The 57,671-nt window shown below is 57.5% G+C and carries 44 protein-coding genes and 1 pseudogene (1 of these 45 running past the window's edge); 25 read left to right on the top strand and 20 right to left on the bottom strand.

The window, feature by feature from the left end; genetic code table 11:
• The 5 genes from EGJ22_RS13775 to EGJ22_RS13755 form a co-directional block, all read left to right on the top strand.
• Positions 1 to 515 carry the 3' portion of an ABC transporter permease gene (locus EGJ22_RS13775; protein WP_009685988.1) on the top strand. The gene continues 286 nt to the left of window position 1, outside the view, so the window shows 515 of its 801 coding nt (coding positions 287-801); the start codon falls outside the window, past its left edge; the stop codon is at positions 513 to 515.
• Between the two features lies 1 nt (position 516).
• The gene (locus tag EGJ22_RS13770) at positions 517 to 1,725 is read left to right on the top strand and encodes an ABC transporter ATP-binding protein (RefSeq protein ID WP_009685987.1); all 1,209 of its coding nucleotides are present in this window, start codon (positions 517 to 519) and stop codon (positions 1,723 to 1,725) included.
• A 178-nt stretch (positions 1,726 to 1,903) separates the two neighbouring features.
• Positions 1,904 to 3,292 (top strand): class I SAM-dependent methyltransferase, encoded by a 1,389-nt coding sequence (locus tag EGJ22_RS13765; RefSeq protein WP_052960507.1) that lies wholly within the window; start codon positions 1,904 to 1,906, stop codon positions 3,290 to 3,292.
• A gap of 18 nt (positions 3,293 to 3,310) precedes the next feature.
• The gene (locus EGJ22_RS13760; protein ID WP_125920295.1) at positions 3,311 to 6,193 is read left to right on the top strand and encodes a glycosyltransferase; all 2,883 of its coding nucleotides are present in this window, start codon (positions 3,311 to 3,313) and stop codon (positions 6,191 to 6,193) included.
• Positions 6,190 to 7,803: a glycosyltransferase family 4 protein gene (locus tag EGJ22_RS13755; RefSeq protein ID WP_125920294.1), complete on the top strand. Its 1,614-nt coding sequence runs from the start codon at positions 6,190 to 6,192 to the stop codon at positions 7,801 to 7,803. Before EGJ22_RS13760 ends, EGJ22_RS13755 begins: the two co-directional genes overlap by 4 nt.
• Before the next feature lie 72 nt (positions 7,804 to 7,875).
• On the opposite strand, the gene EGJ22_RS13750 is transcribed toward EGJ22_RS13755, so the two are convergent.
• From EGJ22_RS13750 to rfbB, 6 genes are all read right to left on the bottom strand, one after another.
• On the bottom strand, positions 7,876 to 8,820 hold the full coding sequence (locus tag EGJ22_RS13750) for an NAD-dependent epimerase/dehydratase family protein (RefSeq protein WP_070085802.1): 945 nt from the start codon (positions 8,818 to 8,820) through the stop codon (positions 7,876 to 7,878).
• Between the two features lie 63 nt (positions 8,821 to 8,883).
• The gene (locus tag EGJ22_RS13745) at positions 8,884 to 9,996 is read right to left on the bottom strand and encodes an acyltransferase (RefSeq protein WP_009685981.1); all 1,113 of its coding nucleotides are present in this window, start codon (positions 9,994 to 9,996) and stop codon (positions 8,884 to 8,886) included.
• A gap of 93 nt (positions 9,997 to 10,089) precedes the next feature.
• Positions 10,090 to 10,638 carry a dTDP-4-dehydrorhamnose 3,5-epimerase gene (gene rfbC / locus EGJ22_RS13740; RefSeq protein WP_125855008.1) on the bottom strand — a complete coding sequence of 183 codons (549 nt, stop codon included), beginning with the start codon at positions 10,636 to 10,638 and terminating at the stop codon, positions 10,090 to 10,092.
• Complete coding sequence (rfbA, locus tag EGJ22_RS13735) at positions 10,638 to 11,519, bottom strand: glucose-1-phosphate thymidylyltransferase RfbA (protein ID WP_125855009.1); 882 nt, start codon at positions 11,517 to 11,519, stop codon at positions 10,638 to 10,640. The genes rfbC and rfbA overlap by 1 nt, the downstream gene beginning before the upstream one ends.
• Positions 11,520 to 11,530: 11 nt before the next feature.
• Complete coding sequence (gene rfbD / locus EGJ22_RS13730) at positions 11,531 to 12,433, bottom strand: dTDP-4-dehydrorhamnose reductase (protein WP_125920293.1); 903 nt, start codon at positions 12,431 to 12,433, stop codon at positions 11,531 to 11,533.
• Positions 12,430 to 13,530, bottom strand: a complete 1,101-nt coding sequence (gene rfbB, locus EGJ22_RS13725; RefSeq protein WP_125920292.1) for a dTDP-glucose 4,6-dehydratase — start codon at positions 13,528 to 13,530, stop codon at positions 12,430 to 12,432. The genes rfbD and rfbB overlap by 4 nt, the downstream gene beginning before the upstream one ends.
• A gap of 565 nt (positions 13,531 to 14,095) precedes the next feature.
• On the opposite strand from rfbB, the gene EGJ22_RS13720 reads away from it, so the two are divergent.
• Together EGJ22_RS13720 and EGJ22_RS13715 are read left to right on the top strand one after the other, a co-directional pair.
• On the top strand, positions 14,096 to 17,539 hold the full coding sequence (locus tag EGJ22_RS13720; RefSeq protein ID WP_125920291.1) for a glycosyltransferase: 3,444 nt from the start codon (positions 14,096 to 14,098) through the stop codon (positions 17,537 to 17,539).
• Positions 17,540 to 17,626: 87 nt separating this feature from the next.
• A complete protein-coding gene (locus tag EGJ22_RS13715) occupies positions 17,627 to 18,664 on the top strand; it encodes a hypothetical protein (protein ID WP_125855012.1) in 1,038 nt (345 codons plus the stop codon).
• Positions 18,665 to 18,882: 218 nt separating this feature from the next.
• On the opposite strand, the gene EGJ22_RS13710 is transcribed toward EGJ22_RS13715, so the two are convergent.
• The 8 genes from EGJ22_RS13710 to EGJ22_RS13675 all read right to left on the bottom strand — a co-directional run bounded on the left by EGJ22_RS13710 (position 18,883) and on the right by EGJ22_RS13675 (position 30,773).
• Positions 18,883 to 20,097: an alpha/beta hydrolase gene (locus EGJ22_RS13710; RefSeq protein ID WP_125855013.1), complete on the bottom strand. Its 1,215-nt coding sequence runs from the start codon at positions 20,095 to 20,097 to the stop codon at positions 18,883 to 18,885.
• Between the two features lie 271 nt (positions 20,098 to 20,368).
• Positions 20,369 to 21,091: an HAD family hydrolase gene (locus tag EGJ22_RS13705; protein WP_223809646.1), complete on the bottom strand. Its 723-nt coding sequence runs from the start codon at positions 21,089 to 21,091 to the stop codon at positions 20,369 to 20,371.
• Positions 21,058 to 21,753, bottom strand: coding sequence for an acylneuraminate cytidylyltransferase family protein (locus EGJ22_RS13700; protein ID WP_125855015.1), 696 nt, complete (start codon positions 21,751 to 21,753; stop codon positions 21,058 to 21,060). The genes EGJ22_RS13705 and EGJ22_RS13700 overlap by 34 nt, the downstream gene beginning before the upstream one ends.
• Positions 21,750 to 23,354, bottom strand: a complete 1,605-nt coding sequence (locus tag EGJ22_RS13695; RefSeq protein ID WP_125920290.1) for an aldolase catalytic domain-containing protein — start codon at positions 23,352 to 23,354, stop codon at positions 21,750 to 21,752. The genes EGJ22_RS13700 and EGJ22_RS13695 overlap by 4 nt, the downstream gene beginning before the upstream one ends.
• Before the next feature lie 41 nt (positions 23,355 to 23,395).
• Positions 23,396 to 25,825 carry a glycosyltransferase gene (locus EGJ22_RS13690; RefSeq protein ID WP_125855017.1) on the bottom strand — a complete coding sequence of 810 codons (2,430 nt, stop codon included), beginning with the start codon at positions 25,823 to 25,825 and terminating at the stop codon, positions 23,396 to 23,398.
• Positions 25,825 to 28,290 carry a glycosyltransferase family 2 protein gene (locus tag EGJ22_RS13685; protein WP_125855024.1) on the bottom strand — a complete coding sequence of 822 codons (2,466 nt, stop codon included), beginning with the start codon at positions 28,288 to 28,290 and terminating at the stop codon, positions 25,825 to 25,827. The genes EGJ22_RS13690 and EGJ22_RS13685 overlap by 1 nt, the downstream gene beginning before the upstream one ends.
• A gap of 144 nt (positions 28,291 to 28,434) precedes the next feature.
• Positions 28,435 to 29,874: a DUF4214 domain-containing protein gene (locus EGJ22_RS13680; RefSeq protein WP_125855018.1), complete on the bottom strand. Its 1,440-nt coding sequence runs from the start codon at positions 29,872 to 29,874 to the stop codon at positions 28,435 to 28,437.
• A gap of 17 nt (positions 29,875 to 29,891) precedes the next feature.
• The gene (locus EGJ22_RS13675) at positions 29,892 to 30,773 is read right to left on the bottom strand and encodes a hypothetical protein (RefSeq protein WP_125920298.1); all 882 of its coding nucleotides are present in this window, start codon (positions 30,771 to 30,773) and stop codon (positions 29,892 to 29,894) included.
• Between the two features lie 530 nt (positions 30,774 to 31,303).
• On the opposite strand from EGJ22_RS13675, the gene EGJ22_RS13670 reads away from it, so the two are divergent.
• From EGJ22_RS13670 to EGJ22_RS13620, 11 genes are all read left to right on the top strand, one after another.
• A complete protein-coding gene (locus tag EGJ22_RS13670; RefSeq protein WP_125855019.1) occupies positions 31,304 to 33,097 on the top strand; it encodes a type I secretion system permease/ATPase in 1,794 nt (597 codons plus the stop codon).
• Between the two features lie 12 nt (positions 33,098 to 33,109).
• Complete coding sequence (locus tag EGJ22_RS13665) at positions 33,110 to 34,435, top strand: HlyD family type I secretion periplasmic adaptor subunit (protein ID WP_125855020.1); 1,326 nt, start codon at positions 33,110 to 33,112, stop codon at positions 34,433 to 34,435.
• Between the two features lie 29 nt (positions 34,436 to 34,464).
• Complete coding sequence (locus EGJ22_RS13660) at positions 34,465 to 35,847, top strand: TolC family outer membrane protein (RefSeq protein ID WP_370593818.1); 1,383 nt, start codon at positions 34,465 to 34,467, stop codon at positions 35,845 to 35,847.
• A gap of 325 nt (positions 35,848 to 36,172) precedes the next feature.
• Entirely contained in the window at positions 36,173 to 37,204 is a 1,032-nt protein-coding gene (gmd, locus tag EGJ22_RS13655) for a GDP-mannose 4,6-dehydratase (protein WP_009685964.1), read from the top strand.
• The gene (locus EGJ22_RS13650) at positions 37,204 to 38,100 is read left to right on the top strand and encodes a GDP-mannose 4,6-dehydratase (RefSeq protein WP_125920289.1); all 897 of its coding nucleotides are present in this window, start codon (positions 37,204 to 37,206) and stop codon (positions 38,098 to 38,100) included. The genes gmd and EGJ22_RS13650 overlap by 1 nt, the downstream gene beginning before the upstream one ends.
• Positions 38,097 to 39,239 carry a glycosyltransferase family 1 protein gene (locus EGJ22_RS13645; RefSeq protein ID WP_125920297.1) on the top strand — a complete coding sequence of 381 codons (1,143 nt, stop codon included), beginning with the start codon at positions 38,097 to 38,099 and terminating at the stop codon, positions 39,237 to 39,239. The genes EGJ22_RS13650 and EGJ22_RS13645 overlap by 4 nt, the downstream gene beginning before the upstream one ends.
• A complete protein-coding gene (locus EGJ22_RS13640; protein ID WP_125920288.1) occupies positions 39,236 to 40,345 on the top strand; it encodes a glycosyltransferase family 4 protein in 1,110 nt (369 codons plus the stop codon). The genes EGJ22_RS13645 and EGJ22_RS13640 overlap by 4 nt, the downstream gene beginning before the upstream one ends.
• A gap of 141 nt (positions 40,346 to 40,486) precedes the next feature.
• A complete protein-coding gene (locus tag EGJ22_RS13635; RefSeq protein ID WP_125920287.1) occupies positions 40,487 to 41,458 on the top strand; it encodes an SDR family oxidoreductase in 972 nt (323 codons plus the stop codon).
• Positions 41,455 to 42,459 (top strand): glycosyltransferase family 4 protein, encoded by a 1,005-nt coding sequence (locus tag EGJ22_RS13630; RefSeq protein WP_125920286.1) that lies wholly within the window; start codon positions 41,455 to 41,457, stop codon positions 42,457 to 42,459. Before EGJ22_RS13635 ends, EGJ22_RS13630 begins: the two co-directional genes overlap by 4 nt.
• A 105-nt stretch (positions 42,460 to 42,564) precedes the next feature.
• A complete protein-coding gene (locus EGJ22_RS13625) occupies positions 42,565 to 44,571 on the top strand; it encodes a nucleoside-diphosphate sugar epimerase/dehydratase (RefSeq protein WP_070085781.1) in 2,007 nt (668 codons plus the stop codon).
• Positions 44,572 to 44,799, top strand: coding sequence for a hypothetical protein (locus EGJ22_RS13620; protein ID WP_223809651.1), 228 nt, complete (start codon positions 44,572 to 44,574; stop codon positions 44,797 to 44,799).
• Positions 44,800 to 44,846: 47 nt separating this feature from the next.
• Here EGJ22_RS13620 and kdsA read toward each other — a convergent pair whose 3' ends face one another.
• Positions 44,847 to 45,689, bottom strand: a complete 843-nt coding sequence (gene kdsA / locus EGJ22_RS13615; RefSeq protein WP_009685954.1) for a 3-deoxy-8-phosphooctulonate synthase — start codon at positions 45,687 to 45,689, stop codon at positions 44,847 to 44,849.
• A gap of 304 nt (positions 45,690 to 45,993) precedes the next feature.
• Positions 45,994 to 46,269, bottom strand: coding sequence for a DUF3077 domain-containing protein (locus tag EGJ22_RS13610; RefSeq protein WP_070085780.1), 276 nt, complete (start codon positions 46,267 to 46,269; stop codon positions 45,994 to 45,996).
• A 737-nt stretch (positions 46,270 to 47,006) separates the two neighbouring features.
• On the opposite strand from EGJ22_RS13610, the gene EGJ22_RS13605 reads away from it, so the two are divergent.
• A complete protein-coding gene (locus EGJ22_RS13605; protein WP_029885250.1) occupies positions 47,007 to 47,342 on the top strand; it encodes a helix-hairpin-helix domain-containing protein in 336 nt (111 codons plus the stop codon).
• A 255-nt stretch (positions 47,343 to 47,597) separates the two neighbouring features.
• Here the strand turns inward: EGJ22_RS13605 and EGJ22_RS13600 are convergent, their stop codons facing one another.
• Complete coding sequence (locus EGJ22_RS13600; protein WP_009685950.1) at positions 47,598 to 47,765, bottom strand: DUF2897 family protein; 168 nt, start codon at positions 47,763 to 47,765, stop codon at positions 47,598 to 47,600.
• A gap of 182 nt (positions 47,766 to 47,947) precedes the next feature.
• Here EGJ22_RS13600 and pyrF point away from each other — a divergent pair, with 182 nt between their 5' ends.
• Both pyrF and EGJ22_RS13590 read left to right on the top strand, forming a co-directional pair.
• Positions 47,948 to 48,649, top strand: a complete 702-nt coding sequence (gene pyrF, locus EGJ22_RS13595; protein WP_009685949.1) for an orotidine-5'-phosphate decarboxylase — start codon at positions 47,948 to 47,950, stop codon at positions 48,647 to 48,649.
• 116 nt (positions 48,650 to 48,765) lie between these two features.
• On the top strand, positions 48,766 to 49,962 hold the full coding sequence (locus EGJ22_RS13590) for an O-antigen ligase (protein ID WP_054890038.1): 1,197 nt from the start codon (positions 48,766 to 48,768) through the stop codon (positions 49,960 to 49,962).
• Here EGJ22_RS13590 and EGJ22_RS13585 read toward each other — a convergent pair.
• A complete protein-coding gene (locus tag EGJ22_RS13585) occupies positions 49,959 to 50,849 on the bottom strand; it encodes a glycosyltransferase (protein ID WP_125920285.1) in 891 nt (296 codons plus the stop codon). The genes EGJ22_RS13590 and EGJ22_RS13585 overlap by 4 nt on opposite strands.
• Before the next feature lie 314 nt (positions 50,850 to 51,163).
• Positions 51,164 to 52,165, bottom strand: a complete 1,002-nt coding sequence (locus tag EGJ22_RS13580; RefSeq protein ID WP_054890037.1) for an NADP-dependent oxidoreductase — start codon at positions 52,163 to 52,165, stop codon at positions 51,164 to 51,166.
• Positions 52,166 to 52,342: 177 nt separating this feature from the next.
• Between EGJ22_RS13580 and EGJ22_RS13575 the strand changes: the two genes are divergently transcribed.
• From EGJ22_RS13575 to EGJ22_RS26920, 3 genes and pseudogenes are all read left to right on the top strand, one after another.
• Positions 52,343 to 53,104 carry an SDR family oxidoreductase gene (locus EGJ22_RS13575; protein WP_009685945.1) on the top strand — a complete coding sequence of 254 codons (762 nt, stop codon included), beginning with the start codon at positions 52,343 to 52,345 and terminating at the stop codon, positions 53,102 to 53,104.
• Positions 53,105 to 53,244: 140 nt separating this feature from the next.
• A pseudogene (locus EGJ22_RS26925) lies at positions 53,245 to 54,276 on the top strand (methyl-accepting chemotaxis protein); the annotation flags it as partial.
• Between the two features lie 27 nt (positions 54,277 to 54,303).
• Complete coding sequence (locus tag EGJ22_RS26920; protein WP_370738709.1) at positions 54,304 to 55,185, top strand: methyl-accepting chemotaxis protein; 882 nt, start codon at positions 54,304 to 54,306, stop codon at positions 55,183 to 55,185.
• Between the two features lie 396 nt (positions 55,186 to 55,581).
• Here the strand turns inward: EGJ22_RS26920 and EGJ22_RS13565 are convergent, their stop codons facing one another.
• Entirely contained in the window at positions 55,582 to 56,772 is a 1,191-nt protein-coding gene (locus EGJ22_RS13565) for a benzoate/H(+) symporter BenE family transporter (protein WP_029887246.1), read from the bottom strand.
• A 144-nt stretch (positions 56,773 to 56,916) separates the two neighbouring features.
• Between EGJ22_RS13565 and EGJ22_RS13560 the strand changes: the two genes are divergently transcribed.
• Positions 56,917 to 57,519, top strand: a complete 603-nt coding sequence (locus tag EGJ22_RS13560; protein WP_125920283.1) for a glutathione S-transferase family protein — start codon at positions 56,917 to 56,919, stop codon at positions 57,517 to 57,519.
• The last annotated feature ends 152 nt before the right edge of the window (positions 57,520 to 57,671 follow it).

The following is a 57,671-nucleotide window of genomic DNA, read 5'->3' as shown; positions in this document are numbered from 1 at the left end:
TATTTCTTGAGCATGCGAACCTGATCAAGAAGTCCAGCTTTCCCAAGTTCATCCTATTCATTCCAGTCATCGCGACGGCGGCGCTGAACAGCTTGATCCTGCTGGTGCTGGTGGTCATGTTCATGCTGGTGTCGGGCTTCCCGATCATGCCTACGACGCTGGTATTGATTCCGGTGTTGGCCACTGTCGTATTGCTGGGGGTTGCCGTAGGGGCCTTGCTGGCGACATTGAACGTATTCTTTCGCGATATCGGCCAGTTGAGCGATGTTTTTTTCCAAGCACTGTTCTGGGCCACCCCGATCGTCTATCCGCTGAGCATATTGTCTGAGCATGTACAGTCGATGCTGTCGTGGAACCCCGTTTTCCCAATGGTACTGACGGCGCAGAAAGCATTGTTGGGTGAACCGGTCGGGATGTCCCAATTGGCTTACCCGCTTGGCTTCGCTGTTATCGTCTTCATCCTGGCTGTTGTGTTGTACCAACGCAGCTACAACGACTTGCTCGATCAGATCTGACATGACAATTCAAGTAAACCAGGTAGGTAAGGCCTATCCGAAACTCAAAGGTCGCTGGCACGCACTCGGTACTTGGCTCGGGCTGTGTAAACGCGACCAGAACTGGATTATCCGGGATGTCAGCTTCAAGGTAGGGCAGGGCGAATCGGTGGGCATCATTGGCGTCAACGGCGCCGGCAAGAGTACCTTGCTGAAGATGATCACCGGCACAGCGATGCCAACCGAGGGCTCGATCACCACCACTGGCCGCATTGCCGCGCTGCTCGAGCTGGGCATGGGTTTTCATCCCGAGTTCACTGGCCGGCAAAACGTTGCGTTAGCGGGGCGCATGCAAGGGCTCGAGCGTGCGGAAATTATCGCGCTGATGCCGGAAATTGAAGCATTTGCCGAAATTGGCCACTATTTCGACATGCCTGTCCGAACCTATTCATCGGGCATGTTCGTGCGCCTCGCGTTCAGTGTGGCGACAGCTGTGCGCCCTGAGGTCCTGATTGTTGACGAAGCATTGGCGGTAGGCGACGCCTACTTCCAGCACAAGTCGTTCGCGCGCATTCGTGAGTTTCGCGAGCAGGGCACGACCTTGCTGTTCGTTTCCCATGACCCAGGTGCCATCAAAAGCCTTTGCGACCGTGCGATCTTGCTGGGCGACCACAAGATGCTGATGGATGGCCGCCCCGATGAAGTACTGGATTACTACAACGCGCTGATTGCCCGCAAGGAAGAAGGATCGCTGCAGGCCCAGGCTGTAAATGCGCCGTATGCTGGGCGCTCGGGCAATGGCAAGGCTCGGATCGAGGAGCTTACCCTCAGCAGCAATGGCCGAGCGGCGACCATGCTGGAGGTAGGCGCGCCGCTCACATTGAGCCTGAAGATCCGCTCCAATGAGCCTATCTATGATTTGTCGCTGGGCTTCATGTTCAAGGATCGCACTGGCTACGACATTTTCGGTACAAACACTTGGTTGCGTGGAGAGTTGCGCGACCTGGGTGTCGAGGCTGGCAAGGAACAGACGCTGACCGTGACCATTCCAGCCTTCAATGTCGGGCCCGGAAGCTACAGCCTTACCCTTGCCTTGCATGGGGGCGCCGATCACATCGAGGACAACTTCGACTGGTGGGACAAGGCTGTTGTGTTCAATGTGATTGGCAACAGCAGCTACAAACATTTCGCCGGGGTATGCGCCATGCAGGCAGAGTTCAAGCTTGACTGAGGCGTTTGAGAGGTGCCCTGCTTGAACAAGGCCGAGGGTCTTGCCCATTGGGGCTTGCTCGACGCTAGCAAGACGACCTGCGTAGAATGACGGCCTCTGGTGTTCCCGTAGCGTACGAAGCTAGTGCCATACACTCATCCGCCTACACTGGCCACTCAACCAGTTTTGAACACAAATAATGACTATCGATCTTAAAAAACTGCAAAAAACCATTCAGGCTGAAGTCAATCGTCGCGAGTATGAGCGAGTTACTGCCAGTGCCGATAGTGCAAAGCTGCCTAGTAATGTACCCAACGACATTGTACGTACTTTCGAGCTTTTGGATCTTGAAGGGTACCTGCCGCCCAAGCCTGAAGCGCCGGTGCAACCTGAAGTAGCGGCCACCCCAGCGGCCAACGACGACACCCCGCAAGCCCAGACGCCGCCGCCGAGCCTGTATCGCCGGCTGCGCGGGTTGCCGATAGTCGGCAAGCTCTTCAGCCACCCGCGTATCATGAATTTCCTCACCAGGGTGCGGCAGCGCCCTGGTGGTGCCACGCTGAAAAACCTGTTCATTACCCTGGCACACGCGGTAGCCGTGCGTGTTCCCGGTGTCTTGCGCATGCGGCAGGTGCTTGCCGTGGTGCGTCACCTGCCCGAACGAGTGGGCGCGTTGGAGTGGCACATCGCCGACGGTGCTGCTCGTTTGCGCAACGTCGCTGTGCAAGTGCAGAACCAGACCAACCAAAGCCTTTACACCCACGGTTTGGCAATCCAGCAGAACGAGCAGTACCTGATAGAGCGCATGCGCCGTCTGGAGCAGATGCTACGCGAACAAACCTTGACCATTGCCGAACTTCAGGCAGCACGACCGCGGCTCGACAACGCTGCCCAGGCAATGCCGGCGGTGGTAGATGAACCGGGCATGCCGGCAGAGCTCTACCTAGAGTTCGAGGCCAGTTTCCGTGGGGCGCCTGAAATGATCCGCGAACGGCTGAAGCGGAACCTTGACTACTTCCGGAATGATCCAGAGCTGGTTCAGTTGCCAGTGCTGGACTTGGGCTGTGGTCGCGGCGAGTGGTTGCAACTGCTCAAGGAAGAAGGCATCCCGGCGATCGGCGTCGACTCCAACAGTGCGATGATCGAAAACTGCAAGCAGTCCGGTCTTGAAGTCTACATGGGCGATGCGCTGCAGTATCTGGCAGCTATGCCTGCCAACAGCCTGGCGGGGCTTACTGCCTTCCATATCATCGAACACTTGCCATTAAACGTTCTAGTTCGCCTGATTGATGAGGCTCGTCGTGTCGTGTGCCCTGGTGGCGTTGTTTTGTTTGAAACGCCAAACCCGGAAAACCTGATTACCGGGGCCTGCAATTTCTACGTCGACCCTACGCACCGCAACCCATTGCCACCCGCGCTGGTGGCGTTCCTACTCAAGGCGCGTGGGTTCGAGCGAGTTGAAATCGACCGTCGACACCCGGGTGACCCTTCCCTGTTGCTGCAAGGCAACGATGAAGCCATCACCACCCCTCTCAACCGATTGCTGTTTGGCCCACAGGACTACGCCGCCATCGGTTATGCGCCCTGAACAGGTTGAATTGATTCCATGCATCTGATTATCTGCAACGAGCGCCTGCTGTTCCGTTTTGGCGTAGACCGTGTATTGCTGCTGCTGGCGCAAGGCCTCAAGGCCTCGGGTTGGCACATTACCTTTGTCGCCCAGCGCGCCAACCATGATGTATTGCGCCGTATCACTGACGATATCCATACCCCACCAGAGCATCTGGGGGCGTATACCGACCTGGATCAGGTGACTGCCGAATGGTTACGCGACAACCGTCATCTCTTCTCGCCGGCCGGTAGTGACCCGTCCGGCACGGTAGCGCTGATCGGTGGTTGGCCGTTCTATGCCTCGATTGCAGTCTTCCGCCAGTGGGGCGTACCCACCGTGGCGCTAGATTGCGGTGGTGTCCCTTATGAAGATATGAAGGGCCCTGCGCGTATGGTGCAGGAGCGCTTGCGCGCCCAGCGTCGCGAATACCTTCCCGAAGCGCGAGTGGTCACCCCGATCAGCCACTTTGTATCGCGTAGCCAGAGCTTGCCCGATGCTGGCACCGAAGTAGAAATCGCCATGATTCACCTGGGCGCTGACCACTTGGCCGGTGGTGTTGACCAAAGCCTGTGGCTACATGGTCATCAGGTGGCTGGTGATCAGGCTGGCGCTGATCCAGCCGACGGCCCCATGATCATCAACCTGGGCCGCTGGGAAACCGGTAACTACAAAAATAGCGAAGGGCTTTACCCGATTGCCCGGCAAATCATTGCCTTACACCCCAAAGCACGTTTCAGCGTACTGGCGACTGCCGACGAACTGAAACTGCCGGCTGACCTAGTGGGGTATATCTTGCCTTTGGGCCACCCCAGCGATGCCGAACTGTCTGCATTGATGGCCAACGCCCAGTTGGGCTTGAGCGTATCGCACTGGGAAGGTTTCAACTTGCCGCTGGCGGAGATGCAGCAGTTGCGCAAGCCTGTGCTGGTGTTGAATATTGGCGCGCATCCTGAAGTGGTTGCCGACGCTCGGCAGCTTTGTGCCGACGAACACGATATGGCTGCAAAGGCACTGCGGGTGCTTGCGGGCGACCTGCTGACAGGCACCGAATGGGAAGCCAACCTGGACAACTTCCAGCAGACCTTTACCTGGAAGCGCACCATCAAGGCATACGCCGATTTGCTCGCCACCTTGAATCCTATCCAGGAATTGCCCGTACCTAAGCTTGTCATCGACACCAGCGCCTGCCTGCGCGATACCGCCAACACAGGTGTGGCGCGGGTAGTGCGTAGCCTTACCCGTAAGTTGCAGGACTTTGGCGAGCCACTGTTCGTGACCTGGGACGAAACCTTGCGCGAGTATGTGCTGCCCACCGAGGGTGAGTATCACAACCTGGCTTTGTACGGCGGCCCCAAACCTGACCCGCAACACTACGTACTGCCCCGCTCGCCGGCCCACCGTCGGCAGACGTTGTCCAGCCTTGGGGGCAGAGCCCTGCGCGGTGGCTGGTTGCTGCAAAGCGAGATCGTCTTCGAGCGCCAAGGACCTGCACGCCGTGCCGCAGCCCGGCAGCTAGGCCTCAACGTTGCGGCGATTTTCTACGACGCCATTCCGGTCACGCACCCCGAATGGGTTGCCGATACCGCTATTCGTGACAACCACGCTGCTTACATGCGTGGCCTGGCCGAGACCGATCGCGTGCTACCGATTTCTCCGGATGCCGGTAAGCAGTTGCAAGCCTTCTGGGAGCGTGAAGGCATCAACCCGCATGCCCACGTTAAAACCTGCTGGATTCCCGGCGAATTGACCGCATCTGTACGAGCTACTACGCCGGCTGCGGCGCCTGGTGCGGGTGAACCGCTGCGTATCCTGTGCGTTTCGACACTCGAACCGCGCAAGAACCACAAAGTGCTGCTCGAAGCTGTCTCTCGCCTGGCCAGAGACTACCCGCAACTGGACTGGCAACTGGACCTGATCGGGAATCGGTATGCTGGTGCCGACCATATTGTCGATGCAGTACGTGCGGCCAATGCTGCTGACCCGCGCATTGTCTGGCACGGGGTGGTCGACGATGCCACCCTCAACGACTATTACGCCAAAGCCCATGTCAGCGTGTATGCCTCCCTCGTAGAAGGTTATGGCATGCCGATCGTCGAATCGCTTTGGCATGCGCGTCCCTGCATCTGCCATAACGGCGGGGTAATGGCCGAGCTGGCGGCGGAAGGTGGTTGCCGTACAGTAGACATGACTGACCCCGATGCACTCGCCAGGCAAATCTATACGCTGGCAAGCGAGCCGCAGGCTTACCTGAAACTGGCCAGCGAAGCCGTGGCCCGGCCAATCCTGACCTGGCGCAGCTACGCGCGGGCCATGCTGCGGCAATTGGCCAGTCACACATTGCGAACGGTTGCCAAGCCGTTGCCGCGCCAGTGGCAACATTTGCTGATCGACCCGCAGCTACAATTGGTGGACGAGCCTGGTCAACTAGCCTTGGCTTGCCTGCTGCACCAGCGGCCGGCCCAATGCGCACTGCTGCTGGGCGAGCATCCCCAATGGGTGACCGACTTGATCGGCCACCACGCACTGCGAGCTTGGCAAGTGGCGGATGGGACCCTGTTGGGTGACGTAAGCCGACAAGGCGCGATTAGCCGTATTGAAGCGCCCGTGGATGCAGCCTTGCCGTTGCTGCTGGCCGAGCTGCGCGACAACGAAATTACCGTCGACTTGGTCGTGCTGGCAGCCGAGCCGTACAACCCTGCATTGCGTGAAGCGCTCAGCCCGTTACTGACGGGGCAGGCTGAAGGGCTGCTGTTGATAGCGCAAGGCCTGAGTGCAGAGACAACGCTGGCATTGGGCTTGCCACCCGAGGCTGCTATCGAGCTGCCAGGGTTGCGTGGCTATCATTACCCGCTGGTGAAGCCAGGGGCGGATAAATGAAGGTTCTGGTCATCTCCAACTTCTTCCCGCCGCACGTCATTGGTGGCGCGGAGATCATAGCCTACCACCAGGCCCGGGCGTTGGCAGCGCGGGGCCATGAAGTGCGCGTGCTGGCAGGGGATAACAGCCGTGGCCTGCCAGGCTATCCCATCGAGCAGGAGATGTTCGATGGGCTGCCGGTTACGCGCGTTTCGCTCACTTATCTGGATTTTGCGCCCACCGGCAACAATGTCGCTCACCTGGGCGTAGAGCGAATTTTCCTTCGACTCATCGCTGATTGGCGCCCCGATGTGATTCATGCGCACCACATGGCTGGCCTGTCGCTCGGTATTCTGCAGTTGGCCCGGGCGCGCGGCATTCGTATCGCGCTGACTTTGCACGACCACTGGGGTTTCTGCATGAACAGTACGCGGATCACCACCCAGGACACGCTGTGCCAAGACAGCACGCAGTGCCACAAATGCCACTCGCATATCTACAACGGCGACCTATTGCTGCCGCAGCGTATGCGGCAGGACTACCTTCGCTGGCAGTTGGATGCAGTCGACCACTTCATTTCGCCCAGCCACTACCTGGCGCAAACCTACATCGCCAACGGCCTGCCCGCCGAACGCATGAATGTAATCGCCAATGGCATCGAGCTGGAGCGTTTCAGTTCAACCACACCTGCGCCCCCCGGCCCTCGCCTGAATGTGCTTTTCACGGGCTACATGGGGGGCCATAAAGGTGTGCCGTCCCTGCTCAAGGCGTTGGCTTTGCTGCCGCCTGACAAGGTGCATGTCGACATGGTTGGCGACGGCCATATGCTCGAAAGCTACAAGGCTGAACTGCAAGCAATCGCCCCGCGTCTTTCGGCAAAGTTCTGGGGACGGTTGCCAAACGCGCGTATTGCTGAGCGTTTCGCCCAGGCCCACGTGTTCGTGCTGCCATCGGTGTGCCCGGAGAATCAGCCAGTGACCATTACCGAAGCCATGGCCTGTGGCCTGGCCGTAGTCGGTTCGCGTATCGGGGGTATTCCGGAGCTGGTGGATGAAGGCGTTACAGGCCAGCTCTTTGAGCACGGCAATGCTGAAGAGCTGGCACGTTGCCTGCGTCTCTATATTGACCAGCCAGAGCTGCTGGCGGCCCATGGTAAAGCCGGTCGGGGACGGATCCAGGCTTATGCCTTCGACCTGCAAATAGACCGCATTGAAGCACTGCTCGCCGGCCCAGGGGCTGAGCGTGGCGAGCAGATGCAACTGATTGCCTGTCACGGGGCGCCCTTGGCCAGTACATTCGATACAGTACTCAAGGCGTTGTGCCCGGTGCCGGCCAACCGGCCCCAGCCAGCGAGCCAGCCATGCTGCGTTCCGGCAAACTGGATCGCGCCGGAACAGGCAGATGTGCTCTGGGTGGCAGGGCCCACCGCTCATGATCCGGATGCAGCCATGCAGCTAATCGAAGCCTACCGGGCACAGGGCAAGCAGGTGGTGGTGGATGAACGGCACCTGCTCGTGTCCCGCAATACCGAATCAGCCCTGCTGGCGCGGGGTGGAGCAGAGGTTGCATTGGGTCTGGAATACCTGCTGGCTTATGTCAAAGAGCCTGAAGCCGACATTGTTATCCAGTGACTGTGCAAGGCTGACCCGCGTTGCGCGGAACATGGCGACGGGCCTGTTCCGCGCAATTCAACGCACCCTGGTTCAAGGCGTCAGCAGTTGGGCAAGGCCCTCGCTGATGGGGGTTGGTTCAGGCAATTCAAACATGCTCAACAGCCGCTGGTTGTTGGCCCTGGAATGGCGGATATCGCCGGGCCGCGCAGCCTGGTAGTTGACCGCTGGCGTCTTGCCGAGTACCTGCGACAGAGCCGCCAATACCTGATTGAGTGAAGTTGCCTGGTTCAAGCCTACGTTGACTGCACCCGTTACGGCGCCGGGACGTTCCAGACCCTGCATCAGCAGCTTTATGAGGTCGCTGACAAAAACGAAATCACGGGTTTGCTCGCCATCACCAAACACCGAAACAGGCAGGCTTTTTTGCGACCTTTCGGCAAAAATACTGATCACGCCGGAGTAGGGCGAGGATGGATCCTGACGCGGGCCGTAAATATTGAAGAAGCGGAAAACCACCGGCTCCACGCCGTGTTGGCGCTGGTAGAAATCCAGATAATATTCGCTCGCCAGCTTGTCAGATGCATACGGGGTCAATGGCGCTTTGGGCGTATCTTCGGCAATGGACGCCCCTTCGCCGTTGTTGCCATAAACCGCTGCGCTGGACGCGAACAGTACACGCTTCACACCTGCCAAACGCATAGCCTCGCACACATTCAAGGTGCCGATGAAATTGCTCTGGTGGGTGCGCACAGGGTCATCCACCGATGCCTGCACCGAAGCCACCGCTGCCAGATGTACCACCGCTTGGCAGCCGCTTACTGCCTGCGCTACCAAGCCGGCATCGGCCACATCGCCCTCTATGAGTTGCAATCGCGGGTTGGCCAGTTGCAAGTTGCTGCGCTTGCCTGTGGACAGGTTATCAAGCACGCGCACTGTGCGGCCGCTGGCAAGCAAAGCATCGGCGAGATGTGAGCCAATAAAGCCCGCACCGCCAGTGATAAGGATGGGGGCGTCGGGCGAAAAGTTTTTTGGCATACGAGTATCCAGGCTGCAAATAAGAAAGATGCTGTGACAGTGAGTTCAGGTGCGCGCGGCCAATCATGCCTGCATCTGCTTGCCGGGCCTACTTACGCCAGCCAGCCAGCGTGCGCGCAAGTAGCGCTGAACCGGGCGCTCGAACCATCGGTGGCAGGCAAGGCTCAGGGGTACCAATACCGCGAAGAACAACAGCATGACCCAAGGTTGGTAAAAGATTTCGCGAACAAAGCCCAAGCTATCAAGCACCAGGGCAAACACTAGCTGCAGCGGAAAATGCAGCAAGTATGAGGCGTAACTGATGTCTCCGACCCATGCGGTCGAGCGCAGCAGGGCTGGCCGGTGCATGCCGGCTGCCGCCAGCATTGCCAAGGTGGCGGGGAAGCACAGGCACATGACGAAATAAACATTAACGCTAGGCGCTAGGTGTAGTTGGTAAACCCAGGCCGCTACGGCGATGCCGGTGGTGATAGCCAGCGCCATCCCACTGCCAGCCAGGCGGCGCAGGTGCACCAGCAGTGCATAGGCGAGGCCGCCGATGTAAAAGCACAGCAACCCGCTGCCGATCTTGTAGCTGCCCGGGTATAGCAGCAGACCAACGCAAGCGACCGCGGCCGCTAACAGCCAGCGCCAACGGCCAGCCAGACAGATCACAAAGAACGAAGCGTAGAGCAACACTTCGACCGATACCGACCAGATAGGCGCGTTGTACGACCAGCCCTTTTCGAACCCCCAAGCTGGGGCCAGCAGCAGGTTGAGCAGGGCATGGTAGCTGTCGTTGTACTGATACACGAAGGCGTTCGAGTTATAGGTCGTGTAAATCCACTGAAGGCCAGCTACCAGTGCGAAGGACAGCAAGTGAAGAGGGTACAGCCGACTGAAGCGATCAACCGCAAACCTGCCGAGGGGAATTTGGCGCGCGGCAATCGCATTTGAGAACAACCAGAAGAAGACGAACCCCGAGATCGAGAAAAACAGCTGAACGGCAAGCCCACCGTATTGGTAGAGTGGTGTCAGCGCCGTAAAGAAGGGCTGGCGCGCCGGGTCAAAGCCGGCAGGGCTGTCACCTACATAGAAAAAATGCTGCCAGTGCCAGAAAACCACGCTGAGGGCAGCGATACCGCGCAGCGTATCCAAGGTGTACAGCCGGTCGGCTGGGGCAGCAGGAGCAGTCATTGACACTTCACTGGCGGGCAAAAGGGAAATGCTGTCACCCGCCGATATGAAGTGTCAATGCACGTTAAGCAATACAAGAAATTGCCTAACGCTTCAGTCGAATACCTCAGCCAGGCTCAGCGCCACACCCTGCTGATCTTTGCCAGACAATTGCGGCTGGCCATCAAATCGCCAATCGATGGCGATTTGCGGATCGTCCCAAGCAATGCACCGTTCGCTCTTTGCAGAGTAGAAGTCGGTGGTTTTGTAGACAAACTCCGCCGTCTCGCTCAGGGTAACGAAACCGTGTGCGAAACCTGCCGGGATCCATAGCTGTTGCTTATTTTCCGCCGACAGCACAGCCCCAACCCATTTGCCGAAGGTTGGCGATGAACGCCGAATGTCCACGGCCACGTCAAACACTTCACCCTGGATTACGCGCACCAGCTTGCCCTGGGCGTGCGGTGCCAGCTGATAGTGCAGGCCACGCAGCACGCCTTTAACCGAGCGCGAATGGTTGTCTTGTACAAAGTCGGGCTGCAGACCGGTGACTTCGTTGAAAACACGGGCGTTGTAGCTTTCGTAGAAAAAGCCGCGGTCGTCGCCGAATACCTTGGGGGTAAACAGGACTACTTCTGGGATATCGAGCGCAATAGCTTGCATCAGAATACCTTCTCTTTCAGCAAGTTTTGCAGATACTTGCCGTAACCGTTTTTCAGCATGGGTTGAGCCAGCCGCTCGAGTTGCTCGGCGTCGATCCAGCCAGCGCGGTAGCAAATTTCTTCAGGGCAGGCCACTTTCAAGCCCTGACGGCGCTCCATCGTGGCGATGTATTGGCTTGCTTCGAGCAGGCTGTCGTGCGTACCGGTGTCGAGCCATGCGTAGCCGCGGCCCATGATTTCAACCTGCAACTGCTGCTGTTGCAGGTAGAGATTGTTGAGGTCGGTGATTTCCAGCTCGCCGCGCGCGGAGGGCTTCAGGTCGCGGGCCAGGTCGACGACTTGGTTGTCATAGAAATACAGGCCAGTGACGGCATAGCTCGACTTTGGAACAACCGGTTTTTCTTCCAGAGACAACACACGGCCGCTGTCGTCGAACTCAGCCACGCCGTAGCGCTCTGGGTCGTGCACGTGATAGGCGAATACCGACGCACCGGAATCCCGCTTGTCGGCATTCAGCAGCAGCGCCTGGAAGTCATGGCCGTAGAATATATTGTCACCCAGTACCAGCGCAGATGGGTCATTACCAATAAAGTCAGCGCCTATGGTAAACGCCTGCGCCAACCCGTCCGGGCTCGGTTGTACCGCGTAAGACAGGTTCAGGCCCCATTGGCTGCCATTGCCCAGCAACTGTTCGAAGCGTGGGGTGTCTTGCGGGGTAGAAATGACCAGGATGTCCCGGATCCCGGCTAGCAGCAGCGTGCTGAGCGGGTAATAGATCATCGGTTTGTCATAGACCGGCAGCAGCTGCTTCGAAACCGAAAGTGTGGCCGGATGCAAGCGTGTACCCGAACCGCCAGCCAGAATAATTCCTTTACGAGCCATGAGAGTCCCTATTACTGGATTTCGTCCAGCATACGTTGCACGCCTTGCTCCCAAAGCGGCATTTTGAAATTGAACGTTTTTTCCAGCTTAGCCAGCGCCAGGCGCGAGTTGCGCGGACGCGGCGCAGGTACTGGATAAGCTTCGGTGCTGATCGGGGCAACCTTATCAGCCGTCACTTTGAGCGCCACGCCGTTGCGCTGTGCGTGCGCCAAGACGAACTGAGCAAAACCATGCCAGCTGGTTTCACCGGCTGCCGCCAAGTGGTAAACCCCTGCCAGGTGACGGTTGTCTTGCCCGTTGAAGATTTGCCGTAGGATGTGAGCGGTAACGTCGGCAATTAGTTCAGCGCCCGTCGGAGCACCAAACTGGTCTGCCACCACGCTCAAACCTTCACGTTCAGCAGCCAGGCGCAGCATGGTCTTGGCAAAATTATGCCCGCGCGCAGCATACACCCAGCTTGTGCGCAGCACCAAGGCCTTGGCGCCGCTGGCAAGGATGCCACGCTCGCCATCAAGTTTGGTACGGCCATAGACCGAGAGAGGGCCGGTAGCTGCGGTTTCCTCCCAGGGCTGGTCACCGCTGCCGTCAAATACATAATCGGTGGAATAGTGAACCAACCAGGCACCCAGCGCTGCTGCTTCGCGTGCCAACACCGCGGGGGCTTGCGCATTGATCATGGCGGCTAATGCCTGGTCGCTTTCTGCTTTATCTACTGCTGTATAGGCAGCAGCGTTGACGATTATGTCGGGCGCCAGTTGACGAACCGTGGCGGCCAAACCATCCACTTGGGACAAATCGCCACACAAGCCTTCAGCCCCTTGGCGGTCCAGCGCGATGACCTCGCCTAGCGGCGCCAGAGCGCGCTGCAGCTCCCAGCCTACTTGACCGTTTTTCCCTAGCAGCAGGATTTTCACGCTTTATTCGCCCCGTATTGCTGTGCCACCCAGTCACGGTAGCTGCCGTCCATGACGCCTTTGACCCATTCCTGATTGGCCAGGTACCAAGCGACTGTCTTGCGAATGCCGGTTTCGAAGGTTTCCGCAGGTTTCCAGCCGAGCTCACGCTCGATCTTGCGGGCATCGATTGCGTAACGGCGGTCATGGCCTGGGCGGTCGGTGACATAGGTGATGAGTTCGGCATACTGCTCGACAGCCTTGCCGGTTTTCTGGTTGATCACTTGGCGCGAGGCCGCTGGTGCAAGCTCGTCGAGCAAGCTGCAAAGGGTATGGACGATGTCGATATTGGCTTTTTCGTTCCAGCCGCCAATGTTGTATGTCTCGCCGAACGCACCGGCTTCCAGTACACGACGGATGCCCGAGCAGTGGTCCTCGACATATAGCCAGTCGCGAATTTGCTGGCCGTCGCCATAGACCGGCAGCGCCTTGCCTGCCAGGGCATTGACGATCATCAGCGGTATCAGTTTTTCCGGGAAATGGAACGGTCCATAGTTGTTGGAGCAGTTGGTAGTGAGTACCGGCATGCCGTAGGTATGGAAATATGAACGTACCAGGTGGTCGCTGGCTGCCTTGCTGGCCGAGTACGGACTGTTTGGCGCGTAAGGGGTGGCCTCGGTGAAGGCCGGGTCGTTTGGCCCGAGTGTGCCGTAGACTTCGTCCGTAGAAACGTGAAGGAAGCGGAATGCCTCCTTCTCCGCGCCTTCCAGGCTGTTCCAGTGGGCCCTGGCGGCTTCCAGCAAGCGGAAGGTGCCCATCACGTTGGTCTCGACAAACGCTTCAGGGCCAGTGATCGAGCGATCAACGTGCGATTCGGCGGCAAAATGGACCACGGCACGTGGGCGATGCTCGGAAAAAAGCTGGGCCAGCAGTGCTGCATCGCAGATATTGCCTTGGACGAATTGGTGCTGTTCGTTACCTGCCAGCGATTGCAGGTTCGCCAGGTTGCCTGCGTAGGTCAGGGCGTCCAGGTTGAGCACGGGCTCCTGGTTGTGCGCACACCATTGCAGAACGAAATTTGAGCCGATGAAGCCGGCTCCGCCTGTTACTAGAATCATAAATTAGCTCTAATTGGACAAAAGGTGTTGTCGTAGACAGATGACGCTGAGAAACTTCGCCACGGCAGCGCGAGGCAGGCAGCTAGCGTTGCGATGAATTAGACCACCCTGATGTCGAAAAATACACTGCTGGGTACTGGTACTGAGCTTGCCGCGCGGCGCCCGCTTGGTAAGGTTGAGTACCTTCGGGCAGCGGACCAGATCTCTCGGTCGTCGGGGCCTGGCGGGGGGGCCCCGTTTTGTGCAACAAAATGTGTATGTACACCGCAATTTAAGGAGATGGACATAAGTGCTGACAAGTCTTGGAAATCCTATGTTATCGCTGTTCGGGGATTTTAGTCCGGCGGGCATACTAGGGCAGGACTTGGCTCCGCCTACCGGCCGATTTTGCGAATTACAATTTGATATTTTAAATTGTCAGCGTTCCTGAAATAGGATGGAAGGCGATGGCAATTCCTGCATTAGAGCACCCAACGAGAAAAACAAGAAGCTTATTTTTGCAGAATGACGTCGTTCTCTATGTTTCAGCTGACTGGCGCTCTTGAATATTCATAGGAAAGTGGAAATGTCTGTTAAGGAAGGCTTGCCGAGCGTTGATGAGCAGGCGGGTTCGCAAGTTAAAAAAAACGCAGTGACCGCGCCTCAAAAAAAAGGCGGTTCGGCGCGCTTTGTGTTGGATCTAGTCTATTATCGGGGTCGATACCCAGATCTTTCTTCAATGACCGATGAGGCATTGGAGCAGCATTGGCACACGTTCGGTTATCAAGAGGGCCGTTATGCATCAGCTTCCCACGAAAATGGTGATGCGAAGCTTGTTGCAGAAGCAGTCCTTCATGCCGCTGAAAGTGCAGTTGTGGCAGAGTCTGATGTTCCGACAGTTGAACTGGACTTCTATCTGACCTTTTACCCCGACCTCCGGGCTGGGGGCGTTGACACTCAAGCTATTGCCGAAATGCACTTCCAACGCTACGGCCGGGCGGAAGGGCGACTTCCGTCAGTCAAAGAATGGGCGAAAAAGCACGGTGTTCCTGAACAACTGATACCGAGTGGATTTAGTCTTTCTGCCGTCATTGAACGGAGCGCCAAGCGCGGTCTCGAGCTTGAGCCACAACGTATTATGGGAATCTTTCTAGGGCAAGATGTTATACCCGTTGATCTCGCCGATACGCCGCAGAAAAGCCAGGCTGTATTTTCCAAGCTGGGTGCCCATTATCTTTCGTCTCACAAGGCTCAACAGGGCCGAATTCTGCTTGAAGCAGCCCTAAGCTTGGGGCCTTGTGCAGATGCATGTGGTCGGCTAGGCGGTAGCTACATGGACGACGGCCATTTCAACATTGCTTTGCAGTATTTCGATGCTGCCGCGCAGCTACCCAACCCGCCGGTCTGGACAGCCTTCAACAGAGCGCACTGCCTGGCCAAGCTGCATCGACTGGATGAAGCGATTCAGGTACTTGCTGATGGGATTGCAGTCAATCCGAACCACCGTCCCCAGCAAGACGAACTCGAACGGCTCGCAGAGCAAAAGTGGCGCGACGTGCATGCGAAGTTAATGACTCGAGTGGATACGCTGGACCGTGAACGCTTGATCCGCGACGCTTACAGTTACGCTACTAAGGTGTATCGCGCTTTTCTTCCGGTCTTCGGCGGCCTGTCGCAAGGCCCAGCGGAGGCTTTGCCAGCGCTGCCGCCTTTGGGCGATCTGAATACTGACCGTATCTTGATCGTGGGTGATTTCCACGTGGCGCAATGCATTCGTTATCGCATTGAGCAGAAAATCGAGCAGCTAGAAGCAGTTGGCAAGCATGTGACCGCAATCAACTGGACTGAGCTCGATAAACATAAGAACGCATTGGCCTTGCACGACGTGGTGATCTTCTATCGAGTACCAGCAGTAATGCAGGTAATCAGGGCGATCGCTCAAGTCAACGCAACGGGCAAACTCAGCCTGTATGAAATCGACGATCTGCTTTTCGTACCCGAGTACCCACCATCTATCGAAAGCTATGGCGGCTATGTTTCACTGGCCACCCACCGTGAATTAACGCGTGGTATGGCTTTGTTCAATGCTGCCGCGCGACTTTGCCGCCAAGGTATTGCATCAACGGAACCGCTCCGTTTGGAGCTGGCCAAGCTGGTCAGAGAAAATAAATGTTGGCTGCATCGCAACGGCCTGGATAGCCTGAATCGAATTCGCTCCAGCGATAAATCGCACAAAAAGACCATCGACATTTTCTATGGCAGCGGTACGCAGGCACACAACACCGATTTTATCGAGCAAGCGCTGCCTGCGATTCAGCGCGTTCTCAGTGAGATACCCCAGGCTCGATTGGTTGTCGTCGGCTATCTGCGTCTACCTGCTGCATTCACTACTCAATATACCAAGCAGTTTACTCAGTTGCCCGCGATGGATAGCGTCCAAGGCTACTGGTCGCTGCTCGAGCAAGCAGATATCAATATCGCTGTACTACACGATGACAAAGTCAATGCGTGTAAAAGTGAGCTCAAATGGTTTGAAGCAGGCTGTTTTGGCATTCCGTCTGTCTTGAGCAGCACCGCCAATTATCGGGATGTTGTCAAAGATGGAGAGGACGGCTTCCTGGCTACCACGGTCGAGGAATGGTATTCCGCGCTGAAAAAACTGGCAGGGAGTCAAACTCTTCGGGAGAAGGTAGGCCAAGCTGCCCAGAGGCGGGCCGAAAGCGATTACAGCCTGCACGCGCTTGGTAGTACCTTGGCAGCTACGCTCGATGGTGTTGCAAGCGCCATTCAACAAGCCAAGCCGAAGAAGAAAATTGCGTTGGTCAACGTGTTTTTCCCTCCACAGGCCATCGGTGGTGCGACCCGGGTGGTGGCAGATAACTTCTCAGAATTCAGAAAATCTTACGCAGATGACTTCGATGTCTGTGTCTTTACAGCTGATGTAGAGTGCAGGCCGCCTCATGAGATGACGGTCTATTCCTACGAGGGCTGCCGAGTCTACCGATCAACAACGCTCTGGCGTGAACACATGGACTGGCATCCCAAAGATCCGGAGATGTATCGCCTGTTCCAGGAATTCCTTGAACTTGAGAAGCCGGATCTAATTCACTTCCACTGTGTCCAGCGATTGACTGCGTCGATCGTTGAAGCTGCACGGGATGCAGGGATTCCGTATGTTGTTACGATTCACGATGCCTGGTGGATTTCGGATTTTCAGTTCTTGGTGGACCATAATTCAAAAGTTTATCCTGATGGACATCTGGATCCCTTCCAGCCCATTGAGTTACCAACCAATATGAAGTTGGCCGATTCTATTGAGCGTCGACGAGATCTGAAAGAACTACTTCATAATGCGTCTAGAGTGTTCACGGTCTCGAACGCTTTTGCTCAAATTTATCGGCAAAATGGTATTCCTCAGATTGAGGTCATAGCCAATGGCGTCTCCAGCGAAATTATGTGGTCGCAGAAAGATACTTCTCACACAGAGCGGGTTGTGTGCGGGCATATCGGTGGAATGGCGGAGCACAAAGGCTATTACTTGTTGAAAGAAGCAGTGCTACAGAGCCAGCCTGAGAATGTTGAGCTATTGATCGTAGACCATTCAAAGGAGGAGGGCTATGAATATCAAACCCTCTGGGGGGCGGTGCCTGTGACCTTTATTGGTCGTGTAAGCCAGAAGGGGATAGTAGACCTTTATAGAAAAATTGACGTCTTGTTTGCACCCTCAATGTGGCCGGAGAGTTTCGGACTTGTTACGCGTGAAGCGGTCGCAAGCGGTTGTTGGGTGGTTGCTAGTAATATGGGTGGGATTGGTGAAGATATAGTTCAAGGCAGGAATGGATACGTTATTGAGCCAACCCAGAAAATGCTCGTAGACGCTCTGCAACACATCAGTGCTTTAGCTGGGAAACATAAGGCGGCTTCCACGACTGAGGTAAGAAGAACATCTGCAAGTCAAGCTGATGAGTTGCGGCAGATTTACCTCTCCTTTGGCGGCAAACTGGCCTCGCCTGAAGGAGTCAATGAGTGAGCTTGAAAAGCTTTTCGGCTCGAATTGGTTTTGCTGAGGATCCCGGCAGTCCCGTCAACTGCTAATCTAGGTTCTGATAGGTGAGTAATGTCCTCGATAACATTTGAATATAGCGCCAATGAAGTAGTTTTACGAGTTCCGTTGGAAGAGGCGTCCAGCGTTAGTTTCGATGGGGGTGATAATTGGCACGAGCCAATGCTTACTTCAGCTGCGGACTGTTTGTTTCAAGTCCCTATGAGCTTTTCGCTCGTTGCTGACAGGGTGCTGCTAAAAGACAACACTGGAGGGGCAGTAACCGCCGAGCCACCGCTGGAATTCGATATTCAACGTTCCCATGATATCCACTATCTTAATAAGATGGTGTTTAATTTTAGAACTAGAATTGCAGAAAAGAATGTTTTTTACCATTATCTACGCTCTTTGTTGATGTCAATGGATCGGACAAGTAAATTTTACTTGGGCGTGCTGTCCGTACTAGCATTCCGAGTTGGTGAAGATCCCATCAACCGCTCATTGGTTGGGCGCGAGATTGTTCGTATCCGAACAGAGCTGATAGATCAGAAGCCGGCAGCGCCTTTGGATCCAGTGACTCTGCGCTGGTGGATTTCTTCCGGAACAAATATAGCGCCGCTAGCTGAGTTCTATCAGCTTCGCAGTAGTGCTTATAAAATTGTCCAAGATATCTATTTGATGCGCGATGAAAGCGCTCGAGCACGCATCGTATACTGGAATACTACATCTTCGATGCTTTTGTATGCATTTTATCTATATGGAGAGGGGCGACTGGGTGAGGCATCTGAGGTATTCCTCAGCACGTTCATTACATGTCAGCGCGGTCTTTTTGAAATTTTCTCTTCAAGCAATAGAAGCATCCTTAGTCAGTACCCTGATTGTACGGCGCTTGTCGAAATTGGCCGGAATTCTTTCGCAGCACATTCCGTTCTAAGTGGCAAGAAATTTTTACCAGGGAGTACTGCTGAATACCCCGTAGACCTTGAGGGTTACTACATAGATTTCATTGGAGCTGTCCGTCGTCATGATAAATCTTTCCCACCTAAACTTGGTTACCTCATTGAGCTTAAAGACCGTCTGAATAAAGAAAAGAGTGCGCTGTTTGTAGGCTGATTCAGCATGGTGTTTGAAGTAGCTCCTTTATGGAGCTACTAGCTCTGCGTGATATTGCGTGCTCGACTGGTGCGTGATTTGTCTTGGATCGATTGAGTCGTGCCGCAGTTAATGTGTCAGTACTCGATAAAATGGTTATTATAGTTAGTTCTGGATCCTGGGGCATCGTATACATCTATTTTTTACGGTGCTCGATCAGTCTGGAGCTATATTCAACTTTAATTTTTATTGAAAAGTATTGTTTTACGGTTCTGAATTACATCAGCTGCTTTGCTTCCATGTGTGTCTTGGAGTTCGGTTGCTATTTTTTTTGCGCCAAGAAAATCCGATGTTTGGATCAGAATGTCCAGATGTTCTCTCATAAGACCGAAATCTTTCGGGTAAATTGTTAAGGCCTTGAGGCACGTGGTTTTTGCAATACTAATGTCCCCCGCCAGTCGTGAGTATTTTACCGCGCGTACATAAGAAAGTGATGGCGGTGTTTTGGGATATATTGATATTGCAAAAAACCATCGTGCTGCGGCACGCTCAGGTGTTCCTAGTTTTTCCGCGACCTCACAGTAGAGCTGCAGCGATGAGAAGCGTCTATTTGATTCATAGAGTTTAAATGCTTGATCGCTCGCTTTGTCTAGCTTTTTGTGCTTCATGTACCATTTGGTCAGAGACAGTCTCAGCGCGTCTTGATACTTCGGAATTCTTAGCCTATGACGCCTAAAAATCTGTCTTGTGGAATTGATCTGGTCTTTTCCATCAGTGATTAACTTTATAAGCTGACCCGGTATCATGCCGGCTTCTTTTAATGCTTCGCTTACTCCATGCCCACAAAACGGCATACGTAATCTATAGACATTCTTCAGGTGTCGCTCGTACTCTAAGTAATGTCTATAATCGTGAGGAAGAAGTTGATCGTAGGCAATAACGATTTCGGTGTCTTGGCAGGCATTTTTTTTGATGTCATCGCGAATGAAACTAATGGAAGCCGCTAGGCGAGCAAACCCTGAATCGAAAGAGATTTTTCTAGGGTCGATTGAAAATTGTGGACATATTGCCAAAATTTTAGTTGGGCGAAGTAACGCAGATGTGTGAATAGCCGCATATGCCCCCATAGATTGGCCATAGGCAATGGTCTCGATGTACTCTTCGGCTACCAAACGCACCTCAGCCATCATCGCTTCGATGTCAGCATACTGATACCAGTGATTTCCCCGCGGCACAATTTGTATGGAATCAAGCCCCGCTGCTCTAAGCGTTTCGCGGCTCTGCCCTCTGCGCGGCAGTTCTAGATTATGAGTAAGTTGCAAAGCGTGGAATGCAATCACTAACTGCCTAGACGGAACCTCAGACGATTTGCAGTGAAGCGCAACAAGATTATCTGACTTATAGATAATTTGGTCACGTTCAGGAAAATCTAAGGGTATTGAACTTCCTTGCATGTTGGTGGTTTTCCTACGTAATACCTACTTTCTGGCGCCACTTGAATGACGCTTCTCAGCACTGAATGGCTAGTCTTGCAGTGCGATTCGAATTTTGGGGCGAGTGTGCAGCCTAGTCTTAAGCTGCGTTTGATCCGCGGGCTGTACACTCGGTTGTAAGTTCAATGGCTCAAGCGGATAGCTCCAAGAAGATATCAGCGGACTGAGCTAGATGCGTTCCGTACCGTAACCGGATATTTTTCATCTGAGACTGGGTCTCTTCAAGAGAGCTTCATAAATTGCTGGGCGATTCGACTGGAATTTCTAATAGCGACGAGATGTTTGGCTGGGAATATATATGATTTTCGCGGCACCAAAATTGCCAGTCGTGAACCTCTGTCCAATCACTCAAGAACAAGAAGTCAATATTCTCACCGGTGGCGGCCTTATAGTCGTACTTGCTGTCGCCAAAGAAAATTGCTGGTAGTTGGATTCTCTCAGCCCCGATCTCGCGCGAAAGAATTTCTTCTTTTGTGTCGGGGCTTCCAAAAATACCCCCGTCGAAGAGTGATGCTAAGTTTCGCGCCTCAAATACTTCCCGAAGTTCTATCTGGTCCCCCCCGGAAATGATGAGCCAGCGTGCATGCTTTGTCTGTTGACGGAGCTCTTCTAGACCTGCGCATATTTTGCAGCTTAGTAGTCCGCTTTTAACATGGTCAGCATAGCTTCTAAGGAGATGATCTAGCGCATCAGTATCATTATTTTGATTAACTATTTTTTCGAGAAAGTATGCAAATTTTTTATATCTTGAGACGCCGCCATTCGCGACGTGATAATCCGCCAATAACTGGGCGGCAGTTTCTCCATAAGGCAGGGCTGCCTGGAAAAAAGCTTGAGTTTTAACTTTGTTTGAATCGAGTAGCACGCCGTCGCAGTCAAATACCAGCGTTCTATAGGCGCTTAAATCTTGTTGGATATTTTTCATAGAGTAACCAAGCCTTTTTCCAGCAAGCATTCCGCAATCGTAAAGTCTTCAGGCCAGTCGATATCATGACTAACCAATTTCCCTAATGGATGAAGATAGGGCCTCCGACCTATTCGATCGTCTAATTCTCTATATATGCTTGCATGAGCGAGGAATACACCGCTGTTCACTTCATGCACTGGAGCAAGAGTTTGTGTTCTCGGCCATTTTTCGACGCTTCTGTCGTAATTCATAGCTTCGCCATGTTGCCAGAGGAAGCCATGCAATAGATTGGTGGTCATCAACGAGTCATACCCTTCGAGCAATTTATCGTTGTGCACCTGCACTATCTCATTGTAATGATTGGCGGTGAGGAACGGCGAGGTAACGTGAGTCCACAAGATATTACCTTGGCCGATCAACTCGAGAGCGTGCGCAACCAACTGGTCAGTGCTAGTCTGGCTGGAAGACAAATCTTCTCTTCGCTTGTGAAGCTTGATCTTGCCATTCTGAAGCGATGAGGCGTAATCAAGGATACTGTCGTCATTGGTGCTGAGTACGATCGCGTCTATTGCGTCGGCTTCAAGCAGTTGATTTAACTTTATCTCGATTAAGCCGAAGTTATGGCCGCCGAAGGGTTTTATATTCTTGTTCGGAATGCGTTCGCTACCTTTGCGGCAGGGCAGAAAACAAGTTGTCTTTTCACGTTTCATTTGAGTGGCCCGTAAATGCTTTGGCTTTCAATATCATATCGGGTAGGCGTAAGGCAGAGCAGTGGGATGCTGGACGGGGTATCTTGATACTGCCTCAAAAGCTTATTGGTATCAGCGTTACGGGGATCTTCCCCTGGATAGCCGTCGAAACCGGCCATCAGGATACGTTTCGCTTTACCGGAGCTGGCAGCAGCCATGGCATACGCTACTACTAGCGAGGTCGGGATGGTGCAATGGGTATTTTCGAACGTGAAATTGTCGGGTTGTACATTAAGCCCAAAGTCGAGCACGTTTTTATGAGCGAGCGCACCCTGTACGTCCAATGGCAGCATGGAATAGGGAGTAATCAACGGTTGAGGCAGGTTGATGTGTGCCTCGCAGTCGGCCAGCAGGCGGACAGGGTGGCACGCCACTCTGACATCGATCAATTCAGCTGCGATCGAGCTCTGGGTATTCAGGGCCATGACGACCGGTTTATGTTCGCGGATGAAGTGTTCCAGTGCTTGCCGGTGGGCGGCGACCCCTGGACCTGTGCCCAGGAGCAACACGTCTTGCCCTGCAAACAGGGCTTCGGGTGCCCATTGACCAGTCGGGGAGCCACTGTAAAAGTGGCGGGCGGCATCCAGTGTATTTACGCTGAATTTCTTCCCGCCTTCATTGCGAAGGTATTCGATCACAGCAAGGATATCTTCCTCGCCAAAGCGGGAGTCACCCAGCATTTCCTGAATGTAGGTAGGGTGAATGCCATATTTACCGGCCAGGTAGTAATAGGGGTTGGTACCCCAGCCATACTTGACCTGCATGGGCTTGAAGTGCTCACGAATAAGCGTCATCAAAGGTATCAGATTGGCAGGCTTCCCGGTGCGTGCAGCAATCTCGATTGCCAGTTCTTCAGTGCGAGCGTTGCCGGGGCCTCGGCCCATGCCCGTCACTGTAGAGTCCACCCAGGTAACACCTTCCTCCATTGCGCGTAATGTATTGGACAGTGCCAAGCCCAGATTGTCATGGGTGTGGATCCCCAGCGCTCCTTGCCACTCGCTACGCAGCCATTGGATGATTTGTGCTGCCTCGTCTGGAGACATGCTCCCCATGCTGTCCGCGAAATAAAGGACGTCCAGGGGATAGTTGTTCGCCAGCCTGGCCAGCGCTTTGATTTCGCTTTCGCTACAGTTCGCTATCTGCATCAGGTTGAAGCCGACATTGAAGCCCCTTTCTTTGAGCCAGCTCGCTGCAGGTAGCGCTTCCGCAAATTCGTGTACATGGCAAGCAATACGTACCAGATCAACCGGCGATTCATTTGCTGGGTTAGGGAACAGCGATTGTAGGACCTGCTGCCCAGCGTTTTTTCCGACCAGCTCGCTGCCGTTAACCATCACCCCGATAGTCATGGATGGCGGGAGCTCCAAGGTATTCAGGAAGGCATCCGTGGTGTAGGCGCAGGCACCGCTGAAACTGGCGTTTTTCAACGAGCGAAGGCCCAGCTCAATTGTTTGAATTCCAGCAGCCTGCATGGCGGTGACGTACTGTGTAATCAGCGCCTCGGAGAAGTTCCAGTTATTGTAGTAACCACCGTCTCGTAATGTGCAATCCAGATGCTTCATGTCTTTTTATCCCTTTAATGATGAGTGATCGTATAGGCTCTTCATGAGTGATCTGGCCGGAAGCTAAGATCATGACTATAGGCCGGTGCTGCTGTCCTTGGGGCGCAATATTCTGATTCCGGAGGCAATGACAGGCCGCCATAGGGACCGGTCAGATAGTCCAGGCTCAACGCAGGATGGTAGTAGGGGTCCCGGTAAGTGACGGACCAGCGTTCTATGAATAAACGCTGCTCTCGCTGAGCACGCGCCATCTTCTCTGGCGAAGCATCTTTACCTCGGCTGGCAGATTCTGCATGGATGAGCTGTGCGAACGGGGTCCAGATGTTACGAAGACCACACTTACTAATCCGCAAGCACAAATCGACATCGTTGAAGGCGACGGGAAACGCTTGCTCATCCAAGCCTTTAACCGTTTCGAATATTTGCTTGCGCAGCAGCAGGCACGCCGCAGTAACTGCGCTCTGGCGCCTGGTAAGCTGGTTCATCCCAAGATAGCCAGCGTCGCGTTGTTCCAAAGTGTTCCCCGAATGTGCGGCGAGGCCATTGACCCCAACCACTACCCCCCCATGCTGAACCATTCGGTTGGGCCACAACAACTTGGCTCCCACCGCACCTACGCCGGGCCGCAGAGCCTGTGAAACCATCTCCTTGAGCCAGCCGCTTTCAATGATTTCAATATCGTTGTTAACCAAGCCGATCAGTTCGCCTGTTGCTTGGGTTGCGGCGCGGTTGTTGATGGTCGAATAGTTGAAAGGGTAAGGGTGTGCAAGAATCTTCACGCCACGCTGCATGAGTTCGGCGAAATAGGCCAATGTTGCTGGATCAGTGGACTGATTGTCGACCACAATAATTTCCAGCTCTGGGTAGTCTGTATTGTTCAGCAGACCTTCGATGCAGGCGTGCAGCAGTTTGTATTGGTCCCGTGTGGGGACAATCAGGCTGACACGTGGCAGTTTTTCTGGAAGCGGCCATTGCGCCCTGAAGAGGGCTGGATAATCAGGTAGGGCACTAACCTGTACACCAGGATTAAGTCGTTTGCATAACCAAGCTATCGCATCTTTTCGTGGCTCGGAAGGTAATGCTTGTTCTGGGCTGGGGCAGGCAAGGTTTGAGCGATGATAGAGAACGCGGGGCAAATGTGTAACGGATTTCCCGCATAGTTCCGTAGCCAGGACAATACCGGCAATCAGTTCGTCTCGGTTGATGGTAGACGGGTTTTTGTCTGCTTTGAGTAGGGCCAACGCGTCTTGAACAATCTCCGAAGAATATATTGCTCCATCAGAAAAAATGTCTGCGCCGATGAACAAGTCCAGGTCCCAAACTGGCTTGAACCATGGCTGGCTACGTTGCCCTTGGGGGCCGTCGCGATCACAGTCTGCATAGGCCCAAGCGCTACCATCTTTCAGCAAGCCGTGAAGCTGCACGATGGCATGTGGTGCCAGCCTGTCGCCTGCGCAGAGGGGAATGATGCTGTCGCAACCGGCTGCCAGCAACTGCTCAATCGCTAGCAGAAGATCAGATGCGCCAGCCTTTTCCAGTACATGGATGCGATCTGTTTCTGTGCCCAGGCTGGCGAGGCTCAGCTGTTCTAGCTGTGTATCACCTTTACTGATCAGCAGCACGCCGGGTTTGGCATCAGTTGACAAAGTCGCGACAGTATTGGGTTTTTGAAAAGTTTCGAACCATTGCGGGTAGTACTGCCAACCCGCGCTTTTTGGCAAGCGCGATGATTGTTCTTTCGCTAACTCCGTCACAATGCCCAGCATGGACGTGTCGTTGTTCAGTTCGAGCTGTTGCAGCAAGCCCTCCAGGCCCTCCGGGCGGCAGCGCAAGCGGACGGGGCTTCCTGACAGCGGCTGACCTAGATCATTGATTACATCTATTACGTGCAGCTTACCATCGGCCAGCTCCCACGGCAGATCGAGCGTGAAGCCATGGTCACTTGTGGCGCGATAAGCAAGGGCCTGATGGTGTGTGCTACAAGCGACTTGAGCAATGACCCTCCCGCTTTCACGGAAAGTGACCTGCACATGGCGATGCGGAGCTTGTGGGTCCCAAGACCACCCACTCACGCGCAGCCCGCCGGTATGCCAAACTTGTGAAACCACAGCGGCGGCTTCATCGCTGGGACGGCTGGGTAGCTGAATCTCACCCTCAAGCAGGAAGCCAGTATTGGCAACTCGTGCTGTTATCAGGTTGGCAGTTGTGAGCCAGCTATGGCGTAGCTGTACGGTAAAACCATGAAATTGGTCGCCATGCGCAGCAGTAGGTTCATATTGATCTGCCCTGGCCAGCGCTACACTGGCCCCATCAATGAACACTTCGATTACAGGCCGCTGGTCAGGCTGCATGATGTCCATTGCCCAACCTTGCAGCACATCCCCGTACAGGCCGGTGATGGAGCCCTGAAAAGAGCTAGGTATTAGTGGCTGCTGACCGGTCGGCCACTCGTCGAGGACGTTCTGTGTCATCAGGTTTGACTCAGTGAAAAAGGTAATTGGGCGACTGGAATTGCCCCTGCTTCGGCGGCAAGCGCGTGCGGTGGGGAATACAGGGGCAGATCGAACTGGCTGGCCAATACTGGAGCATGCCATTCAGTGGTTGGGCAAGCAGCAAGGCTTACTGCGCCATCGCACCCGGCGGCTTGTGCCGTCTCCGCCTTGCTGAATCCATTTATATCAGGCAACACGTGCACGGCACCCGTAGCGCACAAGATTTTCATCCAGGGTGTATCGTTTTTTACCAGCAGCGTGAGAGGTAAATTCTCGCGGGTGATGCGTTTGCCCACATTGACCCATTGCTCAACGATTTGCGGGTTATCCAGCGTGTCGCCGATCAGCAGCCTGCGTGGCGTGCCTTTGGCTGGAGCGGGTTGTTTACTGCGGGGCTCAATGAGAATGTTGGCTTGCGGAAATGCTTCGGCAAACGGTTTCTCCCAAGCTTTCCAGGGTAAAAGCACACTGACTGCAAAGTTGGCAAATCGCTGCCAATCATACGCCTTGTCCCTGCCCTGAACATCACAGTCACGGCGACTGATTGTGTACGGAATACCCAGCAGTGCGGGTAGATCACAGAGCTGAGTCGGGCACCCCCGGTGGTACTCAAACACGATGTCGGTTATTTGCAAGGCGCACAGATCTTTGATCAGTTGGGTAAAGCCCCCAGGCAGATCGTAGTCAAGCTCCAGGGCCAAGGGCTGGAGGGGCGCCCTCAGGGTGACCCGCATGCCATGGATGTCGCGATGCCAAATGAGGCAGAAGGCTGAATCGGATGCACTCCCGTCATGTACATGCAGGGAAGTGCTGTGTAGCAATCGCGACCGCTTGCTTTGATCCTTGCATTCGGCAAGCCGATCAAGTCGAGCACGCTGCAGCGCATTCCGGGCAGGCTTGATCGGGTCGCGCAGGCAAAATGCATTGTAGCGGGCCGAAGCTTCAGGATAGCGAAGGCGCAGAATGGCGTTGTTCTGGGCTACACGCAGCGTTTTTTCCGCCCCGAAGGAAATCCCGCCTTCATGCGCAACAAAAACATTTGGTGCGCCCATATGGCGCCAGCCGAAGCTTCGAGCGCGCAGGCACCAATCTGTTTCTTCACCATAACCGCGTGCTAAATGAACTTCATCCAGATAGCCGACCTGATCAAGCGCTGCACGTTTTATGTAAAGGCAGAAGCCACAGCCTGTTTCGATCTCGATCGGACAGGCGTTTACGTGTTGGGCCAACTCATCCAGTTCCGCCTGCTCATGTGCCGTGGGCATTACATGGCTGATTCGGCTCTGTGGGAAGCTCATCAACTCGCCATTGTTAGTGAATGGCGTGACCGAAGCGATGTCTGCACTGCTATGCGCTACGTTTCGCAAGCGGTCGAGCCAGTTGCCGTGAACCCGGGTATCGGCATTCAGCCACACCACATCCTTGCCCGGGCTCAGCGCCATCGCGCGGTTCATCGAGCGAATGAAGCCCATGTTCACAGCATTGTTCACTAATGTGATCTTGCCTTTGCCCGCCAAGACCTTCAGCGCTTTTGCCAACGCTGGAACCGGAGTGGCGTCTTCGATCACGACCAAACGATGAGGCGTGTGGTTAAGCTTTCGGGCTTTGAGCACACTGTCGATGCATTCCAACGTCTCGTGCAACCCGTTGTACACCGGGATCAGCACATCTACGTGTTTCTGCTCATTCTGAATGCTGGGCCGGGGTGGTGGCACAAACGAAGGCATTGCAAACACAGGACTACCCAGTAGTTGGGTATCGTCGGCGAAGCGGACATGCACGGCGGCCGTCGGACTGGGTACTTTTATTCGCAAGCCGCCATGGGTGGCAGATAGGCCGGCAGCGCTGAGCAGCGGGTGGGGTAGGTTGGCCACGGCATCTACCTTCACGCTGCCAGCTTCGATCTTCAATGAGGCTGGCGTCTGCAAATTACGTAGATCAATAGCCCAACCTTGCACTTCGCGCTGCTCTTCCAGGTAACGCACCACACCCACTGTGCCGGGTGCGTCATCTTGCTCTGCGAGCAGCTTGAGGACTTGCGTCAATTCCTTCGGCGAGTTGATCTCGGGCAGGTGAGCAAGAATCATACGTCGCAGGGTTGCTGGCGCCTCAGACATGCTGCGAGCCTGCCACAGCATCATGCGCAGCGAATTGTCGTTAGGTTTTTTTCGCCATGCGTCGGTCAGGTAACGGGTAGCTAGCTCCGTCTGCCCTTGTGCCAGAAGGCTGCGGCCAACCAGCGCGTTGATATCGGGACGCTCGGGCAACGCTTGAGCGGCATTGGAAAAAAATAAAAAAGCTAATCCAGGGTCTTCCGGCAGGGCCGCAATGCCTTTCCACAACTGTGCTTCCGGTCGATAGTCGGCAATATTCATAGCACGAGCGAGTACGGAAGCGGCTAGGTCCTGCTGATTGGCCTGGCGATAGCGGTGGAACAGCTGCATGAGCGTTTCGGGGACATGCTCAGGTTGTCTGGACATAGGCTTTGCTTTACTACAAAAAATAAAAGAGGGCGACCCGAAAGTCGCCCCTTTTTGCATACGACCCAGCCTTGCGGCTGGGCGTATCCTTCGCTACAGCAGGGCTAGTTACACTTGGCCGTGCAGTACAACGACGTTGTCGATGTTAGCAACAGCTTCGTTCGAACCAACGATGCCGATGGCGACGTCTGCGTGGGAAGCACCTTGCTCGATCTGAGCGGTCCAGTAGTCCTTCTCACCAGCTTCCGAAGCGCGACCCAAGGCCGACTCGTACAGCGACTCGACGAAGTCGTTGTTGGCTTTGGCGCTAGCTTCGTTGGAAGTGATGATGTCCGAAACCACGTCGGAGCGGCTTGCGCCGTTGAACAGCGAGGATACCCAGAAGTCCAGGTCCTGCTGCTCAGCATCGCGGCCGAGAACGTTGGAGTACAGCTCGCGGATGAAGTCACCGTTCGACTGGTCGAGAGTCTGAGCTTCGCTCGAGACGGCGATGGCAGCGGCTACATCAGCCAGCGAGCCGCCGTTGGCCAGCAGGTCGGTCCAGGTGCTCGCACCCGAATCGTCAGCAGCACGGCCCAGCAGAGCTTGGTACAGCTCGTTCACGTCAGCAGCGTTTTTCGCGCCGGCGTATTCGGACGAGTTCAGGAACTCGTTGGCGATGTCGGACAGCGAGGTGCCGTTGTTGACTTGAGCAACGAACGACTTGGCGCCGGTCAGGTCAGCATCGCGGTCCAGGATGCCTTGGAACAGGCGCAGGGCAGAAGCTTCTGCGTCGCTGTGAGCCAGGGCTACGGTTTCAACTTCTTCGCCATTCACGAAGCTCAGGAACTCAGCGTTGCTGATGGCAGCAGTCTGGTTACCGGTCAGGTTCACGGTGAAGTTGTTGCCGACAGCGAAGGCGTAGTCATCGCGCGAACCATCCAACTGAACAACGTCGTAGCCTTCGCCAGTGTTGACGATGTCAGCGTGGTTGCTGCCGCTCAGGATGACAGTGTCATTGCCCGAACCGGTGGTCACGTTGTTGTTGCCAGCACCAGCGATAACGACGTTGTCGCCATTGCCGGTAACGATGGTGTCGTTGCCGTCGCCAGCGTCGATCAGGGTGTTCTGGTCGCCTTTAACGGTGATTACGTCGTCACCGTTGCCGGTAGCTACTACCAGTTCGATAGCCGAGGTGTCGACTGCGGCCAGGGCAGCGAAGGCTTGAACGTCGGCAGCAGGGGCGGCAGCTTGGCCTTCCAGGTTCACGACCAGGTTGGCGTCGCTCTGCAGGTGGTAAACGCTGGCGCCAGCAGCTTCGGCAGCGGCCAGGTCCAGTACCACGGTGTCGCCTTTAACGCCTTCAACAGTGCCTTGAACGATGCTTGCAGCACCGGAAGCTGGCAGCTGAACGGTAGTGCCGGTGATACCAGCAACCGAAACGGTCTCTGCGTTATCCAGGTTCAGCAGGCTGTTGATAGCCTCGATGGTGGAGTCGGACAGGTTGGCACTTTCGGCGGTCAGAGTAGCTTGTACGTCGCTGCTCGATACGGGGTTATCGTATTGCATGGTGTATTCCTGTTACTTCAGGCCAGTTGGCCTGGTGTAATAGTAGTCTGCTCAGTTGCAGAGTTTTCCCACGGAGACTTAAGGCGGGCAGCGTTCATCTTCGTAACGGGGGTCAGGGCGATATGCAGCGCCACCAGCGGCTCGTTGCCGGTGGGGCCATGCATCATCTGATTGGCGACCAGGCGTTGTGGTTCGGCATTGCCGAACACCACAACACCAGTCAATTCGTAGTTCTTGCGCAGTGGGCCGACCAGGCTGAAACCAACACACAGCAGTGGCAGGCCCTGTGCCTTGGCACCGACGAACGTCCCCGTCGACACATTGCGACAAGGTCCCGAGCCAGCCACCATGCAGGTGTAGAGCAAATCTACGCCTACCGGTTTTTCAGCCCATTCGATGGCAAACGATTCAATGAAATCTTCAGTACCGGGTGCACCTACCCAACCCTCATTGGAGGTTACCTCACCCGACTTTTTCAGGTGGGCGGTAAGCGTGATGGGTAAGGGTTTGGCGCTGGCAGCAATGGCCTGGGCTGGCTCAGCGGTTGCGACAACGGCGTAGGTGCGCATGATGGCCGGCGAGGTGTCTATGCGGTCGATGCGAAGGTCGATTGGGTCGATCACTTCGTCGAACATGTGGTATTCGGTGATCAGAACGGTGGTCACGCCACCTTTGACCCGAGCCACGATGGTATCGCCCAGCTTGGTCAGCATGTTTTTGCTGACGCCCTCGGCGGGGAAGAAGTCGATGGAGCCTTTGCCCAATGGCGCTTGCTGTAGCGCGATGCACACGGGCTTGTCGGCAGGGGGCTGCGAGGCGTAGCGGAAGATGTACATGCCCGGCTCGAGCAGTGTAACCCGGGAACTGATTTTCAGGCCGTCAAGGGTCTGCGAAGGCATAGACATGGCGTTGTTAAGCTCCTTTTAAGCAAAAACACTGGTAGCTAACTTGCTCAAACCCGTGCGTGCACTAAACGGCCGGTTAAGGCTCCCTGCGAGTGGCGAAGATGCCGTCAGAGGGAAAGGTTGTCAACCAAGAATCCTAAAAAAAAATTCATATCCGGCCGGAACTTAGCGTTACTCCTAACAGTCACGATGCTTCCTTTTTAATACTTGACATAAACAATAGGAATAAAAATCGATGCTAAAAACCCGAGTAAAATCAGTAGCCTGGCGTAGGGCGGGCGAAAAAATTCTCATGGCGAGGATTTTTTGACAGGCGCTTCGTAGGCGTGTGTGGGGTGTTAGCCGTTTGTCGCCTTATGTTGCAGCGCGCGAAAGGTGGACGTTTCCAGCAAGATTCTTTAGCAAAATTTCATGAATAACGCGACTCATCGGGGAACGAGCCGGTTTCCGGACAATCTGAGAGCCAGACGTGCCTATGCGGGTGTTACACTGCCTGCCGCTTCCGCCTCCTCAGTATGGATACCATGAGTTCACATTCCGAAAATAACCTGCAAGCCGCCCTCAGAGCCTGCAAAAGCAGCTTCCTTTCGGTCGGTTTCTTCAGCTTCTTCGTCAATGCGCTGATGCTGGTTCCCACCTTTTACATGATTCAGGTATCGGGCCGGGTTGTGCCCTCCGGCAGTGCTTCTACCTTGTTGATGCTCACCTTGATTCTGACCTTCCTGTTGCTGACTTTGGGGTCGCTGGAGTGGGTGCGGTCGCGGATCATGGTCCGTATCAGCAATCGGCTAGACGTGCTGCTAAGCCGCGATGTTTACCGGGCGAGCTTCAAGCGGGCTCTCAACAGTGGCGGAGGAGATGCTACTGCGCAGTCGTTGAATGACCTCACGGCGTTGCGCCAGTTCTTCACCGGTGCTGGCATTTTCGCTTTTTTCGATGCGCCATGGTTTCCCATTTACACGGCGATAATGTTCTTGTTCCACCCATGGTTTGGCTGGATGACCTTAGGATGCGGCGCTGTCTTGACCGTGTTCGCGGTGGCCAACCATCGGGTGACCGGTCAAGCCTTGGCTTCGGCGAACAAGGAGAACGTAGCCTCTAACGTGATAACGTCCAAAACCCTGCGAAATGCCGAAGTGATCGAGTCCATGGGTATGCTCGAAACGCTTATGAATCGCTGGGCCAAACGGCAGCGTAAGGTAATGCTGTTGCAATCGCAGGCAAGCGATAAAGGCGGCGCGATTAGCTCAGCCTCCAAAATGTTCCGTACCTGGTCGCAGTCCGCCATGCTGGCGATCGGGGCCTACCTCGTGATTACTCATGAAATCAACCCAGGCCTCTTGATGGCGGGTTCGCTGTTGCTCGGTCGTGCGTTGTCGCCTATCGATCAGATGATCAGTAGCTGGAAGGGCTTCGTTGCAGCAAAAGTACAATATGATCGGCTAAGCAAGGTGATGGACGACCTCAAAAAGGAACCAGAGCGCATGCCGCTACCGGCTCCAGAAGGTCACGTTCAGGTCGAAAACCTCATCGTCGCCCCACCAGGCGCCAAAGCCCCGGTGCTGCGCAGCATCAGCTTCGTTACTCCCGCTGGCTCCATCGTTGGCATCGTCGGCCCGAGCGCAGCCGGTAAGTCCACGTTGGTGCGGGCATTGATGGGTATCTGGCCACCACAGCATGGTGTGGTACGCCTTGATGGCGCCGATATCTCCACCTGGGACAAACAAGCCCTCGGCCCGTATGTGGGCTACCTGCCGCAGGACATAGAGCTGTTCGAGGGTAGCATCAGCGAGAACATCGCGCGCTTTGACAAGGTAGACCCAGACAAGGTGGTGCAGGCCGCGCAAATGGCGGGTGTGCATGAAATGATTCTGATGCTGCCGGATGGCTATGACACGGTCATCGGCAGCGACGGGGTAAACCTGTCGGGCGGCCAGCGTCAGCGTATCGGCCTGGCGCGCGCCATTTATGGCAACCCGCGCCTCATCGTGCTCGACGAGCCCAACTCCAATCTTGATGATGTAGGCGAGCGCGCGCTGGGGGTAGCCCTGCAAAAGCTCAAGGAAACTGGCGCGACGGTGTTCATTGTCTCGCACCGTCCCAATATCCTTACACGCCTGGACCGTATTCTGGTCATGGCCGGTGGCACTATTTCGATGTATGGCGAGCGTGATCGCGTTATTGCCGAGCTGGCTGCACAGCAAGCCAAGCTTCAGCGTGGCGCCCAGGCAGCGGGCGCGTCGGCGCCTGCTAACCCGCCCGCCGCACCCTCTGCGCCCCCGGCAGCTGCACCTGCCCCTACCAGCACCGGTGCTTGAAAGGATTTCTAGATGAGCAGTAAAGCGATCACAGCGTTCGACCACAATTTTGATGACCTGCCCACCTCGGACCGCGGCATCCGCCGCATCGGGTTGACCATCGTCTTTGTCACCTTCGGCATTTTCGGTACCTGGGCGGCTTTCGCCCCTTTGAGCAACGCAGTGCACGGCACTGGCGTGGTCACCGTGCAGAACTACCGCAAGACCGTGCAGCACCTGGAAGGCGGTATCGTCAAAGAGCTGCATGCCCGGGATGGTGACCTGGTGAACAAAGGTGACCCGCTGATAGTGCTGGACGAGTCACAGCTCAGCGCTGAATACGAGTCCACCCGTAACCAGCTTATCGTTGCACGCTATAAAGAGGCACGCCTGCGCGCCGAGCGCGACGGCCTGGCGTCGATCCCGGCGGTGACGATGGAGGGCACCGACTCTGGTCGTGCCCAGGAAGCGTTGGCCGGTGAGCAGCAAGTGTTCAAGGCGCGCCATGATTCCTTGCAGGGCGAAATTTCTGTCAACCGCGAGCGCATCCAGCAAATGCAGCAGCAGATTGCTGGCTTGAACGACATGATTCGCACCAAGACAGGTCTGGAGAAGTCGTATTCCGGTGAAATCAAGCAACTGAAAGAGTTGTTGGCAGAGGGGTTCGTCGACAACCAGCGGTTGCTGGAGCAGGAGCGTAAGCTTGACATGCTCAAGACCGAAGTGGCTGACCACCAGTCCAGCATCACCAAGACCAAGTTGCAGATTGGCGAGACCGAACTGCAAATCGTGCAATTGAAGAAGAAGTTCGATGCCGATGTTGCCAAGGAGCTTTCCGACGTACAGGCTCAGGTGTTCGACCTGCAGGAAAAGGAAGCAGCGCTTCGCGACCGCCTTTCCCGCGTAGTTATCCGTGCCCCTGAAAGCGGCATGGTGCTGGATATGAAGGTGCACACCATTGGCGGTGTCGTCAGTGCCGCAACGCCTCTGTTGGATATCGTGCCAGCGCAGTCCGAGCTTGTAGTAGAAGCCAAAGTAGCCCCGCGGGATATTGACCGGCTGGAATTGGGCAAAACTGCGGACGTCCGCTTCTCGGCTTTCAACCAGGCCACTACGCCGATCATCGAGGGTAAGCTGACGCGCATTTCGGCGGACAGCCTGGTTGATGAGCGCTCGGGCGATCAGTACTACCTGGTGCGCGTTAAAGTCACCGAAGACGGCATGAAGAAACTGGCCGGTCGCAAGCTGCAACCTGGCATGCCGGCCGAAGTCTTGATCAATGCAGGCGACCGCACCATGCTGCAATACCTGCTGAAACCGGCGCGCAACATGTTCGCTGAATCGCTGATTGAGGAATGATCGTGCTGCGTTTGCTACCGGGAGTAATGATGTGCATGGTCGCCTGGCAGGCGGTGGCCGTAGAGGGGAGGGGTGGCGAAGGCGTTGCTCCGAAGGGCGTGTCGGCTTCTACTTATGCGTTGGACCTGGCCGGGTTGTACCGGGAGGCGCGCCTTGAAGACCCGCGGGTGTTGGCGGCTTACGCACGGGCGCGCTCTGCGAGTGAGCAGCAGCGTGCCGCGCTGGGTGGGTTGTTGCCCCAGGTGTCGGCCAATGCCAACTCCAGCCGCATTCTGCGAAAGAACGAACTCGATCGGGCCATCTACAACACCGAAACCTATTCGCTCAGCTTGACCCAGTATCTGTACAACAAGCCGGCGTGGGAGCGTTATCAGAAGTCCAAGAGCCTCAAGGCACAGAAGGGGTATGAGGCGGAGGATACCCTGGCGGAGGCCACGGTCGACCTGGCCAAGCGCTACTTCGTAGCGCTGGCGGCAGACGACGAGTTGGCCCTGGTCCAGGCGGAGCGCCGGGCCACCCAGAAAAACCTGGACCGCGTCAGTAGCATGTTCGACCGGCAAATGGCCAAGATCACCGACAAGCTGGATATGCAGGCGCGAGTAGACTTTTTGCTTGCGCAGGAAGTGGAAGCGCGCAACCAGGTGCAGGTCAGCCGCGAGGCGTTGGCCGAGATTGTCGGGCGCCCGATTACCGAGCCGCTTAGCCGGGTTCGTAATGACGTAGCGTTGCAGGCGCCTACCCGCCCCTTGCAAAACTGGGTCACTCAGGCTATCGAAACCAATCCGATGCTCAAATCTTTCCAAAGTGGAGCAGAGGCAGCCACAGCGGCGGTGCGCGAAGGCAAGGGTGAGCACTATCCGCAGTTGGGCCTGAGTTTGACTGCGCAGCAGAACGACCAAGGTTATGACAACACCCAAACGCCGCGCAGTGACAGCTATGTAGCGTCGCTGGGGTTGAAAATTCCGATCTACAGCGGGGGTTCCACCTCTGCTCGTGTGCGTGGGCTGTACGATGATCAGCTGGCAGCTGAGGAGCAGCTGGAGGGCGTGCGCCGCCAGGTGGTCAAGGAAACTACCACTGCCTACCTGACCGCGCAGGCCGCTGTCGAGAAGATCCGCGCCAACCGCAATGCATTGTCATCGGCGCAGCAGTCCAGCCTGGCGGCGCAGAAGGCATTTTCTTTCGGCGTGGTCAACGCCGTGGATGTGCTGACCGCGGTGCAGAACGAATTCAAGGCCCGGCGCGACTTGCTGAAAACCCAGTACGACTTCATCACCAACCTGTTTCTGCTGAACCGCTGGGCAGGGGAGTTGACCGAGGAAAGCGTCAACAATGTCAACGTTTGGCTTAGCCCGGTGCCTGAAACCAGCCTGCCGGGTGGTGATGTGGCGCGGGTCAATGCGCGCGGCTGATTGAGCGCTGGGCGGCAGGCGGTGGTCGGCACGGGCCCCGCCTTCCGTTTCAGACCTTTCCTACACGCTAGAGGCTGGCAAGCCTTTGCCCGGGTACTTATCCTTCACCTCATCTACTAGGTCGTTCACCCGTTGCACCCTGCCCAAGGCACCGGCCGGCAAGCCGATACAGCACAACCGGCCACGCGGTTATTTTGCAAGTCGAGTCCTCCGTCCGACCTATGTATACTTCCGCATTGAATCTTTACACGCACGGCAGGAACGGCCCGCGTGGTTCCATTATTTATCCATGCCCGCACGGCACTATCGGAGTTGGTTAAGTCGCATGAAAGCAATCGTTACTGGGATCACTGGTCAAGACGGCGCCTACCTGGCGGAACTGCTGCTGGAAAAGGGTTACACCGTTTACGGCACCTACCGTCGCACCAGCTCGGTCAACTTCTGGCGCATCGAGGAGTTGGGTATCCATACCAACCCTAACCTGCACCTGGTCGAATACGACCTCACCGACCTGTCGGCCAGCATCCGTTTGCTGCAAACCACCGAGGCCACCGAGGTATACAACCTCGCCGCGCAAAGCTTTGTGGGTGTGTCGTTCGAGCAACCGCTGACCACCGCCGAAATCACCGGCCTGGGTGCGGTCAACCTGCTCGAAGCCATTCGTATCGTTAACCCCAAGGCGCGCTTCTACCAGGCTTCCACCTCGGAAATGTTCGGCAAGGTGCAGGAAATTCCGCAGGTCGAAACCACCCCCTTCTACCCGCGCAGCCCTTACGGTGTGGCCAAGCTCTACGCTCACTGGATGACCATCAACTACCGTGAGTCGTACAACATCTTCGCCACCAGCGGCATCCTGTTCAACCACGAGTCGCCACTGCGTGGCCGTGAGTTCGTGACCCGCAAGATCACCGACTCGGTAGCCAAGATCAAGCTGGGCCTGCTGGACAAGCTGGAGCTTGGTAACCTCGACGCCAAACGTGACTGGGGCTTCGCCAAGGAATACGTTGAGGGCATGTGGCGCATGCTGCAGGCTGCCGAACCGGATACCTTCGTGCTCGCCACCAACCGTACCGAAACCGTACGCGACTTCGTTACCATGGCCTTCAAGGCAGTCGGTATTGAAATCAAGTGGAGCGGCAAAGACGAAGCAGAGCAGGGCAGCTGCGCTGCAACCGGTAAGGTACTGGTTGTCATCAACCCGAAATTCTACCGCCCAGCCGAAGTCGAACTGCTTATCGGCAACCCGGAAAAGGCCAAGAACGTGCTGGGCTGGGAGCCCAAGACCAGCCTCGAAGAGCTGTGCCGCATGATGGTCGAAGCCGACCTGCGTCGTAACGAACAAGGGTTCTCGTTCTGATGCAAATGGCCAGCAAACGCGCACTCATCACAGGTATACACGGGTTCACCGGCCGCTACATGGCGGCAGAACTACGAGCTGCTGGCTATGAAGTTTTCGGCACTGGCAGCCAGCCCCTGCAGGCCCCTGACTACCGTCAGGCCGACCTTGCCGATGGGCCTGGGTTACGCGCGTTGCTGGCCGAACTGCAGCCGGATGTCATCGTCCATCTGGCTGCCATTGCTTTTGTAGGGCATGGTGCTGCCGACGCGTTCTATCAGGTCAACCTGATAGGTACGCGCAACCTGCTCGAAGCTATTGCGGCCTGCGGCAAAACACCTGAGTGTGTGTTGCTTGCCAGCAGTGCCAATGTTTACGGCAACGTTTCCGAAGGGCTGCTGAACGAGCAGACGCTGCCGGCGCCCGCCAATGATTACGCGGTCAGCAAACTGGCCATGGAATACATGGCCAGGCTGTGGTGTGATCGGCTGCCTATCGTTATCGCGCGGCCCTTCAATTACACCGGTGTTGGGCAGGCAGACAACTTCCTGCTACCCAAGATCGTCTCGCACTTTCGCCGCAAGGCCGAAGTGATCGAGCTTGGCAACCTGGATGTCTGGCGCGACTTCAGTGACGTGCGCGCGGTTGTCCAGGCCTATCGTGGCTTGATCGAAGCACGGCCGGTCGGGCAGGCGATCAATGTCAGCTCTGGTACAACCCATTCGTTGCGCGAAGTGCTCGGCAAGTGCTCGGCTATCACGGGGCACCAACTCGAGGTACAGGTGAATCCGGCGTTTGTCCGCGCTAACGAGGTCAAAACCCTGTGTGGTGACAACGCAAAGCTGCGGGCCTTGCTACCTGGCTGGGAAACTCCGTCGCTGGATGAAACGCTGGGTTGGATGCTTGCAAATCAATGAAGCTCATTCTTTCAGTCGAGCCAATTCGCTTCCCGCTGACTGGCATTGGGCGCTACACATTCGAGCTGGCCTCCCGGCTGCAGCAAAATCAAGAGATTGAAGACCTACGGTTTTTTGCCGGTCGCAGTTTTTTGCCGGCCTTGCCTAAGCCTGCCGATCAGTCAGATGCGGTTCACGGGCTAAAGCGCTTAGTGCAAAAGAACGCTCTGGCAGTCGAGGCTTACCGGCGGCTGATGCCCTATCTGCGTAAGCGAGCATTGTCTGGCCATGAGGGGTCTATCTACCACAGTCCCAATTATTATCTGCCACCTTTCGGCGGGCGGAGTGTGGCCACGTTCCATGACCTTTCCCCATTCACCTGGGCACACTGTCATGCACCGCAAATTGCCCGCTACCTGCAGAAAGAGCTGGAACTTACGCTCAAGCGTGCTGATGCATTGATCACGGACTCACATTACACCCGGCAAGAACTGGCTGATTATTTTGCCTGGCCTATCGAGCGTATCCATACGGTACCGTTGGCAAGCTCACCAGGGTTTCACCCGCGCAGCACAGAAGCCCTGCGCGAGGCCTTGGCCCGCCATGGCCTGCAACCGGGCGGCTATAGCCTGTTCGTCGGCACCATCGAGCCGCGCAAGAACATCGTCTCGCTACTGGATGCCTACAGTCGTCTGCCGCTCGCCCTGCGCCAACGCTGGCCGTTGATTCTTACCGGTTACCATGGTTGGCGCAGCGAAGCCATTCATGACCGTATCGCCCAGGCGCAGCAGCAGGGGTGGGCACGCTACCTCGGGTTCGTGGCCAGCGCAGACCTGCCTTTGCTGTTCGCCGGCGCGCGCCTGTTCACCTTCCCGTCGCATTACGAAGGGTTTGGCTTGCCGGTGCTCGAAGCCATGAGCTCCGGTGTGCCCGTGGTGTGCTCCAACAGCTCGTCGCTGCCTGAGGTGGCAGGCCCGGCTGCGCTGATGTGCGCACCTGATAATGTTGAAGGGTTGACTGCATTGTTGCAGCAAGGGCTTGAGGACGAAGCCTGGCGGGCAACGGCGGTGCAGCAGGGCCTGTTGCATGCCGGCGGCTTCTCGTGGGAGCGCTGTGCCCAGGCAACGGTCGAGGTTTACAAGTCGGTCAGGGAAAGATGATAAAGGTTCTGCATTTTTTCAAAACGTACTACCCGGACTCCATGGGCGGTATCGAGCAGGTAATCTTCCAGATTGCCGAAGGGACTCAAGCCCACGGCGTTGAACCTGAAGTGCTCTACCTCAGCCCACGGGGCTCAGGGCGTGACGAACGCGTGGCCAACCACCGCACCCATCGGGCCAAGCTGGATTTGCACGTCGCCTCCACGGGCTTTTCGCTGTCGGCAATGAAGGATTTTGCCGAACTCGCCAGGCAGGCAGACATCGTGCATTACCACTTCCCCTGGCCGTACATGGATGTTGTGCACTTCCTGGCCCGGCTGAACAAACCGACCGTGGTCAGCTACCACTCCGATATCGTCAAGCAAAAGTGGCTGCTCAAGCTCTACCAGCCTTTGATGCGGCGGTTCTTTTCCAGCGTTGATCGTATAGTTGCATCTTCGCCGAATTATGCCGCGCATAGCCCGGTGCTGACCCAGTTCAAAGACAAGGTCGCCATAATTCCCTATGGTCTGGACCGGTCCACTTACCCCGCCGCCAGTGCCGAGAAGCTGGCCTATTGGCGGCAACGCCTGGGCGAGCGTTTTTTCCTGTTCGTTGGCGCCTTGCGCTATTACAAGGGCCTGGATTATTTGCTGGAAGCCGCGCGTATCAACGGCTTGCCGGTGGTGATCATGGGGTGCGGCTTCCTTGAGCATCAGCTGAAGCAGCAGGCAGCGGAGGCGGGGTTGCACAACGTCCAGTTCCTGGGCGGGCTGCCGGATGACGACAAGGCGGCGTTGCTTGAACTGTGCTACGCCTTCGCTTTCCCGTCCCACCTGCGTTCGGAGTCGTTCGGCATCTCGCTGCTGGAGGCGGCCATGTATGGCAAACCGCTTATCTCCTGCGAAATGGGATCGGGCACAACGTTCATCAACCTGGCCGACGAGACGGGGCTGGTAGTGCCTCCACGCGATGCCGCAGCGCTGGCGCAAGCCATGCAACGGTTGTGGGACGATCCGGCCATGGCCCAAACCATGGGAGGGCGGGCGTTGCAGCGCTATGAGCAGGTATTCACCGCATCGGCCATGGCGTCTGGCTATGCCGAACTCTATCGTAGCCTGCTTTAGCTGTTCACCCGCGCAGCCAAGCAGCAAGTCCGTTAGGCCATTGCGGCACCCAAGCGTGTTGTACGGTGGTGGGTCGGGCAGTGGTTGCGCCCTGGCAATTTCCGTTCAAACCTGCGCCCCGTTGACTCGAGACAGAGCTATATGGAAAAACGCACGATACTCGTTACAGGCGCAAGCGGCTTCATCGGCAGCGCGCTATGCCGTCAGCTGGCCAGTAACGTGGGCTTCGATACCCGAGCCGCACTGCGTGGCAATGGCCAGGCACCCGTTGCGGGTGCACAAGCGGTGCGCATCGCTGACCTCGCCGCCAGCACCGACTGGGCTGCAGCACTGGCCGGTGTCGATACTGTGGTGCATGCCGCTGCCCGGGTGCATGTCATGAAGGAAACTGCCAGCGACAGCCTGGCCGAGTTCCGTCGGGTCAATGTCGAGGGCACGCTCAATCTGGCCCGCCAGGCCGCTGCCGCAGGTGTAAGGCGCTTTATCTTCATCAGCTCGGTCAAGGTCAATGGTGAGCTCAGCCAGCCAGGCAAGCCGCTGCATGCTGATGATGTGCCGGCACCGCGGGATGCCTATGGGCTGTCCAAGCTCGAAGCAGAGCAGGGGTTGCGCCAGCTGGCAGCGACTACCGCGATGCAGGTGGTTGTGATTCGCCCTACGCTGGTCTACGGGCCGGGGGTCAAGGCCAATTTCCATAGCATGATGCGTTGGGTGCAGCGTGGTGTGCCACTGCCATTCGCAAAGGTCGACAACCGTCGCAGCCTGGTGTCGGTGGCCAACCTGGTCGACCTGATCATTACCTGCATTGACCATCCAAACGCCGCCAACCAGACCTTCATGGCCAGTGACGGGGAAGACGCTTCCCTCAGCCAACTGCTGCATGCCCTAGGTCGCGTGCTGGGGCAGCCGGCGCGCTTGCTACCTGTGCCGGTGAGGGTGTTGCATGGCGCAGCGCAGTTGGTGGGGCGGCGGGACCTCGCCCAGCGCCTGCTCGGCTCACTGCAGGTGGATATTGCCAAGAACCGGCAGTTGCTCGGCTGGTACCCTCCCTACACGTTGGAACAAGGACTGAAAATGACCGCTCAATCTTTGCTGGAAGCGCGCCGCCCATGATCTGGCTCGTTTTGGCGGCAGGCGTGGCAGCATGGTGGATGACGGCAGCGCTGCGGCGTTATGCGCTGTCCCGTAGCCTGATGGACATTCCCAATGCACGTAGCTCACACACACTGCCTACCCCGCGCGGCGGCGGCTTGAGCTTTGTGGTGGCTTTTCTGCTGGCAGCACTTTGTATGGCTATTGCAGGGCCTATCGCACCCTCCGTGGTGGTCGGGGTGCTGGGCGCCGGGGGGCTGGTGGCGGTGATCGGTTTCATGGACGACCACGGGCATATCGCTGCGCGCTGGCGCCTGTTGGGCCATTTTGCGGCTGCGGCCTGGGGCCTCGCTTGGCTGGGGGGCATGCCGCCCATCAGTGTGTTTGGCTTTACGCTGGCCCCCTTGTGGCTGAGCAGCCTATTCGGCGCGCTGTACCTGGTATGGCTGCTGAACCTCTATAACTTCATGGATGGTATCGACGGCCTCGCCAGTGTCGAGGCCATCTGCGTTTGCGTGGGGGCCAGCCTGTTGTACTGGGTAACCGATCATGCTCATCACGCCTGGCTACCCCTGTTGCTGGCTGCGACGGTGGCCGGCTTCCTGTGCTGGAATTTCCCCCCCGCCCGCATCTTCATGGGTGATGCGGGCAGTGGTTTCCTCGGTATGGTGCTGGGCCTGCTGGCGTTACTGGCAGGTTGGGTAAACCCGCTATTATTCTGGGGGTGGTTAATACTTTTGGGTGTGTTCGTGGTGGATGCCACATTTACCTTGGTTCGGCGTTTGCTGCGCGGCGACAAGGTTTACCAAGCGCATCGCAGCCATGCTTACCAGTACGCGACCCGCCACCACGGCAGCCACCGCACAGTCACCTTGGCCGTGGCGGCCATCAACCTGGGTTGGCTGTTACCCGTGGCTATGGTGGTCGTGGTATTTCAGCTCGATGGTGCACTGGGAACCTTGGTGGCCTACGTACCTCTGATAGTGTTGGCGTTAATCTATAAAGCAGGGGAAAAAGAATAGGATGAGCAAGCTCCCAAGGCATCCAGCAGGTGAACCTAGCCTGCGCCTGGCCCCTGAAACGCCGCCGGCCGTCATTCGCAGCCTGTTTGCGCTGAGGCATGCCAGATGAGCGCAGCTAAGAACAGCAGGGTGCGTGAATACCTCGTCAATCTGTCCAGGCGGCAAAAACGCCTGGTGCAAGTGTGCGCCGACGTGGTGTTGATCTGGCTAGCACTGTGGTTGTCGTTCATCGTGCGCCTTGGCATCGACGAGATGTACAACCCTATAGTCGAGCATCGCTGGTTGTTCATGGCTGCACCGGTGGTGGCCATTCCGCTGTTCATTCGCTTTGGCATGTACCGGGCGGTAATGCGTTATTTCGGTAATGACGCCTTGGTCGCCATCATCAAGGCGGTCACCCTGTCATCGCTGATATTGGCCGTGGTTGTGTATTGGTACAGCAACCACCAAGTCCTCGTCCCTCGCTCCATCGTGTTCAACTATTGGTGGTTGAGCATGGTGATCATTGGCGGGTTGCGCCTGGTCATGCGCCAGTATTTCATGGGTGACTGGTTTACCGGCGCCCATCAGATACCGTTCGCCAGCCGCGATGACGGTTTGGTCAAAGTGGCTATCTACGGCGCTGGCACGGCCGGCAACCAGTTGCTTGCAGCACTGCGCATGGGCCGTGTAATGCGTCCGGTGGCGTTCATCGATGACGATGGCGATCTGGCCAATCGGGTTATTTCCGGCTTGCAGGTCTACAAACCGAAGCATCTGCAGCAGATGATCAAGGAAACCGGAGCGCAAGAGATCCTGTTGGCCCTGCCTTCCGTGTCGCGCGCCCGGCGCAAAGAGATACTGGCCCTGCTTGAGCCCTACCCGCTGCATGTGCGCAGTGTGCCGGCCTTTGCCGACCTGGCCAGTGGCCGGGTCAAGGTAGACGACATTCAGGATGTCGACATTGCCGACCTGCTTGGGCGGGACCCAGTGCCAGCCCAGGAAGATCTGCTCGAACGCTGTATTCACAAGCAAACGGTCCTGGTTACCGGGGCAGGGGGCTCCATAGGCTCAGAGCTTTGCCGCCAGATCATCGGGCTCGGGCCTACTACATTGCTGCTGTTCGATCATAGTGAGTACAACCTGTACGCGATTCTTACCGAATTGGAGCAGCGCATTGCACGCGAATCGCTTTCGGTGAGGCTATTGCCCATTCTGGGCTCAGTGCGTAATCAGCAACATCTGGCAGATGTGATGGCGACCTGGCGTGTAGCCACTGTCTATCATGCGGCCGCTTACAAGCATGTGCCGATGGTTGAGCACAACATGGCCGAGGGCATTCTGAATAATGTCTATGGCACGCTCTGTACGGCGCAAGCGGCTCTGCAGTCAGGCGTCGCGAACTTTGTGCTCATCTCCACCGACAAGGCAGTACGGCCTACCAATGTAATGGGCGGCACCAAGCGGCTGTCGGAGTTGATTTTACAGGCCCTCAGCCGCGAGACGGCTCCCGTGTTGTACGGTGACAGCAGCAAGGTTGCGCGGGTCAATAAAACCCGCTTCACCATGGTGCGGTTTGGCAACGTACTGGGCTCCTCTGGCTCGGTGATACCGTTGTTTCACAAGCAGATCAAAAGCGGTGGCCCGATTACGGTTACGCACCCAAAAATTACCCGCTATTTCATGACTATCCCCGAAGCTGCCCAATTGGTCGTGCAGGCCGGGGCTATGGGCCAAGGCGGGGACGTCTTCGTTCTCGACATGGGCGAGCCGGTGAAAATCGTGGAGCTGGCCGAAAAAATGATTCACCTGTCGGGCCTTAGCGTGCGTAGTCCAGCGAACCCCAGCGGCGATATCGCAATTGAGTTCACAGGGTTGCGCCCGGGGGAGAAACTGTTTGAAGAGCTGTTGATCGGTGACGACGTTTCTCCTACGGTTCACCCCATGATCATGGTTGCGAATGAAGACTACGTAAGCTGGGATCTTTTGCGTGACCGTTTGGGTGCATTGCTCAATGCCGTGGCCGTGGATGACTTTGCTCGTATTCGTCAATTACTGAGGGAATTGGTCAACGGCTACGCGCCATCAGGTGAGATTGTCGACTGGATCTACCAGCAACAACAAAAAAGCTAATTGCTGCTTTTCGGCCTGCGCCGTGCTTTGCTGAAGGGTAACCAGGTCATTCACTCCACCGTTATCGAAACCATGAAGTTGAACCCTTATACCATCGCGGCAGATTGCCGCGTGTCGGTCGCTGAAGCCTACATGCTGGACAACAAGATCCGTGCCTTGATGGTGGTGGACCCCGGCGGCGCGATTGTCGGTGTTGTTGACATTTTCGACGGCAACCCTGGGTCTTGATACACGGCCGCTTCTGACGCAGAAGCGGCCCAGCTCATCATCGCAGCTTAAGCAATGGTCAACGGCGGGAACGACTTGACCAGGTCATCAAGCGCCTTGATTTGCGCCAGGAAGGGTTCCAGCTTGTCCAGTGGCAGGGCGCTGGGGCCGTCACACTTGGCTTGATCAGGGTTAGGGTGGGCTTCCAGGAACAGGCCGGCCAGGCCCACGCCCATTCCCGCACGCGCCAGCTCTACCACCTGCTCACGCCTGCCCCCGGAAGCCGCGCCGGATGGGTCGCGGTTTTGTAGGGCATGGGTGACGTCAAAGATGATCGGCAGGTCTTCGCAGGTGCGTTTCATGACGCCGAAGCCAAGCATGTCCACGACCAGGTTGTCGTAGCCCATGCAAGTGCCCCTGTCACACAAGATCAGCTGGTCATTACCCGCTTCCTTGAACTTGTGCACGATGTTCTGCATTTGCGACGGGCTAAGGAATTGCGGCTTTTTGATATTCACTGGCTTGCCGGTTTTGGCAAGGGCGACCACCAGGTCTGTCTGGCGGGCGAGGAAAGCCGGCAGCTGCAGTACATCGACCACTTCCGCGACCGGGGCCGCCTGGTAGATTTCGTGAACGTCGGTGATGATCGGTACGCCGAACTCGGCCTTCACCTTTTCGAAGATCCGCAGCCCTTCCTCCATGCCGGGGCCACGGTAGGAGTGGATCGATGAGCGGTTCGCTTTATCAAAGCTGGCTTTGAACACATACGGGATGCCCAGCTTCTGCGTTACGCGCACGTATTCGGCACAGGCGGTCAGCGCCAGGTCTTCAGACTCGAGAACATTGATGCCGCCGAACAGCACAAAAGGAGCCGAGTTGGAGCATTCGATGGTGGAGTTGATCTTGATCATTTTTTACTCGATAGGCCCAAAGGGCAGCCATTGGGACATGGCAAGTGAATTGTAGTCAGCATGCCCTTGCTAACTGCGGACGGGGGGATTCTACAATCTTTCAGCCGCTCTTTGAGCATGAGCGGATAGGGGAGCTTTTGGCCGGCTGGTATGCATTCAATTTCGGTCGGGGGTATCGCCGCATTTGCCTGGTGTCCAACCGCCGGGTGCGGAAAACCGCACCTCCGGTGGTGTGGACGGGGGACGGGCTTGTCCCGTTACCGCGACCCGATCACTGGTTTTGGATTGCCTGGTGCCAGTGCTTTTAGTGGCGTTTGTTCTTGGCAATTTCGATGTCGTTCATCAGGGCCTTGGCCAGGGCCAGTAGGTAATCCGCTGCGCCCAGCATCTTGTGGTCATCCTCCATGTCGCCTTCGCGTACCAGGTGCTTGCAGTAGCCTAGCAGCACGGAGACATGCTCATACGCATCGTCTACCGGAACGCCGGGCTGCACGCGCAGCAGGTTCAGGGTGGGGTTGCCGGCTTCGAGGAAGGTTTCGATGCCTGCGGTTAGGATGGGGGCTTGGTCGTGGTTTTTCATGTTGGGGTTCCAGTGCGTTGGCAGAAACCACCACCTCGATCTTTCTCACGGACAAAGGTGGCAGCCATTACGCGGGGTGAGAAACCGATGCACTGAAAACCGGCCAAGCCGAAGCTTGCCCGCGAATGGCCGCCATGAACAGGAGAGCAGCAGTGCTTAGCAGGTTCTCACACCCGGTCACCAAATCGGCGACCCGGTGAAGTTATCCCTGGGGCATTTCCCCGGCTATTCAGCTGCTTCTGACCGGAGCGTAGGATAGTTCGCTTGTTGTCCAAAGCTGAAGAGGCGGGGAAGCGTTTCAGGAAAGTCTGACATAATTGATTTCGACAGATTGACTGGTCCCATCGGGATCGAAGGCCAGGACAAGGTCGATGTCTTGTAACGCGGCGTCCCATTCCACCTCCACCGACAACAGTGGCAAGGTCAGGCTTCCGGTTCTTGGGGCATTTTGCGGCGTGCCTTGTGGGAAAACAGCCGGCTAAGGGTGGGCAGGCGCTTGCGGAGATTTAGGCATTTGCCCACACGTTGGTCGGCAGGGCCATGCCTCAGTGAGGACGACGCCTAAGGGGGGCTGTGAACTCGGTTTGAGGGTCGGCGAGGTTGATAGGCTTGTTGACGGATCTGGTAACCATTCGCTGGTGGGCGTGGGTGTTTTGCTTCCGAGTTAGTCGCTAGGGTTGTTGGCACGGCCGAAGGAAACCGGCTGCTGTAAAAGACCAACCCAAGGAGTGTTCACCATGCGTAACAACGTTCTGTCGTACCTGCTGCTGCCGCTGTTCGCCAGCCTGTCCTTTTCCCTCAGTGCCGCCCCGGCCAATACGGCAGCGGTTGCCGAACCGGTGCCGATAGTCAGCCAGCAGCAGGTGCAGCAGCCGCAGCGGCTGGACCTGAACAAGGCCGATGCCCTGACCCTGCAGAAGGAGCTGAATGGCATTGGCAAGGCCAAGGCCGAGGCCATTGTGGCCTACCGCGAAGCGAATGGGCCGTTTGCCTCGGTGGATGAGTTGCTGGAGATCAAGGGGATAGGCAATGCTCTGCTGGAGCGCAACCGGGACAAAGTGATGGTGGAGTAACTGCAGGAGGGGCAGGGGGCGTGCAAGTCAGTTAAGTAATTTGGGGCCGCTTTGCGACCCTTCGCGGGCACGCCCGCTCCCACAGGGGATCGCGCATTTCTTGAGTTCAGCACCTCAACGTGTGGGAGCGGGCGTGCCCGCGAAGGGCTGCAAAGCAGCCCCAGTAACGCTTAACTAACAGGCACTACCCCCCAGCCCCGTTTATATAAGTGGCCGTAACAACAATCCTCGCGCCCCGGGCAACGGCGGGGCATTTCAGCGATCCCGCGCATCCTTGGCATCTGCCTCGGCGTTGCGCTCATGCACCTTGCGCAGTTGCTCATCGGTAAGCGGCAGTTTCTTGGCCGTGTCGCGCAACATCATCAACCCGCCGACGATGGAGCCAAGGGCTATGATGAGGATCAGCCAGGCATACCAGGGCATTGTCGTTCTCCTTTGATCGGGCCATGGGCAACGCGTGTGTAAAGTTTGAGCAATTACCCGTTCCGTTGGTTCAATTATAGGTGCCCGCCCGTGCCGGGCCAATTCCGTGACCTGCGGGCCCCAAAGCCCGCGCCACTTCGTTTACAATGCGCGCCGTTTTCGACTTGCCAAGAGACCCTGCCATGTCCGCCTGCCAGACGCCCCTGATCGTCGCCCTGGATTTCCCGACCCGTGATGCCGCCCTGAAGCTGGCTGACCAGCTTGACCCTGCGCTGTGCCGGGTAAAGGTGGGCAAAGAGCTGTTCACCAGCAGCGCTTCGGGCATTGTTGAAACCCTGTGCGCCAAGGGCTTCGAAGTGTTCCTCGACCTCAAGTTCCACGACATCCCCAACACCACGGCCATGGCGGTAAAGGCAGCGGCCGAAATGGGGGTGTGGATGGTCAACGTGCATTGCTCCGGTGGCCTGCGCATGATGGCGGCCTGCCGCGAAGAACTGGCCAAGCGCAGCGGCCCGCAGCCGTTGCTGATTGGCGTGACCGTGCTGACCAGCATGGAACGTGAAGACCTGGCCGACATCGGCCTGGATGTAGACCCGCAAGAGCAGGTATTGCGACTGGCGGCATTGGCGCAGAAAGCGGGCATGGACGGGCTGGTTTGCTCGGCGCTGGAGGCACCGGCCTTGAAGGCGGCGCACCCCGCGCTGCAGTTGGTGACCCCGGGTATTCGCCCGGCGGGTAGCGCGCAGGATGACCAGCGCCGCATCCTCACCCCGCGCCAAGCGCTGGATGCCGGCTCGGATTACCTGGTGATCGGCCGGCCCATCAGCCAAGCGGCAAACCCTGGCCAGGCGCTGTCAGCCGTTGTTGCCGAAATTCGCAACTGAGTGCCGAGCCATCGTTGGGCCAAAGCCTTGCGCGTTAGGCGCTCTGTTCACATGCCTGTGTTACGGTCACATCGAGTAAGCAGCCCGTGAGTTCCCCACTCTTGTCGAGAACGTCAATGTCAGCCGATGTATTAGTCGAATCCCCGGCCCAGCGCTGGGGAAGGAAGGTCAACAGCTATGTTCTCCCTTTGGGTTGGCTGGTCATGCTCACGGGCATGTTCTGGGTGGGGGAACGTTCTCTCTACCACAAGCTGTTCTATATCCTGCTGGCAGTGCCAACCTTGGTGGCGCTGCTATTGCAGCCGGCAATGCTGAAAAAGCTGGCCGGCAATCCTTTATTCATCGCATTCCTGGTGTTTTGTGCGTACACCATGCTGAGCATTGCATGGTCCGACTCGGCCAACTCCGCAGGGAGCTTGCTGAAAAGGCCGTTGTACATCGCCATGGTGCTGCTATCGGCAGGCATGATCAGCCTGCATGCCCCGGCCCATCTCCAGCAGTGCGTGCGCATCGCTGCAACTCTGGTAGGGATAGCGGCGGCCCTGTACCTCGGCTATTTCCTGCTTTACCAACGGCCAGCGGGTGCCAGCCGGCTGGAAGGTTACGGGGCCCTGTACAACCCTCTACTAACCGCTCATGTGCTGGGCGCTTTCACAGCCGTATGGCTGGCGTACTGGTTCCAGGCAAAACGCGTGCTCGACCCGATGTCGCTGGTGTGGCTGGCGATCCTGGGCGCCACGGTAGTAGCCACAGGTTCACGGACACCTTTGATGGGCTTGGGCGCGGCATTGGCGTGGCTGATTATTGTCGGCGACCGTAAACGCGGGCTGTTGGCGCTGGCTGCGGTGTTGATCGCGCTGCTGGGCATGGTGCTGGTCTACCCGGAGGCCATCACGCAGCGGGGCTTGTCCTATCGCCCGGCCATTTGGCTGGAGGCGCTGCGCCAGATTGGCGAGCATCCGTGGCTGGGGCATGGTTACGACACGCCCATGACCGTGATTATTCCGGGCCTCGCGCAAACGCTTGCCGACCCCCATAACATCGAGTTGGGCGTGCTGTATTCAGGCGGGGTGGTGGGCTTGGTGCTGTGGATGACGATCTACAGCCTGGCCATGTACTTCTGCTGGAATTATCGCAAGCACCCTGGTGTAACGCTGGCTGCCACCTGGCTGATCTTCGGCTTTGTCTCGGGCCTGACTGAAGGCAGTGCATTCATGTCACGCCCGAAAGAGCATTGGTTTCTGATCTGGATTCCGTTGGCGCTGGTCTACGGGCAGTCACTGATCCATTGGCAGCGCGGCCGCGTTACTTAAGACCAGAGCAACCGCCACAGCCCGCGCAGGGTCTTGCGGTTCCAGTACCTGAGCGGGATTTGCGCAAGCATTTCCCGGCTCAGCGCTTTGTCCCGGTTGGCGTACTTCAATAGCATGGAGTTGCGGAATTTCATGCAAACCTGCTCGTACTGCGGGTGGTCGCTGAACACTGCAAAGGTTCGCAGTACGTTATCAACCATGAAGCGGCCGTTCTTGAAGGTATTGGTAGGGTGGTCACGGTACTGCGCCAGTACTTCACCCAACACGTCGATGTAATAACCGGCCCGAGCAATCGACAACTCGATGTAAACGTCTTCCAGGCGGATATCCGGGTTGAAGCCACCTACCTTTTCCAGGGCCTCACGGCGCAGCATCAAAGTGGCTGCCATGGGCCCTGGCTTGCGGTCGAGGAACAAGTCGTCGAAGTCCAGGCGGCGGAAGGGCAGGTTGCGGTTGCGCTGCTCACGGGCACCCATCACCTTGCCGTCCTGGTCGATGGTTTCGATGTTGGCTGAGCAAATTCCCACCTCGGGCTTGCCCTGCATATACGCCACCTGGGTGGCGATACGGTGCGCAAGCATGATGTCGTCAGAGCCAAAAGGCACTATCAGGTCGCCCTTGGCTTGCGCGATCGCATCGTTGAGGGTGCGTGCCAGGCCCTGGTTGGCCTGCAGGCGTAGGTAGAAACCGTGCTGCTGCTGCAAACGCTTGAGCAATGCGGGGCTGTCGTCCTTGGAACCGTCATCGATCACCAGAAGCTCGATATTCCTGTAGGTCTGGTTGATGACGCTCATGATGCTGGCTTCGATGTAGCGCGCATGGTTGTAAGACGCGATGATCACTGTCACCAACGGATTGTCAGTAACGGCGTGATTCTCAGAACACATTTCAAACCCCTAGCGTTGATCCGTTTTGTCTGACGCTTAGGTGCAGACTGCCTGTTTGCCCAGGCCTGAAGTGATGGTAATCCAATGTCTTGCTCAGGCTTTACCCATTCTAAATGAAGGGGCAACGAAGGGATACGGCAGGTATCGGACAGGCAAGGTCAACCTGTGAATCCGGTACGCCGAAGGGTGCTGCAATTCGCGGCGCCAGCAGGGCCACGGGCGCCTGCTGAGCGTGCGGGAATGAGGGGGGCTGTGCTGCGCAGCCCGGCGTGAAGCCAGGCCGCAACTTCCGGGGGCTGCGCATTCGGGTAGGGTTAAACCTTCAGGACCAACTTGCCGAAATTCTCACCGTTGAACAGCTTCAGCAAGGTCTCTGGGAAGGTCTCCAGCCCCTCCACCACATCTTCCTTGCTTTTCACCTGCCCGTTGGCCAGCCACCCGGCAATTTCCTGTGCGGCCTTGCCGTACTCCTTGGTGTGGTCCATCACCACAAAACCTTCCATGCGCGCGCGGTTCACCAGCAATGCCAGGTAGTTGGCCGGGCCCTTCACCGCTTCCTTGTTGTTGTACTGGCTGATGGCACCGCAAATCACGATGCGTGCCTTGAAGTTGATGCGCGTCAGCACCGCGTCCAGAATCTCGCCGCCCACGTTGTCGAAGTACACGTCCACGCCTTTCGGGCATTCGCGCTTCAAACCGGCCAGCACGTCTTCGGCCTTGTAGTCGATCACCCCGTCAAAGCCCAGCTCGTCCTTCAGGTACTGGCACTTCTCGGCGCCGCCAGCAATGCCCACCACGCGGCAACCCTTCACCTTGGCAATCTGCCCGACAATGCTGCCCACCGCGCCGGCCGCGCCGGAAATCACCACGGTGTCGCCAGCCTTGGGCTGGCCCACTTCCAGCAGGGCGAAGTAGGCGGTCATGCCGGTCATGCCCAGCGCCGACAGGTAGCGTGGCAGCGGCGCCAGGTTGGGGTCGATTTTGTGCAGGCCCTGGGGCTCGCCGGTGAAGTAGTCCTGCACGCCCAGCGCGCCGCTTACATGGTCGCCGGGCTTGAAGTCCGGGTGGTTGGAGGCTACCACCTCGCCCACGCCCAGCGCGCGCATCACCTGGCCCAGGGCCACCGGCGGAATGTAGGACTTGCCTTCGTTCATCCAGCCGCGCATGGCGGGGTCCAGCGACAGGTACAGGTTGCGCACCAGCACCTGGCCTTCGCCGGGTTGCTCGGCAGGTACGGTCTCGTAGCTGAAGTCGTCTCGGCGCACGGCACCCACCGGGCGTTTGGCGAGCAGGAAGCGGCGGTTGGTTTGGCTCATGACGGGGTCCTTGTAGGCAGTGGAGGGAAACAGGGCTTCAATCTACCCTGTTGATGAAGTCAGGTGCTTAATATCACTGACAAGCATGGCAGCCCAAATGCTCATGTGATGATGCTGCCTCGCCAGACAACGCCTGACTATGCTCTGAACCCCACCATACCGTCACAGGAGCGCGCGATGAGCATGACCTTTTCTGGCCAGGTAGCCCTGGTTACCGGCGCGGCGGCCGGCATTGGCCGGGCAACCGCCCTGGCGTTCGCCCAGCAGGGTTTGAAGGTGGTAGTGGCCGACCGCGACACGGTCGGCGGTGAAGCCACCGTAGCGCTTGTCCAGGCAGCGGGGGGCCAGGCGCTGTTCATTGCCTGCGACGTAACCCGTGACGCATCGGTGCGTCAGTTGCACGACGAGCTGATGGCGGCCTATGGCCGGCTCGACTACGCCTTCAACAACGCCGGTATCGAGATCGAGCAGCATCGCCTGGCCGACGGCAGCGAGGCCGAGTTCGACGCCATCATGGGCGTGAACGTGAAGGGGGTGTGGTTGTGCATGAAGTACCAGCTGCCGTTGCTGCTGGCCCAGGGCGGCGGGGTGATCGTGAATACCGCTTCGGTGGCAGGGCTGGGCGCGGCGCCGAAGATGAGCATCTACAGTGCCAGCAAGCATGCGGTCATCGGCCTGACCAAGTCGGCGGCCATCGAGTACGCCAAGAAGGGCATCCGCGTGAACGCGGTGTGCCCGGCGGTGATCGACACCGACATGTTCCGCCGCGCCTATGAAGCTGACCCGCGCAAGGCTGAATTCGCCGCGGCCATGCACCCGGTCGGGCGCATTGGCAAGGTGGAGGAAATTGCCAGTGCGGTGCTGTACTTGTGCAGCGACGGCGCGGCGTTCACCACTGGCCACTGCCTGACTGTGGACGGTGGGGCGACAGCGATCTGATGAAACCGACTTCAGCGCAGCTAAAAGCGACAAGACATAGCTATTTGACACTATTCTGACGTCAGGCCCTTGTTCAGCAGCAGGCAACGTTGCCAACCTTGGCCTTCGGGTTAACCTCGCAAGCACAAGGGGAATGGGCAATGGGCGCGAGCAAGCATGGTGTGCTGGCCAACCTGGGCATGGCCCGTAAACTGGGGCTGGGCTTTGCCCTGGTGCTGCTGCTGACGCTGGCGGTCGCGGCCATTGGTGTTGCGGCGTTATACAGCGTGGGCCAGCGCTTCGACAGCTTGCGCCAGCTGGCCCAGTTCAATACCGACCTGCTGCGCTTGCGCCAGCACGAACAGGCATTTGCCCTGCGTTCCGACCTGAAACAGGCCGAGGCGCTGCGCAGCGGCCTCAAGGGCCTGGCCGAGCGCGCCCGTACCCTGCCGGCGCTGACGGCGGCAGAGTCCGACCTGGCGGCCTACGGCCAGGCATTCGAGGCCTTCGTGCAGGCGGTGCAGGCCAAGGAGCTGGCGCTGGACATGGCCAGCTGGTCGGTGTCCAGCGTGGCCAATAACCTGGATGTGCTGCAGGCCGGCCTGGCCGACGATGGCGTGTACACCCTCAAGCAGTCCCAAGGCCAGCAGGGCGGCGAGTTTCTCGAGCAAGCCGGGCAGGTGGCACAGGTGTCGCGGCTGATGCTGCAGGCCATGGACGAAGCGCGGGTGCGCCTGGAGCAAAGCCGCAAGGGCGAAGAGGGTGTCAGTAAAGAGCGCATTGCCCAAACCGTCGAGGCGGCCAGCCTGGTCGGCCAGCTGCAGGGCGCCATCGCCGATGCCGGTTACCAGAGCGTGCTGGGCGAAGTGGCGGGGCACATCGGCAGCTTCTCGGAAAAGCTCAACGAATACACCGACGAGTTGGCCCGTGAACAAGGGTTGAAGGACCAGTTGCAGGCCAGTGCCGAGCAGGTCACCGGGCGCGTCGACCAGGCCTACCTGGCGCAGGAGCAGGCCCTGCAGGGCGAGCTGCAGCGCAATGCCCTGGCCATTGGCCTGGCCACGGTGCTGGCGCTGTTGGCCGGCGTGCTGGCGGCCTGGTTGATTACCCGCGCGGTGGTCGGCCCGCTCAAGCATGTGATCGCCCGCGCCCAGCGCATTGCTGCGGGCGAGCTGGCGTTCGATGCTCAGGCGCCGCGGCGTGACGAAGTGGGGCAGTTGATGCAGGCCATGCAGCAGATGGCCGCGGGGCTGGCCGGTATTGTCAGTGGCTTGCAGCAGGGGATCGAGCAACTGGCAGGCAGTGCCCAGGCGCTGTCGGCGGTGACCGAACAGACCAACCGTGAGGTGGGCAGCCAGAAAGAGGAAACCGAACAGGTCGCCACCGCCATGCAACAGATGACCGCCACCGTGCACGATGTGGCGCGCAACGCCGAAGAAGCAGCCCAAGCGGCCGAGTCGGCAGACGCCAAGGTCGGCTCGGGCCAGCAGGTGGTGCGCCAGAGCATGCAGCGCATCGAACAGCTGGCCGCCGCGGCGGAAACCGCCAGTGCCGGCATCGACAGCCTCAGTGCCGAAATCCATACCATTGGCGATGTGCTGGAAGTGATCAAGAGCGTGGCCGAGCAAACCAACCTGCTGGCGCTGAACGCCGCCATCGAAGCTGCCCGGGCCGGTGAGCAGGGGCGCGGTTTTGCCGTGGTGGCCGATGAGGTGCGGGCGCTGGCCAAGCGTACCCGTCAGTCCACCGAGCAGATCGAGACCCTGGTGGCCAGCTTGCGCGGCAATGCGCAGCAGTCGGTGGCGCAGATCCGCGGCAGTGCCGAACTGGTGCGTATGGCGGTGGCTGACGCGTTGCACACCGAAAGTGCGCTGGGCAGTATTGCTGCGGCAGTGTCGTTGATTCAGCAGATGAACCAGCAGATCGCCGCGGCAGCCGAGCAGCAGAGTTCGGTGGCCGAAGAGATCAGCCGCAGCGTCACACAGATCCGCGGCAGTGCCGACCAGGCGGCCTTGGCCATGCAGGACAATGCCCGGTCAAGTGTGGAGCTGGCGCAGTTGGGCACCGACCTGAAGGGGATGGTGGGGCATTTCAGGTTGTAGCCCAGGTGGTTTCTGGCGATGGCATCAGGGTTGCCAGGTGCTCGCCGTAGCATCTTCAGCGCCTGTGAGATCGAGCGCCGCCCGCGCGGCGCATCGCGAGCTGCGCTCGCTCCTACGTTTGTTTCGGGCCAGTAACCCCTGTGCCAGATGCGCGCGGCCGCCTTGTTCGTACGACGCGATTTTGAGGCATGCGCCAAGGCGTTCGCGCGCAAATCCCACAGGAATAATTGGCCCGAAACAAACGTAGGAGCGAGCGCAGCTCGCGATTGCGCCGCGCGGGCGGCGCTCGCTCTAACAGGCGCTGCCATACCTTGTGGCAAACACCTGTCAGCCCTGATGCGATCCCTGTGGGAGCTGGCTTGCCAGCGATAGGGCCGGTACAGGCAATAATGGCCTTCAGGCCTTGCGCGGGTTAAGAATCACCAGGGCCAAAACCCCCGCCACAATCCCCCAGAACGCCGACCCGATCGAGAACAGGGTCAGCCCCGACGCCGTCACCATGAAGGTAATCACTGCCGCCTCACGCTCGCGCGCTTCGCTCATGGCAACCGTCAGCCCGTTCATGATCGAGCCAAACAGCGCCAGCGCCGCAATCGACAGCACCAGCTCTTTCGGCAACGCGGCAAACAGCGCTGCCAGGGTCGCCCCGAACACCCCGGCGATGCCGTAGAAAATCCCGCACCACACCGCCGCGGTGTAGCGTTTGCTAGGGTCTTCATGGGCATGCGGCCCAGTGCAGATGGCCGCGCTGATCGCCGCCAGGTTGACCCCGTGCGAGCCAAACGGCGCCAGCAGCAGCGAGGCAAAACCGGTAGCCGAGATCAGTGGCGAGGCCGGTACCTGGTAGCCGTCGGCGCGCAGCACGGCCACGCCAGGCATGTTCTGCGAAGTCATGGCCACCACGAACAGCGGAATGCCGATGCTGATGGTGGCGGCCAGCGAGAAGCTCGGCGTGGTCCACACCGGCTTGGCCACTTCCAGGTGGAAGCCGCTGAAGTCCAGCAGGCCCAGCGCGCCCGACAGTGCGGTACCCACCAGCAAGGCCGCCAGCACGCAGTAGCGCGGCGACAGCCGCTTGACCAGCAGGTAGCTGAAGAACATGCCCAACACCAGCAGGGTACGGTGCTGCGCCGCCACAAAAATTTCGCTGCCGATCTTGAACAGGATGCCCGCCAGCAACGCCGAAGCCAGCGACGCCGGAATGCGTTTGACCAGGCGCTCGAAGCTGCCGGTCAGCCCGCACACCAGCACCAGCACCGCGCAGGTGATGTAGGCGCCAATGGCCTCGCCATAGCTGACCCCGCCCAGGCTGGTGATCAGCAGCGCTGCGCCGGGGGTGGACCAGGCAATGGTGATGGGGGTGCGGTAGCGCAATGACAGGCCGATACTGCACACCGCCATGCCAATCGACAGCGCCCAAATCCACGACGAGATCTGCGCAGTGGTCAGCCCGGCCGCCTGGCCGGCCTGGAACATCAGCACCAGCGAGCTGGTATAACCGGTGAGCATGGCGATGAAGCCGGCGACCACCGCCGACGGGGCGCTGTCTGCCAGGGGCCGCAGGCGTGCGGAAGTGGCATTGGTCATGAACAAAGTCCTTGTAAAGGTGTAAGCAGTTTTTTCAGACTACAGCCAGCAAGGTGGATCCTTGCCATACAGCGGCCATTGCTTTTAGCCGTACAGTCGCCAACTATTGGGCGCAATTGCAAAACTGCTTTGCAGGGAGGGGCGATGTACAAGGTTTATGGCGACTACCAGTCGGGTAACTGCTACAAGGTCAAGCTGATGTTGAGCCTGCTGGGCCGGCCGTACGAATGGCACCCGGTGGACATTCTCAAGGGCGAGACCGAAACGCCGGCGTTTCTGGCGATGAATCCCAATGGCAAGGTGCCGGTGCTGGAGCTGGAAGACGGCACTTACCTGTGGGAGTCCAACGCCATTCTCAATTTCCTGGCCGATGGCAGCACATTCCTGCCCAGCGAGCCGCGCCTGCGCACCCAGGTGTTGCAGTGGCAGTTCTTCGAGCAGTACAGCCACGAGCCGTACATTGCCGTGGCGCGTTTCATCCAGTTTTACCTGGGGCTGCCAGATGAGCGTATGGAGGAATACAAAAAGCTGCACAAGGGCGGCTACAAGGCCTTGAAGGTGATGGAACGCCAGCTGCAGATGACCCCGTACCTGGTCGGTGAGCAGTATTCGATTGCCGATGTGGCGTTGTATGCCTACACCCATGTGGCCCATCAGGGCGGGTTCGACCTGGCCGTTTACCCTGCCGTTCGCGCCTGGCTGGCGCGGGTTGCCAGCCACCCGAGGCATGTGCCGATGGTGGGTTGACCGCTAACCTGTACCGGCCCCATCGCTGGCAAGCCAGCTCCCACAGGGATCGCCTTAGGGCTGACAGGTGTTTGCCACAAGGTATGGCAGCGCCTGTGAGATCGAGCGCCGCCCGCGCGGCGCAATCGCGAGCTGCGCTCGCTCCTACGTTT

Source organism: Pseudomonas sp. p99-361 (genome assembly GCF_003935475.1).
Taxonomy (GTDB): domain Bacteria; phylum Pseudomonadota; class Gammaproteobacteria; order Pseudomonadales; family Pseudomonadaceae; genus Aquipseudomonas; species Aquipseudomonas juntendi.
The sequence above is the reverse complement of the archived record's forward strand: the minus strand, read 5'-3'. Positions and strand labels throughout refer to the sequence as shown.

What these genes read in the sequence shown, in the direction of transcription:
- EGJ22_RS13770 (WP_009685987.1), top strand. Translation starts at nt 517, where the DNA reads ATGACAATTCAAGTAAACCAGGTAGGTAAGGCCTATCCGAAACTCAAA.
- EGJ22_RS13765 (WP_052960507.1), top strand. Translation starts at nt 1,904, where the DNA reads ATGACTATCGATCTTAAAAAACTGCAAAAAACCATTCAGGCTGAAGTC.
- EGJ22_RS13760 (WP_125920295.1), top strand. Translation starts at nt 3,311, where the DNA reads ATGCATCTGATTATCTGCAACGAGCGCCTGCTGTTCCGTTTTGGCGTA.
- EGJ22_RS13755 (WP_125920294.1), top strand. Translation starts at nt 6,190, where the DNA reads ATGAAGGTTCTGGTCATCTCCAACTTCTTCCCGCCGCACGTCATTGGT.
- EGJ22_RS13750 (WP_070085802.1), bottom strand. Translation starts at nt 8,820, where the DNA reads ATGCCAAAAAACTTTTCGCCCGACGCCCCCATCCTTATCACTGGCGGT.
- EGJ22_RS13745 (WP_009685981.1), bottom strand. Translation starts at nt 9,996, where the DNA reads ATGACTGCTCCTGCTGCCCCAGCCGACCGGCTGTACACCTTGGATACG.
- rfbC (WP_125855008.1), bottom strand. Translation starts at nt 10,638, where the DNA reads ATGCAAGCTATTGCGCTCGATATCCCAGAAGTAGTCCTGTTTACCCCC.
- rfbA (WP_125855009.1), bottom strand. Translation starts at nt 11,519, where the DNA reads ATGGCTCGTAAAGGAATTATTCTGGCTGGCGGTTCGGGTACACGCTTG.
- rfbB (WP_125920292.1), bottom strand. Translation starts at nt 13,530, where the DNA reads ATGATTCTAGTAACAGGCGGAGCCGGCTTCATCGGCTCAAATTTCGTT.
- EGJ22_RS13720 (WP_125920291.1), top strand. Translation starts at nt 14,096, where the DNA reads ATGTCTGTTAAGGAAGGCTTGCCGAGCGTTGATGAGCAGGCGGGTTCG.
- EGJ22_RS13715 (WP_125855012.1), top strand. Translation starts at nt 17,627, where the DNA reads ATGTCCTCGATAACATTTGAATATAGCGCCAATGAAGTAGTTTTACGA.
- EGJ22_RS13710 (WP_125855013.1), bottom strand. Translation starts at nt 20,097, where the DNA reads ATGCAAGGAAGTTCAATACCCTTAGATTTTCCTGAACGTGACCAAATT.
- EGJ22_RS13705 (WP_223809646.1), bottom strand. Translation starts at nt 21,091, where the DNA reads ATGCTTGCTGGAAAAAGGCTTGGTTACTCTATGAAAAATATCCAACAA.
- EGJ22_RS13700 (WP_125855015.1), bottom strand. Translation starts at nt 21,753, where the DNA reads ATGAAACGTGAAAAGACAACTTGTTTTCTGCCCTGCCGCAAAGGTAGC.
- EGJ22_RS13695 (WP_125920290.1), bottom strand. Translation starts at nt 23,354, where the DNA reads ATGAAGCATCTGGATTGCACATTACGAGACGGTGGTTACTACAATAAC.
- EGJ22_RS13690 (WP_125855017.1), bottom strand. Translation starts at nt 25,825, where the DNA reads ATGACACAGAACGTCCTCGACGAGTGGCCGACCGGTCAGCAGCCACTA.
- EGJ22_RS13685 (WP_125855024.1), bottom strand. Translation starts at nt 28,290, where the DNA reads ATGCAGCTGTTCCACCGCTATCGCCAGGCCAATCAGCAGGACCTAGCC.
- EGJ22_RS13680 (WP_125855018.1), bottom strand. Translation starts at nt 29,874, where the DNA reads ATGCAATACGATAACCCCGTATCGAGCAGCGACGTACAAGCTACTCTG.
- EGJ22_RS13675 (WP_125920298.1), bottom strand. Translation starts at nt 30,773, where the DNA reads ATGCCTTCGCAGACCCTTGACGGCCTGAAAATCAGTTCCCGGGTTACA.
- EGJ22_RS13670 (WP_125855019.1), top strand. Translation starts at nt 31,304, where the DNA reads ATGAGTTCACATTCCGAAAATAACCTGCAAGCCGCCCTCAGAGCCTGC.
- EGJ22_RS13665 (WP_125855020.1), top strand. Translation starts at nt 33,110, where the DNA reads ATGAGCAGTAAAGCGATCACAGCGTTCGACCACAATTTTGATGACCTG.
- EGJ22_RS13660 (WP_370593818.1), top strand. Translation starts at nt 34,465, where the DNA reads ATGTGCATGGTCGCCTGGCAGGCGGTGGCCGTAGAGGGGAGGGGTGGC.
- gmd (WP_009685964.1), top strand. Translation starts at nt 36,173, where the DNA reads ATGAAAGCAATCGTTACTGGGATCACTGGTCAAGACGGCGCCTACCTG.
- EGJ22_RS13650 (WP_125920289.1), top strand. Translation starts at nt 37,204, where the DNA reads ATGCAAATGGCCAGCAAACGCGCACTCATCACAGGTATACACGGGTTC.
- EGJ22_RS13645 (WP_125920297.1), top strand. Translation starts at nt 38,097, where the DNA reads ATGAAGCTCATTCTTTCAGTCGAGCCAATTCGCTTCCCGCTGACTGGC.
- EGJ22_RS13640 (WP_125920288.1), top strand. Translation starts at nt 39,236, where the DNA reads ATGATAAAGGTTCTGCATTTTTTCAAAACGTACTACCCGGACTCCATG.
- EGJ22_RS13635 (WP_125920287.1), top strand. Translation starts at nt 40,487, where the DNA reads ATGGAAAAACGCACGATACTCGTTACAGGCGCAAGCGGCTTCATCGGC.
- EGJ22_RS13630 (WP_125920286.1), top strand. Translation starts at nt 41,455, where the DNA reads ATGATCTGGCTCGTTTTGGCGGCAGGCGTGGCAGCATGGTGGATGACG.
- EGJ22_RS13625 (WP_070085781.1), top strand. Translation starts at nt 42,565, where the DNA reads ATGAGCGCAGCTAAGAACAGCAGGGTGCGTGAATACCTCGTCAATCTG.
- kdsA (WP_009685954.1), bottom strand. Translation starts at nt 45,689, where the DNA reads ATGATCAAGATCAACTCCACCATCGAATGCTCCAACTCGGCTCCTTTT.
- EGJ22_RS13610 (WP_070085780.1), bottom strand. Translation starts at nt 46,269, where the DNA reads ATGAAAAACCACGACCAAGCCCCCATCCTAACCGCAGGCATCGAAACC.
- EGJ22_RS13605 (WP_029885250.1), top strand. Translation starts at nt 47,007, where the DNA reads ATGCGTAACAACGTTCTGTCGTACCTGCTGCTGCCGCTGTTCGCCAGC.
- EGJ22_RS13600 (WP_009685950.1), bottom strand. Translation starts at nt 47,765, where the DNA reads ATGCCCTGGTATGCCTGGCTGATCCTCATCATAGCCCTTGGCTCCATC.
- pyrF (WP_009685949.1), top strand. Translation starts at nt 47,948, where the DNA reads ATGTCCGCCTGCCAGACGCCCCTGATCGTCGCCCTGGATTTCCCGACC.
- EGJ22_RS13590 (WP_054890038.1), top strand. Translation starts at nt 48,766, where the DNA reads ATGTCAGCCGATGTATTAGTCGAATCCCCGGCCCAGCGCTGGGGAAGG.
- EGJ22_RS13585 (WP_125920285.1), bottom strand. Translation starts at nt 50,849, where the DNA reads ATGTGTTCTGAGAATCACGCCGTTACTGACAATCCGTTGGTGACAGTG.
- EGJ22_RS13580 (WP_054890037.1), bottom strand. Translation starts at nt 52,165, where the DNA reads ATGAGCCAAACCAACCGCCGCTTCCTGCTCGCCAAACGCCCGGTGGGT.
- EGJ22_RS13575 (WP_009685945.1), top strand. Translation starts at nt 52,343, where the DNA reads ATGAGCATGACCTTTTCTGGCCAGGTAGCCCTGGTTACCGGCGCGGCG.
- EGJ22_RS26920 (WP_370738709.1), top strand. Translation starts at nt 54,304, where the DNA reads ATGCAGGCCATGCAGCAGATGGCCGCGGGGCTGGCCGGTATTGTCAGT.
- EGJ22_RS13565 (WP_029887246.1), bottom strand. Translation starts at nt 56,772, where the DNA reads ATGACCAATGCCACTTCCGCACGCCTGCGGCCCCTGGCAGACAGCGCC.
- EGJ22_RS13560 (WP_125920283.1), top strand. Translation starts at nt 56,917, where the DNA reads ATGTACAAGGTTTATGGCGACTACCAGTCGGGTAACTGCTACAAGGTC.